Source organism: Cellulomonas olei (genome assembly GCF_039548315.1).
GTDB lineage: Bacteria > Actinomycetota > Actinomycetes > Actinomycetales > Cellulomonadaceae > Cellulomonas.
Genome location: NZ_JBCLVN010000018.1, coordinates 1 through 56,890, shown reverse-complemented (window position 1 = coordinate 56,890; position 56,890 = coordinate 1). Strand labels below are relative to the sequence as shown.

The window sequence follows — 56,890 nt, the reverse complement described above, 5'->3', positions numbered from 1 at the left end:
ACCCCGCAGGGGGGGTGACGCCCTCGGGCGTCTCCGGACGCTCGACGTCGACCGCCCGCGACCGCGCCGGCCGGGAGCCCCGAGGTCGCCCTCGCCGAGTGGTCGTTCGGATCCGTTCGCGCGGACCCGCCGGGCGTGTCGGCGCCTTCGGATCCGAACGGCGCGCGGGAGGCCGGGAGACGGAGGGCGAGGCGGCACGACGGAGGGCGCCACCCCTCAGGGGTGGCGCCCTCCGGTCAGGACTGCGGGCGCGTCAGAGCGTGTTGACGGCCTTGGCCAGCGCGGACTTCTTGTTCGCGGCCTGGTTGGCGTGGATGACGCCCTTCGAGACGGCCTTGTCGAGCTTCTTCGACGCGGCGACGAGCGCGACACCGGCCGCGTCCTTGTCGCCGCCGGCGACGGCCTCGCGCACGCGGCGCACGTACGTCTTCAGCTCGGACTTGACGGCCTTGTTGCGCAGGCGCGCCTTCTCGTTGGTGCGGATCCGCTTGATCTGGGACTTGATGTTGGCCACGGTGTGGTCTCTCTCGTGTGTTCGCCGGAGCGAAAGGAACAGGTCGTAGAGGGCGCGTCCAGCTCCGGGACTGGGGCGTGGGGACACCCGCGGAGAGGCGCTGGACGAGTGCCCGCCGACCCGGGCGGACACGCGACTGATGATTCTAGCAGGCCCGTGACGTCGCCGTTCCGCGCCGGACACACGCCCGTGACACGCGCGGGCCACGATCGCCCGATGGCGGACCTGTTCGACGCGTACCCCACCGGGGGCCCGGCCTGGGACGAGATGCTCGCACCTCCCGACCCGTCGTCGGGCTCGACCGCCCCGGTGCCCCGGGCGCCCTACCGCCGGGTGCACGCCGCCCTGGCCGGGCAGAGCCCGCTGGACCTGCGGGCGCGGGCGGAGGCGCTCGCGCGCTCGTACCTGGCGCAGGGCGTGACGTTCGACTTCGCGGGGGAGGAGCGCCCGTTCCCGCTCGACGTGGTGCCGCGGGTGGTCGACGGGCCGGAGTGGGACCACGTCGCGTCGGGCGTCGCCCAGCGGGTGCGCGCGCTCGAGGCGTTCCTGGCCGACGTGTACGGGCCGCAGCGGGCGGTCGCGGACGGGGTGGTGCCGCAGGGGCTCGTCGTGTCCTCGACGCACTTCCACCGGGAGGTCGCCGGCATCACGCCCGCGAACGGGGTCCGCGTGCACATGTCCGGCATCGACCTGGTGCGCGACGCCGCGGGCACGTTCCGGGTGCTGGAGGACAACGTCCGGGTCCCGAGCGGCGTGTCCTACGTGCTGTCGAACCGGCGCGCGATGGCGCAGAGCTTCCCGGAGCTGTTCGCGGCCCTGCGCGTGCGCCCGGTGCAGGACTACCCGCGCCGGCTGCTCGCCGCCCTCACCGCCGCGGCCCCGGACGGGGTCGACGACCCGACGGTCGTGGTGCTGACGCCGGGCGTGTACAACTCCGCGTACTTCGAGCACGCCCTGCTGGCCCGCACGATGGGGGTGGAGCTCGTCGAGGGGCGGGACCTGTTCTGCGCGGGCGGGCGGGTGTGGATGCGCACGACGCACGGCCGCCGGCGCGTCGACGTCATCTACCGGCGCGTGGACGACGAGTTCCTGGACCCGGTGGTGTTCCGCTCGGACTCGGTGCTCGGCAGCCCGGGGATGGTGAGCTGCGCGCGCGCCGGGACGGTCACGATCGCGAACGCGATCGGCAACGGGGTGGCGGATGACAAGCTCGTCTACACGTACGTGCCGGCGCTCATCCGGTACTACCTCGGCGAGGAGCCGGTGCTGCCGAACGTCGACACGTGGCGCCTGGAGGAGCCCGAGGCGCTGGCGGAGGTGCTGGACCGCCTGCACGAGCTGGTGGTGAAGCCCGTCGACGGGTCGGGCGGCAAGGGTCTGGTCGTCGGGCCGCAGGCGTCCCGGGCGGAGCTCGGCGCCCTGCGGGACCGGCTGCGGCAGGACCCGCGCGGCTGGATCGCCCAGCCGGTGATCCAGCTGTCCACGGTGCCGACGCTCGTGGAGGACGGCCTGCGTCCCCGGCACGTCGACCTGCGGCCGTTCGCGGTGAACGACGGCGAGCAGGTGTGGGTGCTGCCCGGCGGGCTGACGCGCGTCGCGCTGCCGGAGGGGCAGCTCGTCGTCAACTCCTCCCAGGGCGGCGGGTCCAAGGACACGTGGGTGCTGGGCGCCGCCGTGCCGCACCGGGGCGCGCCGCGGGTGGTGCCGCGGACCGTGGCCGTGGCGGCCGCGGTCCCGATCGACGCGAACCCCAGCGACGCCGGCCCGCACGCCGAGCAGCAGCAACAGCAGCAGCAGCAGGAGCAGGAGCCCGGGGGTGGTGCGCCGTGCTGAGCCGGATCGCCGAGTCGCTGTTCTGGATCGGCCGCTACGTCGAGCGCGCGGACGACACCGCGCGGCTGCTCGACGTGCACGTGCAGAGCCTGCTCGAGGACCCGTGGGCGGAGGAGGACCTGGCGTGCCGGTCGCTGCTGTCGGTGATGGACCGGCCGGTGCCGCCGCCGGAGGTGCACGTGGGTCGGCAGCAGGTGCTGGAGGTCCTGGCGTACGACCGGGTGGCCCCGTCGTCGATCGTCGGCTCGCTGGCCGCCGCCCGTGAGAACGCCCGCCGCGCGCGCGAGATCGTGTCGACCGAGCTGTGGGAGTGCCTGAACTCGGCGTGGAACCAGCTGCCGGCGCAGCTGCGCCCGACGCGCCCGCACGACTACTTCACGTGGGTGCGGGAGCGGGCCGCGATCGTCGCGGGGCTGACGGACTCGGCGACGTCGCGGGACGACACGTGGCGGTTCATGGTGCTCGGCCGGTCGATCGAGCGGGCGGACATGACCGCCCGCCTGGTCACGACGCAGGCGCTCGCCGGGTCCGGCGGGCCGGGCTGGACCACCCTGCTGCGGTCCTGCGGCGCGCACGAGGCGTTCCTGCGGACGTACCGCGGCACGGACTCCGCGGAGCGGGCGGCGGCGTTCCTGCTGCTGGACCGGACGTTCCCGCGGTCCATCGTGTACGCGCTCGGGCAGGCCGAGGAGTGCCTGACCGCGCTGGAGCCGACGCTCGCGCCCGCCGGGGCGGTGGAGGCGATCCGCCACCTCGGGCACGCCCGCACGAGCCTGGAGTACCGCCCGCTGACGGAGGTGCTGGAGGCCCTGCCGGCGGAGATGGAGCGGGTGCAGCGCGCGTGCGCCGCCGCGAGCGACGCGATCCGCCGCCGGTACTTCCCGTCCGGGAGCGTCACCACCTGGGTGGGGGAGGTCGTCTGATGGGCACGAGCACGCTGCACGTGGTGCACACCACCGCGTTCCGGTACACGGGCGCCGTGACCGCGTCGTACAACGAGGCCCGGATGACGCCGCTGCCGCAGCCGGGCCAGCGGGTGCTCGACGCGCGGCTCGACGTGCAGCCGCACACCTGGGCGCACGAGTACCGCGACTACTGGGGCACGGCGGTGACGGCGTTCGAGGTGCTGGCGCCCCACGAGTCGCTCGTCGTGACGGCCGAGAGCCGCGTGGAGGTCACCGCCCCGCCCGCCCCGCGCTCGGCCGGCGACTGGGCCGTGCTGCGCGACCCGGCGCTGCGGGACCGGCTGGCCGAGTTCCTGGCCGACACCCCGACGACGCGCGCGCCGCAGGAGGTCGTGGAGCTCGCCGCGACCACCGCGGGTGCGCTCCCGCCCGCGGACGCCGCGCTCGCCGTGAGCCACGCCGTGCGGGACGCGCTGGAGTACGTGCCCGGCGTGACGGCCGTGCACACGTCCGCGGCCGACGCGTGGGCCGCCCGCACCGGCGTGTGCCAGGACATGGCGCACCTGGTGACCGGCGCGCTGCGGAGCATCGGGATCCCCGCCCGGTACGTCTCGGGGTACCTGAACCCGCTGCGGGACGGCGAGCCGGGCCGCACCGTCGTGGGGGAGTCGCACGCCTGGGTCGAGTGGTGGACCGGGGAGTGGACGGCGTTCGACCCGACGAACCGGGTGCCGGCGGGGGAGCAGCACGTCGTGCTCGGGCGCGGGCGGTGCTACGACGACGTCCCGCCCCTGCGGGGGATCTTCGCCGGGGCGGGCACGCAGTCGCTGGAGGTGGAGGTGCGGATCACCCGGGAGGCGTGAGCCGCGCCGGCCGCGCACGGCCCGGGCGCCGGCCGCGCCCGGCCCGGGCGTCCGCGCCGTCAGGGCGTCAGGGGCCGCGCGAGCGCCTCGTCGAGCGCCGCGCGGTCGCCCCCGACCGTCAGCGCCGGGTCGTCCGCCGTGGTGCGGCCCCACAGGAGCAGCGCCAGCACGCGGGCCGGCCCCGCGAGCGTCACGGGCGCGGGCGACGGCGCGTCGGCAGCGCCCGCAGCGCCCGCAGCCCCGCCGAGCACCCACGACCGCCCCGCGTCCACCGCCACGAGTGCCACGGGCGCGTCGAGCGCCGGCATCCGCCCGAGCCGCACCTGCCGCGGCGTCATGACCGTCACCACCTCGTCCACCGTGTCCGCCCACAGCGCGGGGTCGTCGAGCGGGTGCGGCACCCCCGCGGCGCCCGCGAGGTCGTGGAGGTGCACGAGCGTCTCGTGGAGCTGGCGCCGGTGCCAGAACGCCGCGACGCCCGGGCCGTCGAGCGTGAGCGCCGGCGCGTCGGCCGGCAGCGCGCGCAGGGTGTCCAGCAGCGCGGCGGCCTGCTCCCGGTAGGAGGCCCGCACGGCCGCGGGCTCGCGCGCCGCCCCGGTGGGCTCGTCGCCCTCGTCGTCGACGCCGCGCGCCATCCCCGCCGCCCAGCGGTGCACGCCGGCCAGGTGCAGGCCGAGCTCGGTCACGGTCCACGGGGCGCAGGCGGGCACGGGTGCGCCCGGGTCGGCGTCGGCGAGCAGCCGGGCGAACGCGTCCTGCGCGGCGGCGAGGGCGTCCAGCAGGGGCGTGGCGCGGGGCGCGGGCGCCCCGGCTCGGGTCTCGCTCGTCGGCATGGGACGATGGTGGCAGTCCGACCCTGCGAAACCGAGGGAGCACGTGTCCCCGATCCCGAGCGCCGAGCTGTCCCGGCGCATCACCCCCGCGGCGACCCCGCCCGAGCTGCTGCGCAACTTCTGCATCATCGCGCATATCGACCACGGCAAGTCGACGCTCGCCGACCGCATGCTGCAGCTCACGGGCGTCGTCGAGGCGCGCGCGATGCGGGCCCAGTACCTCGACCGCATGGACATCGAGCGCGAGCGCGGCATCACCATCAAGTCGCAGGCCGTGCGGATGCCGTGGCAGCTCGGTGACACCCCGTACGCGCTCAACATGATCGACACGCCGGGCCACGTGGACTTCACCTACGAGGTGTCCCGGTCGCTCGCGGCGTGCGAGGGCGCGGTGCTGCTGGTGGACGCCGCGCAGGGCATCGAGGCGCAGACGCTCGCGAACCTGTACCTGGCGATGGAGAACGACCTCCAGATCATCCCGGTGCTGAACAAGATCGACCTGCCGGCCGCGCAGCCGGAGAAGTACGCCGAGGAGCTCGCGGGGCTCATCGGCGGCGACCCGGCGGACTGCCTCCGGGTGTCCGGCAAGACGGGCGAGGGCGTCGAGGCGCTGCTGGACCGGATCGTCGAGCTGGTCCCGGCCCCGACGGGCGACCCCGGCGCGCCGGCGCGGGCGATGATCTTCGACTCGGTGTACGACACCTACCGCGGCGTCGTGACGTACGTGCGGGTGAAGGACGGCAACCTCAACCCGCGCGAGCGCATCGCGATGATGTCGACCAAGGCCACGCACGAGCTGCTCGAGATCGGCGTGATCTCCCCGGAGCCCGTCCCGACGCAGGGCCTGGGCGTCGGCGAGGTCGGCTACCTCATCACCGGCGTGAAGGACGTCCGCCAGTCGAAGGTGGGCGACACCGTCACCAACGCGGGCAAGCCGGCCACGGTCCCGATCGGCGGGTACTCCGACCCGAAGCCGATGGTGTTCTCGGGCCTGTACCCGATCGACGGCTCGGACTACCCGGCGCTGCGCGACGCGCTCGACAAGCTCAAGCTCAACGACGCCGCCCTGAACTACGAGCCGGAGACCTCGGTCGCCCTCGGGTTCGGGTTCCGCGTCGGGTTCCTCGGCCTGCTGCACCTCGAGATCATCCGGGAGCGGCTGGAGCGCGAGTTCGGTCTCGACCTCATCTCGACGGCGCCCAACGTGGTGTACGAGGTGACGATGGAGGACCGCACCGTCGTCACCGTCACGAACCCGAGCGAGTTCCCGGGCGGCAAGATCCGCGAGGTCCGCGAGCCGGTCGTGAAGTCGACGATCCTCGCGCCGAGCGAGTTCATCGGCGCGATCATGGAGCTCTGCCAGGGCAAGCGCGGCGACCTGCAGGGTATGGACTACCTGTCCGAGGACCGCGTGGAGATGCGGTACACCCTGCCGCTCGCGGAGATCGTGTTCGACTTCTTCGACCAGCTGAAGTCGCGCACGCGCGGGTACGCGAGCCTCGACTACGAGCCGCTGGGCGACCAGGTCGCGGACCTCGTCAAGGTCGACATCCTGCTGCAGGGCGAGCAGGTGGACGCCTTCAGCGCGATCGTCCACAAGGACAAGGCGTACGCGTACGGCGTGATGATGGCGTCGAAGCTCAAGGACCTCATCCCGCGCCAGCAGTTCGAGGTGCCGATCCAGGCGGCCGTCGGCTCGCGCGTGATCGCCCGCGAGACCATCCGCGCCATCCGCAAGGACGTCCTCGCGAAGTGCTACGGCGGTGACATCACCCGCAAGCGGAAGCTGCTGGAGAAGCAGAAGGAGGGCAAGAAGCGCATGAAGACGATCGGCCGGGTCGACGTGCCGCAGGAGGCCTTCATCGCCGCGCTGTCGTCCGACGCGGGCGGCGGCAAGGACGCCAAGGACGCGAAGAAGAAGTGAGCCCGGCGCTCCCGGACGGCGACGCCGCCCCGGACGACGGCGCGCTGCCGGCCTCGGTGGCCGACGGGGCGGCCGGGCGGGCGTTCGGGGTGTACCTGCACGTGCCGTTCTGCACGGTGCGGTGCGGCTACTGCGACTTCAACACGTACACCGCGACCGAGCTGGGCGGCGGGGCGAGCCAGGTGGCTTACGCCGACACCGCGCTGGCGGAGGTCGCGCTCGGAGCCCGGGTGCTGCGCGACGCGGGCCTGCCCGAGCGCCCCGTGTCGACGGTCTTCGTCGGCGGCGGCACCCCGACGGTCCTGCCGCCGGGCGACCTGGTGCGCATGCTCGACGGGGTGCGCGACGCGTGGGGGCTCGCGCCCGGCGCCGAGGTCACGACGGAGGCCAACCCCGACTCCGTGACGCCGGAGTCGCTGGCGGCCCTGGCGCGCGGGGGCTTCACGCGGGTGTCGTTCGGCATGCAGTCGGCCGTGCCGCACGTGCTCGCCACGCTGGACCGCACGCACGACCCGAGACGGATCCCGGACGTCGTGCGGTGGGCGCGCGACGCGGGGCTGGCGGTGTCGCTCGACCTCATCTACGGCACGCCGGGGGAGTCCCTCGACGACTGGCGCGCGTCCGTCGAGGCGGCGCTCGCGACGGGCGTCGACCACGTCTCCGCGTACGCGCTGGTCGTCGAGCAGGGCACCCGGATGGCCGTGCAGGTGCGCCGCGGGGAGCTGTCCCTGCCCGACGAGGACGACCAGGCCGCCAAGTACGAGCTCGCGGACGACCTGCTCACCGGGGCGGGTCTGCGGTGGTACGAGGTCAGCAACTGGGCGCGCACGCCGGACGACGCATGCCGGCACAACCTGGCGTACTGGCGCAACGACGACTGGTGGGGCGTCGGCCCCGGCGCCCACAGCCACGTCGGCGGCGTCCGGTGGTGGAACGTCAAGCACCCGCGGGCCTACGACGCGCGGCTCGCGGCGGGCCTCAGCCCGGCGGCCGGGCGCGAGGTGGTCGAGGACGCGTCGGCGCGCCTGGAGCGGGTGATGCTCGGCGTCCGGCTCGGCGAGGGGCTGCCCCTCGACGCGCTGTCGGCCCGCGCCCGCGCGGCGGTCGGGACCCTCGTGGCCGACGGCCTCGTCGACGGGCGCGCGGCGCTGGGCCGGGGCGACCGACCCGGCGCCCGCGTCGTGCTCACCCGCAGGGGGCGGCTGCTCGCGGACGCCGTGGTGCGGACGCTGACCGACTGAGCCGGCTCAGCTCACGAACCGGATGTTCACCGGGTAGCGGTACCACTCGTACCGGCTCGCGGCGACGGCCGCCAGGATCTGCAGGACGAGCTGCCCGACCGCCACCAGCAGCAGCAGCGGCGTCCCGAAGCCGAGCGTGACGAGCGCGATCACGCCCGCGGCGACGTAGGCGACGAGCAGGGTGAGCTGGAAGTTCAGCGACTCCTTGGCCTGGTTCTCCAGGTACGGGCCGCGGCCGCGGAACACCAGCCAGATCACGAGCGGCGCGAGGAACCAGGCCACCAGCCCGCCCAGGTGCGCGACGATCGCCCAGGTGCGCTCCTCGTCGGGGCGCAGCGGCTGCGGTCCGGCGGGCGGGTACGGCGGGGGGTACGACACGGTGGCGCTCCCGGGACGTCGGCGACGGGTCGTGGCGAGGCTACCCGCCGGAGGTGGCGCCGTGTCCGAGCTGTCCGATTCGCACCCGTCCGGCCGCGTTCCTTGACACGCGACCTGCGGCTTCGGTTCGCTGTCGCGACGGACGAGCGACGTCCGGACCAGGAGGACTCCGATGACCGAGAACCCCGGCACGAACCCGCCGCGCGACGACGAGCCGTCGACGCCTGACGCCCCGAACCCGCCGAGCACCCCGGAGCCGCCTGTCGCGGAGCCGCCGTCGGCACCGCCCGCCGGTGCGCCGGGCGGGCCCACCCCGCCTGCCGCGCCGCCGGTCCCGCCGACCGCGCCCCCGACGGCCGCCGGCGCCCCCGGCGCGTACCCGCCGCCGCCCGCCGGTGCGCCCGGCTACCCGCCCGCCGGGGGGTACGGCGCCCCCGCCGGCGGCTACCCGCCGCCTCCCGGGGGCTACCCGCCGCCGCCGGCCGCCGGCTACGGCCAGCCCGGCCAGGACCCCTACGGCCAGCAGCCCGGCTACGGCCAGCAGCCCGGCTACGGCCAGCCCGGCGCCGGCGTGACGGTCGGCGACTCGTTCAACTGGGGCTGGACCAAGTTCACGCAGAACTGGGGCCCGTTCGTGCTCGGCGTCCTCGTGTACGTCGTCGTCATCGGCATCGTCGCGGCGGTGCTGTTCGCGATCCTCGGGGCGGGCACCGCGGCGTCGATCGACCCGGTCACGGGCGAGCTGCGCACGGGCGGCGCCGTGGGGCTCGGCTTCGGCTGGCTCCTGGTCCTGGCGGTCGTCGTGCTGCTGTCGGCGTTCCTCCAGGCGGGCGTGATCCGCGCGTCGCTGGAGGTCGCGAACGGCCGCCGCATCGAGTTCGGCACGTTCTTCCGGTTCGACGACCTGGGCAAGGTCGTCGTCGCGGTCCTGCTCGTCGGCGTGGGCACGGCGATCGGCACCCTGCTGTTCGTCCTGCCGGGCATCGTGTTCGCGTTCTTCGCGCAGTTCACGCTGTTCTTCGTGCTCGACAAGGGCATGGCGCCGGTGGACGCGCTCAAGGCCAGCTTCACGCTGGTGAACCGCAACCTCGGCACCGTCGTGCTGCTGTACCTGGGCGTGCTCGCGGCCAACGCGGTCGGCAGCTTCCTGTGCTACGTCGGCCAGCTGGTGTCGTTCCCGTTCGGGCTGCTGGCGACGACGTACGTGTACCGCCGGGCGCAGGGCGACCCCGTCGCCCCCTGACCCCGGCCGCACGCGGCTCCGCACCGACCGGCGCCGTCCCCACCCGGGGGCGGCGCCGGTCGGGCGTTCAGGGGGCCGTCACGAAGTCGATCAGCTCCTCGACCCGCCCCAGCAGCGACGGCTCGAGGTCCGCGTAGCTGCGGACGCCGCGCAGGATGCGCTGCCAGGCGCGCGCGACGTCGGCCTGCTCGTCCGCGGGCCAGCCCAGCTCGCGCAGGATGCCGCGCTTCCACTCGGTGCCGCGCTCGATGGTCGGCCACGCGCGCAGGCCCACCCGCTCGGGGCGCACGGCCTGCCACACGTCGACGTACGGGTGGCCGAGCACCAGGACGGTGCCGCGCGGCGCGACCCGCAGGGCCTCGTCCGCGATCCGCTGCTCCTTGGACCCCGGCACCAGGTGGTCGACCAGGACGCCGACGCGGCGGGACGGCTCGGGCCGGAACTCTCGCAGCGCGTCGACCAGGTGGTCCACGCCGTCGAGCAGCTCCACGACGACGCCCTCGGCGCGCAGGTCGTCGCCCCAGACCTTCTCCACCAGCTCCGCGTCGTGCTTCCCCTCCACCCAGATGCGGCTGCCCACGGCGACGCGGGCGCGCTGGTCGGGGGCGGCGATCGAGCCGGAGGCGGTGCGGCGCGGACCGGTGGGCGCGGCGGCGCGCGGCGCGACGAGCTCGACGGGGCGCCCGTCGACCCAGAACCCGGGGCCGAGCCGGAACGTGCGGGTGCGGCCCCGGCGGTCCTCCAGGACGACGACGTGCTCCCCGCCGGACTTCTCGACCCGGACGACCGCCCCGACCCAGCCGGTGGTGACCTCCTCGACGACCAGGCCGCGCTCGGCGGGGGTGGGGACGGAGGTCGGGCGGCGGTGCGCGCGGGCCGACCCGGCGGCCAGCACGTCGGGTCCGTAGCGGTCGGTCACCGCGGCAGCCTAGGTGCCGACCGCGCGGGCCCGTGGTACGACACGACGGTGACGTCCACCCCGCACCCGCCCCCGGACCCGCAGCGCCCGGCCCCGCAGCCGCCCACCGCCCGGCCGCCGGCCGCCCCGGAGCCCGGCCCGCGCGCGCCGGCACGGCAGGAGCCGGACCCGCACCGCTGGCGGGCGCTCGGCGTCTGCCTGGCGATCGGGTTCATCACGATGCTCGACGTCTCGATCGTCAACGTCGCGCTGCCGTCCATCGAGCGCAGCCTCGACGCGGGCGCGAGCCAGCTCCAGCTCATCGTCGCCGGGTACACCCTGGCGTTCGGGCTGGTGCTGGTGCCGGCGGGCCGGCTCGGGGACGCCCGGGGCCGGCGCACGCTGTTCCTCGTGGGGCTCACCGGCTTCGCGCTGACCAGCCTCGGGGCGGGTCTGGCGCCGTCGGACGAGGTGCTCGCGGCGATGCGCCTGCTGCAGGGCGCGAGCGCGGGCCTGCTGAACCCGCAGGTGGTCGGCACGATCCAGCAGCTGTTCTCGGGGTACGAGCGCGGCCGGGCGTTCGGGTACTTCGGCGCGACGATCGGGGTGTCGACGGCCCTCGGCCCGCTGCTGGGCGGGCTGATCATCCAGGCGTTCGGGGCCGAGCACGGCTGGCGGTGGGTGTTCTTCGTGAACGTCCCCGTGATCGCGGTGGTGCTGCCGCTGGCCGTGCGGTTCCTGCCGCGCGGCCGCCCCGGGCCGTCGGCCGCGTCCGCGCGCTCGGGCCGCCCGCGCCTGGACGTGCCGGGCCTGGCGCTGGTCGCGGTGACCACGACGGCCGTGATGGTGCCGTTCGTCATCACCACGGGCGAGGGCGGCGACGACCCGGCGCGCTGGTGGTGGCTGGCGGTGGCGGCGGTGCTGGCCGTGGCCACGGTCGCGTGGGAGCGCGGGTACCAGCGGCGGACCGGCGCGGCCGTCCTCGACCCGCGGGTGCTGGGGGAGCCGTCGTTCCGCAACGGCGCGCTGCTCGGCATGGCGTACTTCGCCGGGTTCACGGCCGTGTTCCTCGTCACCACGCTGTACCTCCAGCAGATCGCGGGGTTCACGCCGCTGCAGGCCGGGCTCGTGGGCATGCCGTTCGCGATCGCGTCGGCCGTCGCGGCGCAGCAGTCGGGCCGCCTGGTCGCGACGCGCGGGCGCGCGCTGGTGGTCGTGGGGCTGGTGCTCGTGCTCACGGGCCTCGTCGGCACCGACCTGGCGATCCGCCTGGTGGACCCGCCGGCGGTCGGGCTCGTGGTCGCCGGGACGCAGATGGTCGCGGGCGCCGGCAGCGGCCTGGTCATCTCCCCGAACCAGACGCTCACGCTCGCGCGCGTCCCGGTGGACCGGGCGGGCGTCGCGGGCAGCATGCTGCAGGTCGGGCAGCGGGTGGGCTCCGCGCTCGGCGTGGCCGTCGCGCTGTCGACCTACTACACGGCGCTGGCTGCGGGCGTCGAGGGCGGCGTGGCCGCCGGCCGGGCGCTGCTCGTCACGGTGGCGCTCGTCGCGGTGGCCCTCGTGGTCGGCGTGGTGGACCTGGTCGCGCGGCGCCGCGACCCGGCCGCGACCGGCGGGACGTCGGGGTCCGGGGCCGTGGGCGCGGGCGGCAGGGCACCTGCCCGTGCGGCCGAGTAGAATTGGCACTCGCGTCGGGTGAGTGCCATCCCGGCCGCGCGTCGCCGGCGGCCGCCGGACGGCGCGGGGGCCGGACGTGGGGCGCGGCGGACCCGGCGTGACGGGCGGCCGGACAGGCATCGGGAGGTGGCGATGAGCGAGGACCGCAGGCTGGACGTGCTGCGCGCGATCGTGGAGGACTACGTCGCCACCCGCGAGCCCGTCGGCTCCCGCGCGCTCGTCGAGCGGCACGCGCTCGGCGTCTCGCCGGCCACCATCCGCAACGACATGGCCGCGCTCGAGGAGTCCGGCTACATCGTGCAGCCGCACACCTCCGCCGGCCGGGTGCCGACCGACAAGGGCTACCGGCTGTTCGTCGACCGGCTCGCGACCGTCAAGCCGCTGTCCGCCCCGGAGCGGCGGGCCATCGAGACCTTCATGGAGGACGCGGCCGACCTGGACGACGTGGTCGACCGCGCCGTCCGGCTGCTCGCCCAGCTCACCCACCAGGTGGCCGTCGTGCAGTACCCGTCGCTGCGGCGCACGGCCCTGCGGCACGTCGAGCTGGTCCCGGTCGGCGACCGGCACCTGCTCGTCGTCATCATCACCGACCACGGCCGCGTGGAGCAGCGCACGCTGGAGCTGGCGGACCCGCTGGACGAGGCCGTCGTGGCCCGGCTGCGGGTCCGGCTCAACGTGGCGGCGGCCGGCCGGCGCCTCGCCGAGCTGGACGCCGTGCTGTCCGGGCTGTCCGACGAGTTCGAGCCCGTCGCGGCCCCGCTGGTGCGGGCCGTCGTCGCCGTCGTGGAGGACACGCTGGCCCGCGAGAGCGAGGAGCGCGTGGTGCTGGCCGGCACCGCGAACCTCGTGCGGGGCGGCGGCCAGGACTTCGCCCGCACCATCAGCCCCGTGCTGGAGGCGCTGGAGGAGCAGGTCGTGCTGCTGCGGCTGCTGACCGAGATGGCCGAGGACGAGGCCGCCGTGGCCGTCCGCATCGGCCGGGAGACGCAGCACGAGGGCCTGGTGGAGACCTCGTTCGTCACCACCGGCTACGGCGGGCCCGGTGACGGCGGCGGTGCCGCTGTCGCCCGCATCGGATCGGTCGGCCCGCTCCGCATGGACTACCCCGGGACCATCGCGACGGTGCGTGCCGTCGCCCGCTACCTGTCCCGGATCCTCGCCGGGTGACCGGCCCCGACCGCACGACCCGCGCCCGCCCCCGCGGCGCCCCCGACCCGCGTCGACGCGCGCGACCGACAGGAAGTGACGAGTGAGCGACTACTACGAGGTGCTCGGCGTGGACCGCGACGCCACGCCCGAGCAGATCAAGAAGGCCTACCGCCGGCTGGCGCGCGAGCTGCACCCGGACGTGGCCGGCGCCGACGCCGCGTCGGAGGAGCGGTTCAAGGACGTGTCCCGGGCGTACGACGTGCTCTCCAACCCGGAGAAGCGCCGCATGTACGACATGGGCGCCGACCCGTCGTCCCCGGGCGGCGGCATGGGCGGGGGCTTCGGCTTCCAGGACATCTTCGAGACGTTCTTCGGTGCCGCGGCGGGGGGCGGCGCGCAGCGCGGTCCGATCCCGCGGGCGCGCCGCGGGCAGGACGCGCTCGTGCGGCTCGACATCGACCTCGCGGAGGCCACGTTCGGCACGCACCGCGAGGTGCCGGTCGACACGGCGGTGGTCTGCCCCACCTGCAGCGGCACCTGCTGCCGTCCCGGCACGTCCCCGCGCACCTGCGACGTGTGCGGCGGGCGCGGCAGCGTCCAGCGCGTCGCGCGCTCGTTCCTCGGCCAGGTCATGACGTCGCAGCCGTGCGCGGCCTGCCACGGGTTCGGCACCGTCATCCCCGAGCCCTGCACCGAGTGCGCCGGGGAGGGGCGCGTCCGGTCGCGCCGGGTCCTGGAGGTCGACGTCCCCGCGGGTGTCGACACCGGCACGCGCATCAAGCTCACGGCGCAGGGCGAGGTCGGCCCGGCGGGCGGCCCGGCCGGCGACGTGTACCTGGAGATCCGGGAGCGCCGCCACGAGACGTTCGTCCGGGAGGGCGACGACCTGCACTGCACGCTGCAGGTCCCGATGACGGCGGCGGCGCTCGGCACGGTGCTCACGCTGGAGACGCTGGACGGCCCCCAGGAGGTGGACCTGCGTCCTGGTACGCAGCCCGCCCAGGTGGTCACGCTGCGCGGGCTCGGGGTCGGCCACCTGCACGCCGGCGGCCGCGGCGACCTGCACGTGCACGTGGACGTCCAGGTGCCGACCGCGATGGACGACGAGCAGGCGGAGCTGCTGCGCCGGCTCGCGGCGCTGCGCGGCGAGGAGCGCCCGGAGGCGCGGCTGAGCGCGTCGGCGCCGGGGGTGTTCGCGAAGCTGCGCGACAAGCTCGCCGGACGCTGACGCGTGACGGCACCCGTCTTCCTGGCCGAGCCGGGCGGCCTCGCCGCCCTCGCGGCCGGCGACCTGTACCTGCTCGACGGCACCGAGGGGCGGCACGCGGGCGTCGTGCAGCGGCGTGCGCCGGGGGAGCGCGTCGACGTCGTCGACACGGCCGGCGTGCGGCTGGTCGGCGAGGTCGAGCACGTGGGCCCCGAGGGCGTGCACCTGCGCGTCCAGGAGGTCGTCGTGGAGGCGGTGCCCGCGCCGCGGCTCGTCCTGGTGCAGGCCCTCGCGAAGGGCGACCGGGACGAGCTGGCGATCGAGGCGGCCACGGAGGTCGGCGCCGACGGCGTCGTGCCGTGGCAGGCCGAGCGGTCGGTCGTCGTGTGGCGCGGGGACCGGGCGGCGAAGAGCCGGGCGCGCTGGCTCGGCACCGTCCGCACCGCGGCGAAGCAGGCCCGCCGGGCGCACGTGCCCGAGGTGGAGCTCGCGCTGGACTCCCCGGCGCTCGCGCGGCGGGTCGGCGACGTGGTGGCCGCGGGCGGGGTCGCGCTGGTGCTGCACGAGGAGGCGACCGTGCCGCTGGCCGGGGCCGGGCTGCCCGCCGCCGGCACCGGGACGGACGTCCTGGTCGTCGTCGGCCCGGAGGGCGGCATCTCGGAGCGGGAGGTCGCGGCGCTGGTCGGCGCCGGGGCCGTCACCGTCCGGCTCGGGCCGCACGTGCTGCGCACGTCGACGGCCGGTCCGGTGGCCCTCGGGCTGCTCGCGCAGCGGCTCGGCCGCTGGGGCTGAGGCGCCTGCCCGGGACGTCGGTCCTGGGCCGTACGTCTCATCCGTGACCTGCGTCACGGTCCTAGCGTCGAAGGTGGCAGCGAAGGCGCTCTCACCAGGGAACCGACCGTGAACACTGACGTACGGACCGGCAACGACGACCTCGCGGCGGGGGCAGCAGCACCTCGCCGCACCTCCCGGCGCTCCCGGCGCCTGCCCGTGCTGGGCGGGGCCGCCGGCGCGCTGACCCTCCTGCTCGCCGGGTGCGGCGAGGCCGGCGCGGGTGCCGGCGGCGGCGCCGGATCGGGCGCCGGCGCGGGCGCCGTGCACGGCGGCGAGGCGAGCCTCGTGCTGCCCGACCTCGGCGCCGTGACCGTGCTCGGCGGCGTCTCCGGGCGCCTGCTGCTGGGCCTCGGCCTGGTGGTGTGCGTGCTGGGGCTGGCCTTCGGCGTCGCGTCGTACGTGCAGCTCCGGCGCCTGCCGGTGCACGCGGCGATGCGGGAGATCTCCGAGCTCATCTACTCCACCTGCAAGACGTACCTCACGCAGCAGGGCCGGTTCCTCATGCTGCTGTGGGTGTTCATCGCCGCGGTGATCGTCGTGTACTACAAGGCGCTCGTCGGCTTCGAGTGGGGCCGGGTCGCGATGATCATCGCCTTCAGCCTGCTCGGCATGGCGGGGTCCTACGCCGTGGCGTGGTTCGGCATCCGCGTCAACACGTTCGCCAACTCCCGGACGGCGTTCGCGTCGCTGCGGGGCCGGCCGCTGCCGGTGCACCGCATCCCGATGAAGTCGGGCATGTCGATCGGCATGGTGCTCATCAGCCTCGAGCTGTTCATGATGCTCGTGATCCTGCTGTTCCTGCCCGCGGACGTGGCGGGCGCGTGCTTCATCGGGTTCGCGGTCGGCGAGTCGCTGGGCGCCTCGGCGCTGCGCATCGCGGGCGGCATCTTCACCAAGATCGCGGACATCGGCTCCGACCTCATGAAGATCGTCTTCAAGATCAAGGAGGACGACGCCCGCAACCCCGGCGTCATCGCCGACTGCACGGGTGACAACGCGGGCGACTCCGTCGGCCCGAGCGCGGACGGGTTCGAGACCTACGGCGTGACCGGCGTGGCGCTGGTGACGTTCGTGCTGCTGGCCGTCGACGACCCGGCGGTGCAGGCGACGCTGCTGGTGTGGCTGTTCGTCATCCGCGCGGTCATGGTCATCGCGTCCGCCGTGTCCTACCTGGCCAACGACGCCTGGACCCGCCGCCGCTACGCCACGGCCGACCGCATGGACTTCGAGAAGCCGCTGACGTCGCTGGTGTGGCTGACCTCGCTGGTGTCCATCGTCTTCACCTACGTGACGACCTGGGCGGTGCTCGGGCACCTCGAGGGCGCCGGGGACGGGCTGTGGTGGAAGGTCGCGGCGATCATCTCCTGCGGCACGCTGGCCGGCGCGCTCATCCCGGAGCTCGTCAAGGTGTTCACCTCGACCAACAGCCGGCACGTGCGCGAGGTCGTCACGTCCTCGCGCGAGGGCGGCCCGTCGCTCAACATCCTGTCGGGCCTGGTCGCCGGCAACTTCTCGGCCTACTGGCTCGGCATGACGGTGGTCGGTCTCATGGGCGGCGCGTTCCTCATCAGCGAGCAGGGCCTCGGCGACCTCATGGTCGCGCCGGCGGTGTTCGCGTTCGGCCTCGTGGCGTTCGGGTTCCTCGGCATGGGCCCGGTGACCATCGCGGTCGACTCCTACGGCCCGGTCACGGACAACGCGCAGAGCGTCTACGAGCTGTCCCTCGTCGAGGAGCTCCCGGGCGCCGCGGAGCAGATCGACGGCGAGCACGGGTTCCTCCCGCAGTGGGAGAACGCCAAGCGGATGCTCGAGGAGAACGACGGCGCCGGCAACACGTTCAAGGCGACCGCGAAGCCCGTGCTGATCGGCACCGCCGTCGTGGGCGCGACCACGATGATCTTCTCGATCATCGTGGCGCTCACGCAGGGCCTGACCACCGGTCTGGAGAACCTGTCGCTGCTGCACCCGCCGTTCCTGCTGGGTCTCATCACCGGTGGCGCCGTGATCTTCTGGTTCACCGGCGCGTCCATCCAGGCGGTCACGACCGGCGCGTACCGCGCGGTGGAGTTCATCAAGGGGAACATCAAGCTCGACGGCAGCACCCGGGCCTCGGAGGAGGACTCCCGGCGGGTCGTGGAGATCTGCACCCAGTACGCCCAGAAGGGCATGCTGACGATGTTCCTCGCGATCTTCTTCGCGACGCTGTCGTTCGCGTTCGTCGAGCCCTTCTTCTTCATCGGCTACCTGATCTCGATCGCGGTGTTCGGCCTGTACCAGGCGATCTTCATGGCGAACGCCGGCGGGGCCTGGGACAACGCGAAGAAGATCGTCGAGGTCGACCTGCACGCCAAGGGCACCGCGCTGCACGACGCGACGATCGTCGGCGACACGGTGGGCGACCCGTACAAGGACACCTCCTCCGTCGCGCTCAACCCGGTCATCAAGTTCACGACGCTGTTCGGCCTGCTGGCGGTCGAGCTCGCGGTGAGCCTCACGGACGACGGGCGCGGCACCCTGGTGCACGTGCTGGCGGCGGTGTTCTTCGTCGTCTCGGCGTACTTCGTGTACCGGTCGTTCTACGGGATGCGCATCGGGTCGGCGCCGGTCGGGGACGCGGAGCCCGTCGAGCCGGCCGAGCCCGCCGGCGGTGACGCGGGCACCGGCGACCGCGCGGACGACCGGGACGCCACGGCGGACCGGTCGGCCGGCGACGGCCTGCCCCGCCAGGCGGCGACCGAGCGCGACGTCCTGCCCGACGACGTCCCGGCCGGCGCCGACGAGCTGGTCGAGTCCGAGGGGCGGTGACCGGCCGTGCGCGTCGCCGTCAAGCACGACGCGGTCCTCGTCGGGCCTGACGGGCAGGTCGCGGGGCACGACGCCGCGGCCACGCTCGTCCGGCGGCTGCTGCGGGTGTTCCCGGGGTCGGTGCTGGTCGGCCCCGGGCCGCGGCGGTGCGCGGGGTTCGACATGCTGCCGCTGGAGTTCCTCGACGGCGACGGCACGGTGGTCGTGACGATGGACGTGCTGGACTCGGTGCAGGTGTGGCAGACGCTGCGCGCCGGGGGGTGCGAGCGGCCGCAGATCATGAACTTCGTGTGGTGGGACGCCACCCGCTACCCGCACGACGTGGAGCGCGCGGCCCTGGCGCTGTCGTGCGCGCTGTTCCCGACGTTCGCCAACTCCGCCCGCACCGCGTCGGAGATCCGCGAGCTGGTGGCCCGCAGCACCGTGCCGGCGCTGGGGGAGCGGGCGCGCATCGCCTGGGTGAACCTCGGGTTCCGGGTCGACCACATCCGGCCGCGGCGGGAACCGCCGGTCCCGGTCGTGCTGTACCCGGCGATCTACGTCTCCGAGCGCAAGCAGCCGCGGCTGTTCCTCGAGGTCGTCGACCGCGTGCACAAGCGCACGCCGATCCGGGTGGAGGCCCGCCTGCACGAGTCGCACCTCGTCTCCGAGGCCGCGATGCGGATGTCGGAGCGGGACTGGTGCTGGGTGGGCCCGCTGACCGCCAGCCGCGACTCGTACTGGGAGGCGCTCGCGCGCACCACGGCGTTCCTGGCGACCGCGACCGAGGAGTCCTACGGGCTGGAGTACGTGGAGGCGCTCGCGGCCGGTGCCGTCGGGGTGTTCCCCGACCTGCCCTGGGCGCGGGCCCTGCTGCCCGAGGGGTACCCGTTCTGCTACCGGACGCCGGACGAGGCGGTCGACCTGCTGCACCGCGCCGTCACCGACACGGCGCGCTGCCGCAAGGAGCTCGACGCGGTGGCCGGCGGGTCGTTCGTGCAGTGGCTGATGACGCACCACGACGACGACTCGTTCGACCGCGCGGTGACCGAGCGGGTGGAGGAGTGGTTCGGGGCCGCGCGCTGAGCGCTCCCGTCCCGGACGCGGCGGAGGCCCGCACCCCGAGCGGGGGTGCGGGCCTCCGGCACGTCGTGCCCGGTGCGCGGGGGGCTCAGCCCTGCCGCAGCTCCAGGTAGCGCGCGATGAGGGCGCGCGTCGACGGGTCCTGGCCCCCGAGCGCATCCGCGTCGCCCTCGACCGCCGGGGCGATCTCCAGCGCGAGCTTCTTGCCGAGCTCGACGCCCCACTGGTCGAACGAGTCGATGCCCCACACCACGCCCTGCACGAACGTGATGTGCTCGTACAGCGCGATGAGCTGGCCGAGCACCGACGGCGTGAGCGACGGCGCCAGGATCGACGTGGTCGGGCGGTTGCCGCTGAACACGCGGGCCGGGACGATCGCCTCCGGCGTGCCCTCGGCGCGGACCTCGTCGGCCGTCTTGCCGAACGCCAGCGCCTTGGTCTGCGCGAAGTAGTTCGCCAGGAACAGCGCGTGCACGTCGGTGTCGCCGTCCTTCAGCGGGTGCGCGGGGTTCGCGACCGCGATGAAGTCCGCCGGGATCAGCCGGGTGCCCTGGTGGATGAGCTGGTAGAACGCGTGCTGGCCGTTGGTGCCGGGCTCGCCCCAGAACACCTCGCCGGTCTGCGTCGTGACCGGGGTGCCGTCCCAGCGGACGGACTTGCCGTTCGACTCCATCGTGAGCTGCTGCAGGTACGCCGGGAACCGGTGCAGGTACTGCGCGTACGGCAGGACGGCGTGCGTGTGCGCGTCGAGGAAGTTCACGTACCAGACGTTGAGCAGGCCCATGAGGACCGGCACGTTCTGCTCGAACGGCGTGGTGCGGACGTGCTCGTCGACGGCGTGGAAGCCCTCGAGCAGCTCGCCGAACGCGTCCGGGCCGATCGCGATGGCGAGCGACGTGCCGATGGCCGAGTCGACGGAGTAGCGGCCGCCGACCCAGTCCCAGAACCCGAACGCGTTCTGCGGGTCGATGCCGAACGCCGCGACCTTGTCGAGCGCCGTCGAGACCGCCACGAAGTGCTTGGCGACCGCGCCGGTGCGGGCCTCCTCGGTGTCCTCGATCGCGCCGGCGGCGACCAACCCGCGCCACAGCCAGTCACGGGCCAGGCGCGCGTTGGTCAGCGTCTCCAGGGTGCTGAACGTCTTGGACGCGACGATGAACAGCGTCGTCGTCGGGTCGAGGTCCTTCGTCTTCTCGGCGATGTCCGTCGGGTCGATGTTCGACACGAACCGGACCTCGAGGCCCTCCTGCACGTACGGCTTGAGCGCCTCGTACGCCATGACGGGGCCGAGGTCCGAGCCGCCGATGCCGATGTTGACGACGGTCGCCACCCGCTCGCCGGTCACGCCCGTCCACTCGCCGGAGCGGACCTTCTCCGCGAACGCGGCGACCTTGGCGAGCACCTCCTGCACGTCCGCGTCGACGTCCTGGCCGTCCACGACCAGCGGCGGCTCGGCGTCCGCGGGGCGGCGCAGGGCCGTGTGCAGCACCGCGCGGTCCTCGGTGACGTTGATGTGCTCGCCGGCGAACATCGCGTCCAGGCGGGCCTTCAGGTCGACCTGGTCGGCCAGCGCCAGCAGCAGGGACAGCGTCTCGTCGGTGACGAGGTTCTTCGACAGGTCGACGGTGAGGTCCGCCACCTGGCGGGTCAGGCGGTCCGCGCGCTCCGGGTCGGCGGCGAACCAGCCGCGCAGGTCCGGGGTCAGCGCGTCACGGTGCGCGGTCAGGGCGGTCCAGGCGCCGGTGGTGGTGGCGTCGACGGGTGCAGTCACGGGGAGTCCCTCTCGGAAGCAGATCCAACGGGGACCACCGTATCCGCGCGGCGACCCCGGGCGAGCGGGACCGTCGGCCCCGCGGGCGGCCGGCTCAGCCGCCCAGCGCCTCGCGCACCAGCGGCGCCACGCGCGTGCCGAGCAGCTCGATCGCCCGCAGGCTCTCCCGCTGCGGCACGCCGGACAGGTCCATCTGGAAGATCTGCCGGTCGTGGCCGAGCGCGCCGTGCAGGGCGACGATCCGCTCGGCGACCTCCTCGGGCGCCCCGACGAAGTACGCCCCGCCCTTGGCGGCCTGCGACTCGAACGCGATGCGGTTGGGGATCGCGAAGCCGCGCTCGGACGCGATGCGCCGCATGGAGTCGAGCCAGTACGGGAAGAAGAACTCGCGCGCCGCGCGGCCGTCGTCGGCCACGAACCCCATCCCGGCGACCTCGACGCGTCGCGTGGCCGGGTCGTGGCCGGCCTCCTCGTGGGTGCGCCGGTAGAGCTGCACGAGCCCGGCGAAGTCCGCGGGGCGGCCCCCGATGATCGCGTAGGACACCGGCAGGCCGAGCCGGCCCGCGCGCTCGGAGGACGCGGGGTTGCCGCCGGTCGCGATCGCGATGCGCAGGTGCTCGCCGAGGCCCGGCTTGTCGAGCGGGCGCGGCAGCACGTCGACGCCCTGCAGCGGCGGGCGGAACCGGCCGGACCACGTCACCGGGTTGCCGCGGTCGATGCGCAGCAGCAGGCGGATCTTCTCCTCGAACAGCGCGTCGTAGTCGTCGAGCGAGGCACCGAACAGCGGGTACGACTCGATGAACGACCCGCGGCCGGCCAGCAGCTCCACCCGCCCGCCGGACAGCAGGTCCATCGTCGCGAACTGCTGGTACACCCGCACCGGGTCCTCCGTGGACAGCACCGTCACGGCGCTGCCGACGCTGATCCGCTCCGTCTGCGCGAGCGCGGCGGCGATGACGGTCGAGGGGGAGGAGATGGCGTAGTCGGGCCGGTGGTGCTCTCCGACGCCGACGTGGTCGAGCCCGACCTGCTCGGCGAGCCGCACGCGCTCCAGCACGTCGCGCAGCCGCTGGGCGGGGGAGGTCACCGCGCCGGTGACCGGGTCGGGGTGGATGTCGCCGAAGGTGTACAGACCGAGCTCCATGGCAGGTGGAGCGCTCGCGGCGCCGCGGGCATTCCGGGAGGCGGATGTCAGGGCGGTGAACGGCCGGTCACGATGTGGTCACGGTCACAGGAACTGCTTGACGGTAGTTAGTAAGGAAGGTCTACTAACAAACATGTCGGCGACAGAGACGACGCGGACGACGCGTCCCGGGGCACCCGCACCGCGGGGAGTGGGGCGCGCGCTGCGGCCCACCACCAAGGTGCTCCCCGAGCACGCCCGGGCGCACAACCGCGCGCTCGTCCTGCAGCACCTGTTCCACGAGGGGCCCTCCTCGCGCGCCGACCTCGCCCGCAGCACCGGCCTCACCCGGGTCACCGTCTCCGACCTCGTGTCCGTCCTCATCTCCGAGGGCCTCGTGCAGGAGCTCGGACTCCGGCCGGAGGGCCGCGTCGGCAAGCCCGCGACGCTCGTCGGGATGCGCACCGAGGAGTTCCACGTCGTCGCCGTGGACCTGGCGGACGACGCCAGCCTGCGCGGCGCCGTCATGACGCTCACCGGCGCCGTCGTCGCGCGCCGCGCCGTCTCGCTCGACGGGCGCACCGGGGACGCGGCCGTCGCCGTGCTCGAGGACCTGTGCCGCGAGCTGCTCGCCGCGGCCGACCGGCCCGTCGTGGGCGTCGGCATCGGGTCGCCCGGCGTCATCGACCCCACCGGCCTCGTCGTGGCCGCCCCCAACCGCGGCTGGTACGACCTGCCCCTGGCCGCGCTGCTCACCGAGCGCCTCGGCGTGCCGGTGCAGGTCGCCAACGACGCGAACGTCCACGCGCTGGGGGAGTACACCTACGGCGGCGCGACCGGCACCGGCCTCATGGTCGTCACCGTCGGGCAGGGCGTCGGCGCCGGCATCGTCCTGGACGGCGCGCTCGTGCGCGGCCGGGCCGACGCCGCCGGGGAGATCGGGCACGTGACCGTGGTCGACGACCGCGACGTCCGCGCCGGCGACCCGCTGCCGCAGCCCTGCGCGTGCGGGCGCGAGGGCTGCCTGGAGACCCTGCTCTCCCTGCCCGCCCTGCGCCGCGCCACGGCCGGCCGCACCCCCGAGGAGTCCGACGCGGTGCTCGCGTCGGTCGGACGGAAGCTGGGCATCGCCCTGGCTCCCGTCGTCAGCGCGCTCAACCTCGCCGAGGTCCTGCTCTCCGGTCCCCCGGAGCTGCTCGACGGAGCCCTCAGGGTGGAGGCGCTCGCCACCGTCCGGGCCCGGACCATGCCCCTGCTGGGGCAGGACCTCGTGCTGCGGATGGGCTCGCTGGACGAGGACGGGGCGCTCTCCGGCGCCGCGGCGCTCGTGCTGTCCGGTCAGCTCGGGGTCACGTGACGACCCCGAGCCGACCGCTTGCAGTGCCGGTACCACCACCCCGGCGACGCCCGGACGGGCCTCGCCTCGCATCAGGGAGGAACACCAACGTGAAGATCGTACGGATGGCAGCCGTCGGTGTGGCGGCGACGCTCGCGCTCACGGCGTGCTCGTCGGGCGACGACGGCGGCTCGACGTCGTCGGACGGCACCCCCGAGGCCGCGGACATCACCCTCTGGCTCGCCGGCGCGGACACGCCCGACGAGCTGCGCGACTACCTCAAGACGACGTTCGAGGAGGAGAACCCCGGCTCGACGCTCACCATCGAGGAGCAGGAGTGGGGCGACCTCGTCACGAAGCTGACCACCGCGCTGCCGGACGCCGCGAACACCCCCGACGTCGTCGAGATCGGCAACACGCAGTCGCCGACCTTCACCACGATCGGCGCGTTCCGCGACCTGACCCCGCTGTACGACGAGCTCGGCGGTGACGACCTGCTGCCCTCGTTCGTCGAGGTCGGCAAGGCGGACGGCAAGAACTACGCGCTGCCGTACTACTTCGGCTCGCGCTACATGTTCTACCGCAAGGACATCTGGTCGGCCGCGGGCCTCGAGCCGCCGACGACCCTCGCCGAGTTCTCCGAGGACGTCACCAAGCTCCGCACCGACTCGCAGTCCGGGTTCGCCATCGGCGGCCAGGACTGGCGCAACGGCATCTCGTGGGTGTTCGCGAACGGCGGCGAGCTCGCCACCGAGGACGGCGGCGAGTGGACCTCCACGCTGTCCGACCCGAAGACGATCGAGGGCCTCGAGCAGTGGCAGGCCGTGTACGAGGGCTCGTCCAACGTGCCGGCCACCGAGCGCGACGTCGCCTACTGGGACTTCCTCAACGACGGCACCGACGGCGCCGCCCCGGCCGCCGCGACGATCATGGCGCCGGGCTGGGCCCGCTGGTCCATCGGCGACCTGACGACGAACGACGCCGGCGAGGAGGTCCGCGACGGCATGGCGGACACCGACAAGTTCGGCATCTTCGCGCTGCCGGGCGCGGACGGCGGCCTCGCGCCGGTGTTCGCGGGCGGCTCGAACATCGCGATCTCGGCGAAGTCCCAGCACCCGGAGCTCGCCGAGAACCTCATGCGGATCATCTTCTCGCCCGAGTACCAGCAGCTGCTCGGCGAGAACGGCCTCGGGCCGGCCAACTCGCAGTACGTCTCCTCGCTCGGCGACGACGAGTTCGCGCAGACGATGATCGACACCGCCGCGGCGTCCAAGCTCACCCCGGCGGCGCCGGGCTGGGCCGCGGTCGAGGCGGCGTTCGTCTACGAGGAGCTGTTCCAGAAGATCGCCGAGGGCGGTGACGTGACCGAGCTCGCCGCGCAGTACGACGAGCAGATCACGCCGATGCTGAACGGCCAGTGACCGACCGCCGGCCGCGGGGACCAGCGCCCCGCGGCCGGCGCCGGCCGGCACGTCGCCCGTCAGGAGAGAACGCATGTCCACCACCGAGGCGCGCCCCGCGCCCCCCGCCGCCTCCCCGGCCGCGCCGCCCGCGGCCCGCCGGCGCCGCGGCCCCCGCGCCACCCCGTACGTCCTGCTGGTGCCGGCCGTCGCCGTCCTGCTGCTCGGCATGGGCTACCCGCTGTTCTGGCAGGTCGTCACGTCGCTGCAGGAGTTCGGGCTCGCGCAGCAGTTCGGCCAGCCGCCCACCTTCGTCGGCCTCGACAACTACGCCCGCATCTTCAGCGACGACGCGCTGTGGGCGGTCGTCGTGCGGTCCGTCGTCTTCTGCCTCGTCAACGCCTTCGTCACCGTCGGCATCGGGGTGCTGCTCGCGCTGCTCATGAAGGCCGTGCACCCCGTCGTGCGGGTCGTGCTCCAGGTCGCCCTGCTGCTCGCGTGGGCGATGCCGCTCGTCGCCGCCGTCACCGTCTGGAAGTGGCTGTTCGACTGGCGCACCGGTGTCGTCAACTGGCTGCTCGTGCAGGTCGGCTTCGACTCGTACGCCGGGCACTCGTGGCTCGCGCAGCCGCTGTCGTTCTTCTTCGTCGCCACCGTCGTCATCGTCTGGATGTCGGTGCCGTTCGTGGCGCTGTCCGTCTACGCCGCGCTCACGCAGGTGTCCGACGAGGTGCTCGAGGCCGCCCGCATCGACGGCGCCCGGCCCGCGCAGATCTTCTGGTACGTCACCATGCCGCTCGTGCGGCCCGTGCTGTCGATCGTGCTGCTGCTGCAGATCATCTGGGACCTGCGGGTGTTCGCGCAGATCCGCCTGCTGCAGGACAGCGGCGCCCCGGTCAGCGAGACGAACCTGCTGGGCAACTTCATCTTCGAGCTCGGCATCGGCCGGCAGGACTTCGCGGGCGCCGCTGCGGTGTCGATCTTCGTGCTCGCGCTCACCGTGCTGCTCAGCTGGCCCTACGTCCGCAGCCTGCTCAAGGAGGACCGATGAGCTCCGTCGAGACCGGCGCCGCCGCGCCGGCCCGCCCCGTGGCCGCGGGGGCCGCCCGCGGCGGGACCCCGGCCGTGCCGGTCAGCCGGCGCCCCGCCGCGCGACCCCGCCTGCGCCGCCGCCTCGGCCGCGTGCTGCTCGGCGCACTCGGCATCGCGGTCGCCGCCCTGTGGGCGTTCCCCGTCTACTGGATGGTGCTGTCCGCGCTGACGCCCGACGCGCGCCTGCGGTCCGCGACGCCGTCGTTCCTGCCGACCAGCCCGACGCTCGCCAACTTCCGCTCGGTGCTCGAGGGCGGCTCGTTCGGGTCGGCGCTGCGCATGAGCCTCGCGATCACCGGCACGACCGTGGTGGCCGTGCTCGTGTTCGCGTTCCTGGCCGCGCTGGCCATCAGCCGGTTCCGGTTCCGCGGGCGCCTGACGTTCGTGGTGGCGGTGCTGTTCGTCCAGATGCTGCCTGCCGAGGGCCTGTTCATCGCGCAGTACAAGATGCTGTCCACCGCCGGGCTGCTCAACAGCGTCATCGGCGTCTCGGTGCTGTACACCGCGGCCGTCGTGCCCTTCACCATCTGGATGCTGCGCGGGTTCGTGGCCGGCGTGCCCATCGAGCTCGAGGAGGCCGCGATGGTGGACGGCCTGTCGCGCACCCGGGCGTTCCTGCGGATCACGTTCCCGCTGCTGGCCCCCGGGCTCGTGGCGTCCGGGGTGTACGCGTTCCTGCAGGCGTGGAACGAGTTCACCGTCGCGCTGGTCGCCCTGCCCGCGGAGTCCGCGCGCACGCTGCCGCTGTGGCTGCGCTCGTTCCTGGCCGCCAGCACCAACCGCGGCGTCGACTGGGGCGAGGTCATGGCGGCGTCCACGCTCATCGCCGTGCCCGTCATCGTGTTCTTCCTCGTCGTCCAGGGCAGGATGACCTCGGGGCTCGTGTCCGGAGCGGTGAAGGGCTGACGTGGACGAGGTGATCACGCGGTCCCGGGCGAGCGGCCCGGGACCGGCAACGACCGGCGCGTCCGCCGGCTGGTCCGTCGGGCTCGACGTCGGCGGCACCAAGACGCTCGGCGTGCTCGTGGACCCCGAGGGCACCAGCGGACCCGGGCTGCGGCTCGCGTCGCGCCCCGGGGGGGACGCCGTCGCGGCCACAGCCGCCGAGGCCGTGCACCGGCTCGTCGCGGACGCCGGGCTCGCCGTCGCCGACCTCGCGGGCGTGGGCATCGGCCTGCCCGGCATCGTGGACCCCGGCGCCGGGCGCGTCGAGCACGCCGTCAACCTCGGCATCGAGGGCTCCGTCCCGCTGGCCGCGCAGGTGTCCGGCCTGCTGGGCGGCGTGCCGGTGCGGCTCGAGAACGACCTCAACGTCGCCGCAGTCGGCGCCGCGCACCTGCTGCCCGACCCGGCGCCCGACCTGGCGTTCCTCGCGCTCGGCACCGGTCTCGCGGCGGGCCTCGTGCTGGACGGCCGGCTGCGGCGCGGCGCGAGCGGCGTGGCCGGGGAGATCGGGCACCTCGTGCACGTCCCCGGCGGGCTGCCGTGCCCGTGCGGCCAGCGCGGCTGCCTCGAGCAGTACGCGTCCGGCAGCGCGCTCGGCGCCGCGTGGCCGACGTCCGACGGACGGCCCGCGCCGGTCGCGCTGTTCGAGGCGGCCGAGGCCGGGGACCCCGCGGCGCTCGCGGTGCGGGCCCGGTTCGCCGACGCGCTCGCCGCCGCGGTGCGGGTGCTGCTGCTCACGACCGACGTCGCGCACGTCGTCGTGGGCGGCGGCGTCAGCGAGCTCGGCGCGCCGCTGCTCGCCGTGCTGCGCGACGAGCTGGACCGACAGGCCAGGGACTCCGCGTTCCTGGCCGCGATGCAGATGGCGGAGCGGGTCACCCTCGCGCCGCGTGGAGTACCGGTGGGTGCCGTCGGCGCCGCACTGGTCGGACGGAGGGAGTCCTGATGGAGGTCGTCATCGCGCCCGGGCCCGAGCTGGCCCGCCTCGCGGCGGACACGATCGAGCGGGTGCTGCGCGCCCGCGCCGCGGAGGGCCGGCACGCGGTGCTCGGCATCGCCACCGGGTCCAGCCCGCTCGCGGTCTACGACGAGCTCGCGCGGAGGCACACGCAGGAGGGCCTGTCGTTCGCGGGCGTGCAGGCGTTCATGCTCGACGAGTACGTCGGGCTCGCCGCCGACCACCCCGAGCGGTACCGCAACGTCATCGAGACGGAGTTCGCCTCCCGCGTCGACATCGACCCCGCCGACGTCCACGGCCCCGACGGGCTCGCGGAGGACATCCCCGCGGCCTGCGCGGCGTACGAGGCCGCCATCGCGGAGTCCGGCGGCGTCGACGTGCAGATCCTCGGCGTCGGCACCGACGGGCACATCGCGTTCAACGAGCCCGGGTCGTCGCTGGCGTCCCGCACCCGCATCAAGACGCTGACGCGCCAGACCCGCGAGGACAACGCCCGGTTCTTCGGCGGCGACGTCGCGCAGGTGCCGACGCACTGCCTCACGCAGGGGCTCGCGACCATCATGTCCGCGCGGCACGTCCTGCTGCTCGCGACCGGCAAGCACAAGGCCGAGGCCGTGCACCAGCTCGTCGAGGGCCCCGTCAGCGCCATGTGGCCCGGCACCGTCCTGCAGCACCACCCGCACGCCACGGTCCTCGTCGACGAGGCGGCGGCGAGCCGCCTCCAGCTCGCGGCGTACTACCGCGAGACCTTCGCCGCCAAGCCCGCCTGGCAGACCATCTAGCCCCACCCCGCGTCGCCCCGGGTCGCCCGCCCCGCCCGCCCCGCACCCGTCAGGTCGTCAGCTGCGGCCGAGGTCGTCAGCTGGACATGACGACCTCGGCCCGACCTGACGACCTCGGTCCGACCGGGTGGCCGCGGCGCGACCGACGGTCTCCTCGTGTGGCGGGTCGAGGGTGCGGCGGCGTCGTCCACAGGCCGTGCACCCCGCCTGGCCCAGGGTGACGCCGGGCGGGCAGAGTGGCGCGATGTCAGACGTGGAGACGGGACGGCCGGTGGCGGGCGCACGGCGTGAGCCGCTGCCGAGCCTGGTCCTCGCGCAGGGGGAGGACCAGGCACGGCTGCGTCGGCTGCGTCGTGATCCGGCGTGGACGAAGGTCGGCCGGGGCGCGTACCTGCCGCCGCCGCCGGCCGAGCGGACCCCGGCGGAGCGGGACCGCCGTGCGGCCCTGGCTCGTGTGCGGGCCGTGCACGAGCGTCGGACGGCGCCCGGGTGGTTCAGCCACCAGACCGCCGCGCTGCTGTGGGGTTGCGACCTGCTGGACGTGCCCTCGACGACCCACCTGGTCCAGCGCTCGAGGCCCTCCGACCACGGCGACGCCTCGGTGGCGCGACACCACGGGACCGTGCCGGTCGGCGAGCAGGTCGTGCTCGACGGGCTCCCTGTCACGAGCCTGGAACGCACCGTCGTCGACTGCGCCTGCCTCCTCGACCCTCCTGCGGCACTCGTCGTCGCCGACTCGGGCCTGCGCATCGGGGCGGACCCGGAGCGGATCGACGCCCTGCTGCGGGCTCGGGCCGGTCGTCGCGGAGCTGCCCGCGCCCGCGGGGTGCTCGACCTGGCCGATGCGCGGGCGGAGTCGCCGGGTGAGTCCTTGACCCGGTGGCACCTGCTGCGGGCCCGGCTCCCCGCGCCAGACCTGCAGGTCCCGCTCCCGACCCGTCTGGGGTTGTTCCGCGGCGACCTCGGGTGGGACGAGCCGCGCGTGGTCGTGGAGTTCGACGGGTTCGTGAAGTACTCCGGGGCATACGGGAGCACTGCGCCTGACGCGGTGTTCGCCGAGAAGAGACGTCAGGACGCGATCGAGGAGGCCGGCTGGCGAGTCCTGCGCGTCACCTGGTCCGACCTTCGCGACCCGGCGGCGCTGGCGGGCAGGGTGCGGCGCGCGCTCGGTCGGGGCGACCGCGACGGGCGGCGGGTCCCCGCGGCCGCGAGGTCGTCATCTCGGGCCGAGGTCGTCAGGCCGACCTGACGACCACGGCCCCACATGACGACCTCGCCGGGCTGAGGGGCGGGGGCGGGGCGCGGGGGGCGGGGGCGGGCGCGGGGGGGTGTGGGGGGGGGGGGGCGTACGATGGCGGGCATGAGTGAGCCCCTGCCGCCGAGCACCGAGCCGGACCGACTGTCGGAGCCGGGCGGCGGGTCGACGGGGCTCCTCGAGCGCGTCGAGCAGGAGCAGGCCGTCGAGCCGGGCGACCACGAGCGCTTCGCGCACTACGTGCGCAAGGAGAAGATCATGGAGTCGGCGCTGTCCGGCAAGCCCGTGGTCGCGCTCTGCGGCAAGGTGTGGGTCCCCGGGCGGGACCCGAACAAGTTCCCGGTGTGCCCCGTCTGCAAGGAGATCTACGAGGGTCTGCGCGAACCGCAGGACGGCGGGGACGGCGACACGGGGTCCGGCGGTGGGGGACGCCGCTGGGGCTTCGGCCGCGGCAAGGGCTCGGGCGACTCCTCCGGCGGACAGTGAGCGCCGCGGAGCGCCCCTCGTCCTCATCCGCCTCGCACGCCTCGACGTCGGCAGCATCGCAGCTGCCGCCGGCGTTCCCCGGGCGTGCGCCGTGGGGGACGGCGGGCAAGCTGCGCGCCTGGCAGGCCGAGGCGCTCGAGCAGTACCTGACGACGTCGCCGCGGGACTTCCTGGCGGTCGCGACCCCGGGCGCCGGCAAGACGACGTTCGCGCTGCGGATCGCCACGGAGCTGCTGCAGGCGCGGATCGTACGCCGCGTGACCGTGGTCGCGCCGACGGAGCACCTCAAGCACCAGTGGGCGGACGCGGCGGCGCGCGTCGGCATCAAGCTGGACCCGAACTTCAAGAACGCGCAGGGCCGGCACGGTCACGGGTTCGACGGCGTCGCGCTGACGTACGCGGGCGTGGCGTCGAAGCCGGCGCTGCACGCCGCGCGCACCACCGCGGCGCCGACGCTGGTGATCCTCGACGAGGTGCACCACGGCGGTGACGCGCTGTCCTGGGGCGACGCGGTGCGGGAGGCGTTCGAGGGCGCGACGCGGCGCCTGGCACTCACCGGCACCCCGTTCCGCAGCGACACGGCCGCGATCCCGTTCGTCGAGTACGAGCGCGGCGTGGACGGCATCCGGCGCAGCCGCGCGGACTACACGTACGGCTACTCCGAGGCGCTGCGCGACCACGTGGTCCGCCCGGTGCTGTTCCTCACCTACTCGGGCTCGATGCGCTGGCGGACGAAGGCCGGCGACGAGGTCAGCGCCCGCCTGGGCGAGCCGCTGACCAAGGACATGACCGCGCAGGCATGGCGGACGGCCCTCAACCCGGACGGCGAGTGGATCCCGTCGGTGCTCGCCGCGGCCGACCGCCGGCTGACGGAGGTGCGGCGCACGGTGCCGGACGCCGGGGCCATGGTCATCGCGACCGACCAGACGGACGCCCGCGCGTACGCCGGCCACCTGGCCCGGCTGACGGGGGAGTCGCCGACCGTCGTGCTGTCCGACGACGACGGGGCGAGCGCCCGCATCGACGAGTTCTCCGCGTCGGAGTCCCGCTGGCTGGTGGCCGTGCGGATGGTCTCGGAGGGCGTCGACGTCCCGCGGCTCGCCGTCGGCGTGTACGCGACGAGCACCGCGACGCCGCTGTTCTTCGCGCAGGCCGTCGGGCGGTTCGTCCGCGCGCGGCGCCGCGGGGAGACCGCCTCGGTGTTCCTGCCGAGCGTCGCGCCGCTGCTGGCCCTGGCGAACGCGCTGGAGGTCGAGCGCGACCACGCCCTGGACCGGCCGCTGACCGCCGAGGAGCAGGGCGAGGGCTACAACCCGGAGGACGCGCTGGTCGCGGACGCGAACCGGTCGGAGAAGGCCTCGGACGCCCTGCAGGGCACGTTCGAGGCGCTGGAGGCCCAGGCCTCGTTCGACCGCGTGCTGTTCGACGGCGGCGAGTTCGGCACGGGCGCGGACGTCGGCTCGGAGGAGGAGCTGGACTTCCTCGGGCTGCCCGGCCTGCTCGACCCGGACCAGGTGACGACCCTGCTGCGGCAGCGCCAGGCCAGCCAGGTCAACGCCCGCCGGAGCAAGGGGCAGCCGGAGCCGGACCGCGCCGAGATGGACCACCGGCGGCAGGCGGAGCTGCGCAAGGAGCTGTCCCAGCTGGTGGGCGCCTGGTCGCGCCGGAGCGGGCAGCCGCACGGCGCGGTGCACGCCGAGCTGCGTCGCCGCTGCGGCGGCCCGGAGGTCCCGCTGGCGGACCCGGCGCAGCTCGAGGCGCGGGTGTCGATGGTCAGGGGCTGGTTCGTCGGCAAGCGCTGACTCCCGGTATCCGTGCAGGTCAGCGCGCTGCTACTACCACGGTTCGGCCGGCGCGCAACCGCTGCTCCCGGCGTGCGGACCGCGCTGACCGGTGAGAACGTCGTCCCCGTGACAGACGTCCGCCGGGTCGACCGGCGGACCACGGAGCAGGGGGACGAAGGGAGATCGTCAGATGCCCACGTGGCTCATCCTCATCATCATCGGTGTGGTCCTGCTGATCCTGGGCGTCGCGGTCGAGGCCGCGAAGTTCCTGCTCTGGATCGGTATCGCGGTGCTCGTCGTGAGCCTGATCCTCGGCCTGGTGCGCCGCGGAGGCTCGCGGGTCTAGCCCGCCACCGCCGGTAGCCGGTGCCCGCGTCCCCGTCCCGGGGGCGCGGGCACCGGTGCGTCCGGGCCCGTGCCGTCCGCGCCCGTGCCGTCCGGGCCCCGCGCCCGGGCTCAGACCGTCAGCGTCACCGTGGGCAGCGCGGCCTCGTCGGCGGACAGCCGCCGGGCCCCGCGGGGCAGCTCGTCCCGGGACGCGGCGTGGCGGGCGGCGGCCGCGGCGACACCGTCCGCGCCCGTCCAGCCCGGCTGCACCGCGCCGTCCACGACGAGCGGCACGACGAGGCCCCGCAGGTCGTCGGAGTCCGGCGCCCAGGCCCGCACCGCGTCGTCGCCGCCGCTCACCACGACCTCGGCGACCGCCCGCCCGTCGCCGTCCAGCCGCCGTGCCGCGGTCTTGCGGCCCCCGGTGGACGTCTTGGCGGTCGAGGCCTTGGCCACCGGGGCGAGCCGGCCGTCGGCACCCTCGCGGGCCACGAGCTTGTAGACCATGCCGCACGTGGGCGCGCCGGACCCGGTGACCAGCGACGTGCCGACCCCGTAGGAGTCCACCGGTGCGACGGCGAGCGCGGCGATCGCGTACTCGTCGAGGTCGGACGTGACGACGATGCGCGTGTCCCGGGCACCGAGCGCGTCGAGCTGGGCGCGCACCTCCTGCGCGAGCACGCCGAGGTCGCCGGAGTCGAGCCGCACCGCCCCGAGGCCCGGGCCGGCGGCCGCGACGGCCCGCTCGACGCCGCGGCGCACGTCGTAGGTGTCGACCAGCAGCGTGGTCCCGGCGCCGGCGGAGGCGACCTGTGCCGCGAAGGCGGCCTCCTCGTCGTCGTGCAGCAGCGTGAAGGCGTGCGCGGCCGTGCCGATCGTCGGGATCCCGTAGCGCCGGCCGGCCTCGAGGTTCGACGTCCCGGCGAACCCGGCGACGGCGGCGGCTCGCGCGGCGGCGACCGCGGCCTGCTCGTGGGCGCGCCGGGCACCCATCTCCAGGCACGGCCGGCCGATCGCGGCGCTCGTCATGCGGGACGCGGCCGACGCCACGGCGGAGTCGTAGTTGAGGACGGACAGCACGACGGTCTCCAGCAGCACCGCCTCGGCGAAGCTGCCCTCGACGGTCAGCACGGGGGAGTGCGGGAAGAACATCTCCCCCTCCGCGTACCCCGTGATCGTCCCCGTGAACCGGTAGTCCGCGAGGTACTCCAGCGTGGTGTCGTCGACGACGCCCTCGCGCGCGAGCCAGCCGAGCTCCTCGGGCCCGAAGCGGAAGTCCGCCAGCGCCTCGAGGACGCGGCCGGTGCCCGCGAGCACGCCGTAGCGCCGCCCGTGCGGCAGGCGCCGCGTGAACACCTCGAAGACGCAGCGGCGCTCGGCCGTCCCGTCCGCGAGGGCGGCCTGCAGCATGGTGAGCTCGTACCGGTCGGTCAGCAGGGCGGTGCTCGACGTCATGGGCACACGGTAGGCGCGCGGGGGCGGCGTCGCCGCCAGGGAACCTAGAGTGGTCCGGTGTCCGTGGAGATCGCACCCGAGGAGACCGCCCACGCCGAGGGCGCCGTCGCCGAGCCCTGGGTGACGGTCGTCTGGAACGACCCGGTCAACCTCATGTCGTACGTCACCTACGTGTTCCGCTCGTACTTCGGCTACCCGCAGGCGAAGGCGGAGAAGCTGATGCTCGAGGTGCACGAGCAGGGCCGGTCGGCCGTGTCCACCGGCAACCGCGAGCAGATGGAGGTCGACGTGCAGGCGATGCACGGGTTCGGGCTGTGGGCCACGCTCCAGCGGGGCGACGCGTAGGTGCGCGCGTTCCGGCGGGAGGGCGACGACCTGGTGGCGGAGGTCGACGCCGGGGAGCGCGAGGTGCTGGCGACGGTCGTGGCGGACGTGGCGGAGCTGCTGGGCGACCGCCCGGGCGGCGCGGGGGGCCGGGGCGGCGACGTCGACGGGGATCCCGACCCCGGCGGCCCCTCCGACGCGCTCGGGGAGCTGCACCTGCGCCTCGACCCGCTGCCCGCGCCGGACGACCCGGCCGTCCACCGGCTGCTGCCCGACGCGTCCCGCGACGACCCCGAGGTGACCGCGGAGTTCCGCCGGCTGACCGAGGACGACCTGCGGGCGCGCAAGCTCGCGCGGCTGCGCGCGCTGCACGACGCGCTCGTGGGCGGCGCGACCCCCGGCACGACCCCCGGCGCGACCGACCCCGCAGCGGGCGGGGACGGCGGCCCTGCCGACCGCGGCCCGGCGCCCACGGGGCGGCACCTGGCGGGCACGGTCGTCCGGGTGCCGCGCGGGCGGGCCGCGGAGCTGGCGGCGACGCTCACCGACGTCCGGCTGGTGCTCGGGGAGCGGCTCGGGGTGGCCGACGAGGACGCGAGCGAGCGGCTCGAGCAGGAGGTCGTGCACGGCGACCCCGCCCCGGACGACCACGCGGCGCAGGCCCGGCAGTACCTCGGCTCCGTGTTCCTCGCGCTGGGCTGGTGGCAGGAGACGCTCATGGCGTGCCTGCTCGCGGACCTCCCGGGCGCCCCGGAGCACGACGACGACCCGGGGCGGGACTAGGATCGAGGGCGTGAACGACGCACCCATCGGGATCTTCGACTCGGGGGTGGGCGGTCTCACCAACGCGCGGGCGATCATCGACCAGCTCCCGCACGAGTCGGTGCTCTACATCGGCGACACCCTCAACACCCCGTACGGGCCGAAGCCGCTCGCGGCGGTCCGCGCCCACGCCCTCGAGGTGATGGACGACCTGGTGGACGCGGGCGTGAAGATGCTCGTCATCGCGTGCAACACGGCGTCCTCCGCGGTGCTGCGCGACGCCCGCGAGCGGTACACGCTGCGCAAGGGCCTGCCGGTCGTCGAGGTGATCCTCCCGGCGGCGCGGCGCGCGGTCGCCGCGACCCGCACCGGCCGCATCGGCGTCATCGGCACGAAGGCGACGATCGAGTCGCGGGCCTACGACGACGCGTTCGCCGTCGCCCCGGGCGTGCAGCTCACGACGCAGGCGTGCCCGCGGTTCGTCGAGTTCGTCGAGGCGGGCGTGACCTCCGGCCCCGAGCTGCTGAGCGTGGCGAGCGAGTACCTGCAGCCCGTCAAGGACGCGGGCGTCGACACGCTGGTGCTGGGCTGCACGCACTACCCGCTGCTCACCGGCGTGATCTCGTACGTCATGGGCGAGGACGTCACGCTCGTGTCCTCGGCCGAGGAGACCGCGAAGGACGTCTACCGCACGCTCGTCGCGCACGACCTGGAGCGGGACCCGGCCGCGGGCCCGCCGCAGCACCGGTTCCTCGCCACCGGCGACCCGGACTCGTTCGCGCACCTCGCGCGGCGGTTCCTGGGCCCCGAGGTGCAGCACGTGGAGGCGCGCGGCGCCCTGCGCTGACGGCCGGGTGACGAGCGCCACGTCCGGGGCGGGACCGTCGACCGCCCGCCGCGGCGACCTGCACGGCATCATGGCACCCGGACCGCCGAGGGTCGTCGGTCCTGCTGGTCACGCAGGGGAGAGGTGCCGATGAGGCTGGTCGTCGTGGGCAGTGCCGGGTCGTTCCCGGGCCCGGACTCCGCCGCGTCCAGCTACCTGGTCCAGGCCGAGGGCCCGGACGGCGAGGGCGGCACCCGCACGTGGAGCGTGCTGCTCGACCTCGGCAACGGCGCGCTCGGGCCCCTGCAGCGGCACCTGGAGCCGGCGACGCTCGACGCGGTCGCGATCAGCCACCTGCACGCCGACCACGTCGCCGACGTCGTCGTGCTCGGCGTGATGCTGCGCTACGACCCGCGGGGCTGCCGCACGGCGCCGCTGCCGCTGTTCGGGCCGGACGGCACCGCCGAGCGCCTCGCGCAGCTCTCCGGCCACGACCCGGCCACCGACACCGGCGCGCACCTGGCGCTGCGCACGTGGCGGGCGGGCGAGGCCGTCCGGGTCGGTCCGCTGACGATCGAGCCCGTCCCCGTCGAGCACCCCGTGCCCGCGTTCGGGTTCCGGGTGTCCGGCCCGTCGTCCGTCCACCCGGGCCGGACCGTCACGCTCGGGTACACCGGCGACACCGACGAGTGCCCGGGGCTGGACGCGATCGCCCGCGACGCGGACCTGCTGCTCGCGGAGGCCGCGTACCTGGAGTCGTCGGACGCCCCCCGCGGCGTGCACCTCACGGGGCTGCGCGCCGGACGTGCCGCGCAGCGGGGCCGCGCGCGCCGGCTGCTGCTCACCCACCTGGTCGCCTGGAACGACCCGCGGGCCAGCCTCGCGGAGGCGGCCGGCGCGTACGACGGGCCGCTCGACCTGGCCCGGCCGGGCACGGTCGTCGACCTCTGACCGCGCGGCGCCCCCGGCGCTCCGGGCTACCCTCGGGGGCATGACCACCGAGCCCACCACCTCGACGTCCGCCGTGCCCGCGACCCCGCGCGCCGACGGTCGCACCCCGGACGCGCTGCGGCCGATCGCGATCACCCGCCGCTACCTCGACGCCGGCGAGGGCAGCGTGCTCGTGGAGTTCGGCGGGACCAAGGTGCTGTGCGTCGCGTCGTTCACCGCCGGCGTCCCGCGCTGGCGCAAGGGGTCGGGCGAGGGCTGGGTCACCGCGGAGTACGCGATGCTGCCGCGCTCCACCACCACCCGGTCGGACCGGGAGTCGGTGCGCGGGAAGATCGGCGGCCGCACGCACGAGATCTCCCGCCTGATCGGCCGCTCGCTGCGGGCGGTCGTGGACGTCGCCGCGCTGGGCGAGAACACGATCGTGCTGGACTGCGACGTGCTGCAGGCCGACGGCGGCACGCGGACCGCGGCCGTGACCGGCGCCTACGTGGCGCTCGCGGACGCCGTGGCGTGGGGCGTCGCGCAGAAGCAGGTGGACCGCAGGCGCACCGTGCTGCGGGACTCCGTCTCCGCCGTGAGCGTCGGCATCGTGGACGGCCGCCCCGTGCTGGACCTGCCGTACGTCGAGGACGTCCGCGCCGAGACGGACATGAACGTCGTGGTCACGGGCTCGGGCTCGTTCGTCGAGGTGCAGGGCACGGCCGAGCACGCGCCGTTCGACCGGGCGGAGCTGGACGCGCTGCTCGACCTGGCGCTGGTCGGCACCGGTGAGCTCGCCCGCGTCCAAGCGGAGGTGCTGGCGCTGCCGGTGGCGGACGGCCCCGTCACGGTGCGCGGCGGCTCGGCGGCGCCGGGCCCGGTGGTGCCCGCGTGACCGCGCCCGCCCGCCTCGTCCTGGCGACGCACAACGCCCACAAGCTCACCGAGCTGCGGGCGATCCTCGTCCCGGCGCTGCCCGGGCTGGACCCGGCGTCCGTGGTGGGCGCGCGCGACGTCGGCGCCCCGGAGCCCGTCGAGGACGGCGTGACGTTCGCGGAGAACGCCCTCATCAAGGCGCGCGCGCTGGCCCGGCACACAGGCCTGCCCGCCGTCGCGGACGACTCCGGGCTGTCGGTGGACGTGCTCGGCGGTGCCCCCGGCATCTTCTCGGCGCGCTGGGCCGGCCGGCACGGCGACGACCGCGCGAACCTCGACCTGCTGCTCGCGCAGCTCGCCGACATCGCGCCCGAGCACCGCGCGGCGCGGTTCACCTGCGCGGCGGCCCTCGTCACCCCGGACGGCGCCGAGCACGTGGAGCTCGGGCACCTGCGCGGCACGCTCGCGCGGGAGCCGCGGGGGGAGCACGGCTTCGGGTACGACCCGGTGCTGGTGCCCGAGGGGGAGACGCGCACGTGCGCGGAGCTGACGCCCGACGAGAAGAACCGCATCTCGCACCGCGGCCAGGCGTTCCGGGCGCTCGTGCCCGCCGTGGTCGCGGTGCTCGCCGGGGCGCCCGCGGGCGGTCCGGCGGCCGGCGGCTGAGCGCGCCCGTGGCCGAGGTCCATCTCGTCGCGGACGCCCTCACGTTCGGCTACCCGGGGCGCCCGGTGCTCGACTCCGTGAGCGTGTCGGCGTCGGCGGGCGACCGTGTCGGGCTGGTGGGGGAGAACGGCGCCGGCAAGACGACGCTGCTGCGGCTGCTGGCGGGCGACCTCGTCCCCACAGCGGGCGAGGTGCGGCGCGCGGGCTCGGTCGCGGTGGTGCAGCAGGAGCTCGACGTGCCGCCGGGCGCGACGGTCGGGGACCTGGTGCGTCGCACGGCGGGCGAGGTGCGCGCGGCCGCGGCACGGCTGGACGACGTCGTCGCGCGCTTCGACCACGAGTCGGGCGACCTGGCGGAGCTGACCGAGGCGCTGGCCGCCGCGGAGCGGCTCGCGGCCTGGGACGTCGACCGCCGCGTCGACGAGGCGCTGACGCGGTTCGGGGCGCCGCGGGACCCCGCGAGGCGGCTCGACACGCTCAGCGTCGGGGAGGCCTACCGTGCGCGGCTCGCCTGCCACGTCGCGGAGCGGGCCGACATCCTGCTGCTCGACGAGCCGACGAACCACCTGGACGCCGGCGGCATCGAGTACCTGACCGCCGAGCTCCAGCAGTGGCCGGGCGTCGTCGTCATCGTCACGCACGACCGCCGGCTGCTCGACGACGTCATGACCGCCGTGCTCGACCTCGACCCGTCGATGGACGGCCGGCCGGTGCTGTACGGCGCCACCCGGTACGCGACGTACCGGTTCCAGAAGGACCAGGCGCTGCGCCGGTGGCGCGCCCGGTACGCGCAGGAGCGCAAGCGGGCCGCGCGGCTCGCCGAGCGGCTCGACGCGTCCTACGAGGGCCTGTCCGACGAGTGGCGCCCCGCGAAGGGCTCGCAGAAGCACCGCCGCGCGACGCGCGCCCGCCTGCACGTCAAGGCCGCCGACCGCCTGGTGCAGCGCCTGGAGGCGGAGGCCGTCGAGGTGCCCGTCCCGCCGCCGGCGCTCGTGTTCCCCGACCTGCCGTCGATCCCCGCGGGCTACGAGGGCGGTCCGCTGCTCGAGCTCCGGGCCCCGCGCGTCGCCGGCCGGCTGGACCTGCCGGGTGTGCGCGTGGACCTGCCGCCCGCCGGCCGCCTGCTCGTCACGGGCGCCAACGGGGCCGGCAAGTCCACCCTGCTGGCGGCCCTGGCCGGTCAGGTGCCGCTCGACCGGGGGCACCGCGCCGTCGCGCCCGGCGTCCGCCTGGGCGTGCTGGTGCAGGACGACGACAACCCCGCCCGGCTCGGGACGACCGGGTTCGAGGCGGCCGCCCGGCGCGCGCTGGACCTGCTGGAGGCGGGCTCGCTCGACCCGGCCCACGTGGTGCCGGTGGCCGCGCTCGGCCTGCTGGACGAGGAGGACCTGGACCGCCCGCTGCGCGAGCTCTCCGTGGGCCAGCGGCGGCGGTTCGAGCTGGCGGCGGCGCTGGTGTCCGCCCCGCACGTGCTGGTGCTCGACGAGCCGACCAACCACCTGTCGATCGCGCTCGTCGACGAGCTGACCGAGGCGCTGCGGCTCACGTCGGCGGCCGTCGTCGTCGCGACGCACGACCGCGCGATGCGGGCGGACCTGGCGGACTGGCCGTCGGTCGAGCTGTAGGCGTCAGGTCGCCGGGGCGTCTGCCGCGGACGGCTCCCGGGGCGCCCCGGGCAGCACGCGCTCCAGCAGCCGCACCAGCACGGCCAGCACCAGGAACCCCACGGCGACGACGGTCGTGTTGAGGGCCGCCCGCGTCCCGCCGACCGCGCCGACGTCCAGGAACGGGTACGGGTACCAGCCGGTGGCCGCCCCGCGGGCGAACGTCCACGCGATCCACGCGAGCGGGTAGACGACCGCCCACACCGCGGTCGCGCCGCCGAACCGCGGTCGCGGCCCGACGAGCAGCCAGACCAGCCACGTGGTCACCGGGGCGACCGTGTGCAGCAGCAGGTCGGCCGTCCAGCCGCTCGGCGTCAGGCTCGCCGACCCGTCCGCGAGCACCGCGTGGTAGACCACGCCCGTCACGGCGATGCACAGCAGCGCGTCCAGGTGCAGCACCGCCGCCAGGCGTCCCGCGCGTGCCGGGCGCGCGACCAGCAGCACCGAGGCGGCGAGCACCAGCAGGTTCGACTGGATCGTGAAGTACGAGAACAGGCGCACCAGGCGCTCGGTGGTCGTCCCCGCGTCGCCGGGGCCCTCGACGAGCGCGCGGCCGACCTCGAGCGCGAGGCCGCCGCCGGACGCCAGCGCCGGCACCGCGTGCAGCAGCCGTGCGAGCGCGGGCGCGCGGCCCCCGGGTGCGGGGGCGGCTCCGTCGGCGCGCGCGGTCACGGCACGGGCCTCAGGGCATCCGGCCGACGTGCGCCATGGCCTGCCGCAGCAGGAGGCCCTGCCCGCCGTTCATCTCCACCTGCACCTGCTCGCTGCACGCCTCCTCGGGCGTCAGCCACGCCAGGTCGAGCGCGTCCTGCTGCGGCCGGCAGTCGCCGGTCACGGGGACGACGTACGCCAGCGACACCGCGTGCTGCCGGGGGTCGTGGTACGGCGTCACCCCCGGCGTCGGGAAGTACTCGGCCACGGTGAACGGCTGGGGCGTCGGCGGGACCTGCGGCAGGGCGACCGGCCCGAGGTCCTTCTCGATGTGCCGCAGCAGCGCGTCGCGCACCCGCTCGTGGTACATCACGCGGCCCGACACGAGCGCGCGCGACATCACGCCCTCCGGGGTCACGCGCAGCAGCAGGCCCACGGCGACGACGTCGCCCGACTCGTCCACCCGCACCGGCACGGCGTCGACATACAGCAGGGGCAGCGACCGTCGGGCGGCCGCGATGCCCTCGGGGCTCAGCCAGCCGGCGGGGCGCTCGGGCTCGCGGGGCAGGTCGGCGGTGTCGGTCACCCGGCAGTTGTACCCCGCAGGCACCCGGGCGCACACCCCGACGCGCGGACGGCCCGGGCGGCGGACCCGCGCGCGGGCGTCCGGGGCTCCGGGAATACTGGGCGGGGTCCGGGCGCTCTACTGGCGTCAAACCGACAACAGGAGGCGACTGATGGCCACGACCGAGCTGACGGCCGACACCATCCAGAAGACGATCAGCGAGAACGACATCGTCCTGGTGGACTTCTGGGCCGACTGGTGCGGTCCCTGCAAGCGCTTCGGACCGATCTTCGAGCAGTCGTCGGAGCAGCACCCCGACGTCGTGCACGCCAAGGTCGACACCGAGGCCGAGCAGCAGCTGGCTGCCGAGCTGCAGATCACGTCGATCCCGACCCTGATGGCGTTCCGTGAGGGCGTCCTCGTGTTCAACCAGGCGGGTGCCCTCCCGGCGCCGGCCCTGGAGCAGGTCGTCGACGCGGTGAAGGCGCTGGACATGGACGACGTCCGCGCCCAGATCGCGGCCGCAGGGGCTGCGCAGAGCTGAACCACCCGACGACGCCCCCGTGCACCACGTGCACGGGGGCGTCGTCGCGTCCCGGCGCGGTCCGAAGCCCGGAGGTCAGTGCCGGAACTGCGCGACGCGGGCCCGCAGGTCCTGCGCCATCCGTGCGAGGTCGGCGACCGACGCGCTCATCCCGCCGAGCACGGTCGAGCTCTCGCGGGCGCTGTCCGCGACGGCCGTGATCGTCGAGGCGATCTCACCGGACCCCGCCGCGGCGTCGCCGACGGAGCGCGACATCTCCGCCGTCGTGGCCGTCTGCTCCTCGACCGCCGACGCGATGGTGGTCTGGTAGTCGTCGATCCGGGCGATGACCTGGGCGATCTGCGCGATGGCGGCGACCGCGCCGTCCGTGTCCTGCTGGATCGCCTCGACCCGCCGGGCGATGTCCTCGGTGGCCTTGGCGGTCTCCTGCGCGAGCTCCTTGACCTCACCCGCCACGACCGCGAAGCCCTTGCCGGCCTCGCCGGCGCGGGCGGCCTCGATGGTCGCGTTGAGGGCCAGCAGGTTGGTCTGCTCCGCGATCGTCGTGATGACCTTCACGACGTTCCCGATCTCCTGCGACGACGCGCCGAGACGGCTGACCTGCGCGTTCGTCGCCGCGGCGGCGTCCGTGGCCTGCCCGGCGACCTTCGCGGCCTCCGCGGCGTTGCGTGCGATCTCGCGGATGGAGGAGCCCATCTGCTCCGCCCCCGCGGCCACCGACTGCACGTGGGTGTTCACCTGGGCGGCCGACGACGCGACGACACCGGCGCGCTCGGCCGTGCCGTCCGCCTCGGCCACGACCTGCTGCGCGGCCCCCGCGAGGGTGCCCGCCGCGTCGGCGACCGCTCGCGCGGTGTCGTCGATGCGGCTCACGGTCGTGCGCAGCGCCTCGGTCGCCCGGTCCAGCGCCTGCGCCGTACGGCCGATCTCGTCCGGCCCGTCGTCGTCCGTCCGCCCGGTCAGGTCGCCCGCGGCGATGGCCTGCGCGGCGCCTTGGAGCCGCTGCATCCGCCGGCTCAGCCGCCGCGCGACCACCACGGCGACGAGCGTGGGCACGATCGCGGCGACCGCCAGGGCCACGAACTCGATCCGCACGCTGAGGTCGCCCGCCGCGGTCGCGGCGTGCGAGGCGTCCCCGGCGAGCCCGCCCTGCAGCGTGATGAGGTCGTCGACCCGCTGCACGGCCTCCCGCGCGGCGGTCTCCGCGCCCTGGCTGGACGCCACCAGGCCGCTGAACGTGGTCAGGGCCGCCTGGACGCCCTCGACGGCGTCCGCCTGCTCGGCGGTCAGGTGCGGCAGCGCCGCGTACTCGTCCAGCGCAGCCGCCGCGGCGTCGAGCGCCGTCGCGCGGTCCGGCTCCAGCGACGAGGCGCGGAACGGGTCGCCGTTGCCGAGGGCGTCCTGCATGTCGGCCCCCAGCTGCTGCGCCCGGCCGAGCTCGGTCCGCACCTCGCTGGCCAGCACCATCCCCGCGACGTGGTCGGAGTACATCCGCTCCGTGCGGGCGGTGCTCTGCCAGAGCGTGAGGATCGACACCCAGCCGAGCAGCCCCGTCATCCCGACCGCCACCGAGACCGTCAGCAGGATCTTGCCGGTGAAGCCGAGCCCGCGCCGGTGGCCGCCCGCGGCTCGTGGCCCCCGCCGGTCCGGCGCGGTGGTGGGCGCGTGCGCCTCCCGCACGTCGGGCGTGTCCGGGCCACTGCCGGTCTCCTCGTCCGCCCCGGCCACCCGGTCGGTCGTCGTCGTCATCCCCGGCCTCTCCTCGTCGCACCGCAGGCGCCATCACCCGCGAGGGATGCACCACACCCCGTCGTCCTGGTCGCGCGGGTGAGAGGAGAACTGAGGAACCGCGACACGGCTCACCCGGTCGCCGCGTGCGCGGGTGCCCCGGGCGGGTGAGGCGCCGTGCGCGCGGGTGAACGGGGGGGGCGGGGCGCGCGGCAGCGTTGACCAGCGCCGTCGGTGCGGGAGGCGGGAGTCGAACCCGCACGCCCTCTCGGGCACCAGGACCTAAACCTGGCGTGGCTGCCGTTTCACCACTCCCGCGTCGGCCCGGTCACTCTGCCAGAGCGCCGGGCCGCGGCGTCAGTCGATGCCGAGGTCGCGGCGCAGCTTCGCGACGTGACCGGTCGCCTTGACGTTGTACCGGGCGAGCTCGACGACGCCCTGCGGGTCGACGACCACCGTCGAGCGGATGACGCCCGTGACCGTCTTGCCGTACAGGGTCTTCTCGCCCCACGCCCCCCAGGCCTCCAGCACCTGGCGGTCCGGGTCGGACGCCAGGGGGAACGTCAGCGACTCGGCCTCCGCGAAGCGGGCGAGCGCCTCGACGCCGTCCGGGGAGACGCCCACCACGCGGTAGCCGTGGGACTGCAGCGACGCGAGCGAGTCGCGGAAGTCGCAGGCCTGGGTGGTGCAGCCCGGCGTCCCGGCGGCGGGGTAGAAGTACACGACGACGTGCTCCCCGTGCAGGTCGGACAGCGTCACCGAGCCGCCGTCCGCGGTCGGGAGGGTGAAGTCGGGCGCGGTGTCGCCGGGGGCGAGGCGGGGCATGGTCGTCTCCTGCGTCTGCGGGCTGCCCGGGCGGGTGCCCGGCGCCGTCAGCGTACGACGCGCGCGGGGTACCGTCTGCCGGGTGAGTGCACAGCGTCCCGAGGCCGCCGCGGCCCGTCCCGAGCTGCCGATCCGCATGCTGAACGACCGCCTGCTCGTGCAGCTCGACGCCGACGCCTCGGAGCGCCGCTCGACTGCCGGCATCGTGATCCCCGCCACCGCCGCGGTGGGCAAGCGCCTGACGTGGGGCGCGGTGGTCGCGGTCGGGCAGCACGTGCGCCAGGTGGCGGTCGGGGACCGGGTGCTGTTCGACCCGGACGAGCGCGCGGAGGTCGAGCTGGAGGCGCGCACGTACCTGCTGCTCCGCGAGAAGGACGTGCACGCGGTGGCCGAGCCGCGCGGTGACGGCCAGGGGACCGGCCTGTACCTCTGAGCAGCGCGGACCCCGCCGTGGCGGCCCTGTTGCGCGGGCCCGAGGGGGGTGTTCCCATGGTCGTCTGGAGCGACCGGGGGAGAGGCCGTGGAGCACGACGAGGGGCGGCCGCAGGAGCAGCCGCAGGACCGCCGACCCGAGGACGGTGACGGGCCGGCCGAGCCGCCGGCGGTCACCGAGGACGCGGCGGGGACGGTGATGGAGCTGCTCGCCGAGCACGTGCCCCTGACCCTGCTCGCCGACCTCGCGGTGGCCGAGCCCCGCTCCGAGGCGATCCTGCGCGCCGAGGGGCTGCCCGAGGACGCGTGGTGGGTCGAGCCGCGCGCGGACGACGCCGGTGCGGGCGACGCCGGTGCGGGCGACGCAGCCGGGGACGAGCCGGGTGCCGGACCGGGCGCCGACGACGAGCTCCCGGTGGACCCGGACGCCGCGTCCGGCCCCCTGCCGGAGGGCCTGCGGCCGGCGTGAGCCCAGGTCAGCCGTGACGTGCACCACAACGGCCGCCCGGGGCGGGAGCGGATTCGCGTCCGGCGGCGGGGCGGTGCTAACGTTCTCAACCGCGCGCCATTAGCTCAATTGGCAGAGCAGCTGACTCTTAATCAGCGGGTTCGGGGTTCGAGTCCCTGATGGCGCACAGGAAGAGGCCCCGTCCGGTGAGATCCGGACGGGGCCTCCTGCATGTCCCCGCCGTGCTCACGGTTGCCGACGGCGGTTGCCGGTGGCGGGTGCCGCCGACCGGTTGCGGGGCCGGGCGCCGAGCCCGCCCTCGCGTCCGGCGTCCTGACATCCGGCGCCGGGCGTCGGGCGCGGGGCGCCGGCGTCCGGGACCGCCGCGCCGGCGTCCGAGACGGCCGCCCGGTTCGCCCACGGTGCGCCCCGTCCCGTCGCTACGCTGAGACGCACCCGGCGCGGGAGCGCTCCCACGCCGCTGACCTCGAAGGAGAGCGTCCGGTGCCGTCCACGACCCCGCCCACCCCTGCCCTCGCCGACCTGCTGGCGCGGGGAGGCCCCGTCCTCGACCGCCGGACCGTCCTGGGCCTGGGGGCCGCCGCGGGCGTCGCGCTGCTCGGTGCCTGCTCGGCCGGTCCGGGCCCGTCGCCGTCCGCCTCGCCCACCGCCTGGGCGCCCCCCGCGGAGCCGCTGCGGTTCCCCACCGGCTACACCTGGGGCGCCGCCACGTCCGCGTTCCAGGTCGAGGGCTCCACGACCGCCGACGGGCGCGGGCCGTCGGTCTGGGACACGTTCTGCGCGACGCCGGGCAAGGTGAAGGGCGGGGCGACGGGGGACCCGGGCGCCGACGTGTACCGGCGGTGGGCGGACGACATCCGGCTCATGTCCGAGCTCGGCATCGGGTCCTACCGGTTCTCGGTCGCGTGGCCGCGCATCCAGCCGACCGGGACGGGTGCGGTGAACCCGGCGGGGCTCGACTGGTACCGACGGTTCGTCGACGGCCTGGTCGACGCCGGCATCCGGCCCGCGATCACGCTGTTCCACTGGGACCTGCCGCAGGCCCTCCAGGACGCGGGCGGGTGGGCGCAGCGGGACACGGCCGCGCGGTTCGCGGACTACGCCGGGATCGTGGTCGACGCGCTCGGCGACGTGGACGCCGACTGGTTCACGATCAACGAGCCCAAGACGCACGCGTACGTCGGCCACTGGTACGGCGCGCAGGCGCCCGGCCTCCACGACCCCGCGACGGCGGTGGCGGCGGTGCACCACCAGCTGCTGGCGCACGGGCTGGCGGTCCGGCGGTTCCGGGAGAGCGGGGCGCGGGGCCGGATCGGGATCGCGCTGAACCTGCTGCCCGTGTACCCGCTGGAGGGCGCCGACGAGGCCGCGGCGCGGGTGGACGCCCGGGAGAACCGGCTGTTCCTCGACGCGGTGCTGCGGGGGTCCTACCCGCAGGACGCGATCGGGCCGGAGCCCGGTCAGGTCCCGGCCGACCCCGACGCGTTCGCCGCCCTCGTGCAGGACGGGGACCTCGAGGTGATCAGCACGCCGGCGGACCTGCTGGCCGTCCAGTACTACGGGGTCACCGGGGTGGGCGTCACCGGCGAGCAGGTCGAGATCCACCCGACGTCGGCGGCGACGTGGCAGCAGGTCTGGCCGGAGGGCCTGTACGACCTGCTGGTGCGGCTGCGGGACGAGTACCCCGCGATCCCCCTGCTGCTCACCGAGAACGGCATCCCCGACGAGTCGCCGGAGCTCACCACCGACGACCCGTACCGGACGGAGTACCTGCGCACCCACATGCAGCAGGCCGCGCGGGCGATCGCCGACGGGGTGCCGCTCGAGGCGCACTACGTCTGGTCGTTCCTCGACAACTTCGAGTGGGGGGAGGGGTACGAGCAGCGCTGGGGCATCGTGGGCGTCGACTTCGACACCCAGGAGCGCGTGCCCAAGGACAGCTTCCGGTTCTACCAGCGGGTCATCGCGGACAACGCGGTGGCACCGGGCTGAGCGCCGGCACCGGGGGCGAGGTCCCGGCCCGGGTCAGTCGGCGTCGGGGGTGCGCGCCCGCCCCGCGTGGGCCCGGACGTCGTCCGCGAGCTGCTGCGCCTGCGCGTGGACGAGCATCCGCAGCACGTCGTACCGGCGTGCCACCTCGGCGTCCGTGGCGTCGCCGTCGCGGGCGGCGACCCACTCGCGCTTCGCGGCGCGGACATCGGCATCGGTCACGTCGATCCGCCACTCGTCCCGTTCCATGGGACAAAGGTCCCACCACTCGGCGGCTCACCACAGGGGGACGGACGGGTTTCACCCGGGTGCATCCACCCGGAACCGTCACGTCACCCCATCGGCGGCCGACGCGCCCGGCCCGGGTCGACCTGCCGACCGGCGCGGACCGGGCCACGATGGAGCCGCACGCCGCGACCCGCTCTGCCTCGTCGCGGCGGCGGCACCCGCGGGCCGGCCACCTGCCGCGTCGCGGGCGACCCGACCGCGCACGCCAGGGAACGGAGCGAGCACATGACCGAGAGCCCCCAGGACCCCGGGACCGCAGGAGCCGGCGACACCACCGTCACGTACGACGTGGTCGTCATCGGCGCCGGAGCGGTCGGGGAGAACGCCGCGGACCGTGCCGGTCGGCTCGGGCTGACCGTCGCGGTCGTCGAGCACGAGCTCGTCGGCGGCGAGTGCTCCTACTGGGCGTGCATGCCGTCGAAGGCGCTCCTGCGCCCCGGTGCCGTCCTCGCGGCGGCGCGGGCGGTGCCCGGCGCCGCGGAGCTCGTGACCGGCACGCCCGACCCGGCGCAGGTGCTGGCCCGCCGCGACGTCTTCACCTCGCACTGGGACGACCACGGGCAGGTCGAGTGGCTGGACTCCGCGGGCATCGCGCTGGTGCGCGGCACCGCACGGTTCACCGGTCCGCGGGAGCTGCTCGTCGAGAGCGAGGAGGGAGACGTCCGGGTGATCGCCCGGCACGCCGTCGTCGTCGCCACCGGCAGCGAGCCGGTGATCCCTCCCGTCCCGGGTCTGGCGGAGTCCGCCCCCTGGACGTCGCGGGAGGCCACGGCCGTGCAGGACGTGCCCGAGCGGCTCGCGATCCTCGGGGGCGGCGTGGTGGGCGTGGAGATGGCGGTGGCGTACCGGGACCTCGGGGCCGCCGTGACGCTGCTGGTCCGCGGCGACCGGGTGCTCACCGGCGCGGAGCCGTTCGCGGCGGACGAGGTCGCGGCCGGTCTCCGCGACCTCGGCGTCGACCTGCGGCTCGGCACGGCGGTGACGGCGGTGCGCCGGGACGAGGACGGCGTGCACGTCGCCACCACCGGCCCGCAGGGCGAGGAGGAGGTGCACGCCGACGAGCTGCTGGTCGCGACCGGGCGCCGCCCGCGCACGGCGGACCTGGGGCTCGACGTCCTCGGGCTCGAGCCCGGCGCGCCGCTGGCCGTCGACGACGCGCTGGAGGTCACCGGGGTCGAGGGGGGCTGGCTGTTCGCGGTCGGGGACGTCACGGGACGCACCGCGACCACCCACCAGGGCAAGTACGACGCGCGCGTGGCGGGTGATGTGGTCGCCGCGCGGTTCTCCGACGGGCACGCGGACGCCGAGCGGGACGCCGGGCCGTGGACGCGCTACCGGGCCAGCGCGGACGCCGCCGCGGTGCCGCAGGTGGTGTTCACGCGCCCCGAGGTGGCGTGGGTCGGGCGGACCGAGCAGCAGGCGCGGGACGCGGGTCTGCGCGTCCGGGCCGTCTCGTACCCGATCGGCTCGGTGGCGGGCGCCTCCGTCGCGGCCGACGGCTACAGCGGGACCGCGCACCTGGTGCTCGACGAGGACCGCGGTGTCGTCGTGGGGGCCACGTTCACCGGGCCCGACGCGGCGGAGGTGCTGCACGCCGCGACGATCGCGGTCGTGGGGGAGGTGCCGCTCGACCGGCTCTGGCACGCTGTCCCGGCGTACCCCACCGTCAGCGAGCTGTGGCTGCGGCTGCTGGAGACCGCCGGTCTCTGAGCCGGCGACCCGCGCCGGACGCGCCGACGGCCCGGCAGGAGAACTCCTCCTGCCGGGCCGTCGGTCGCGAGCGGTCGGGCGACGCCGGGCGCGGTGCCCGCCGCCGCCCGCCCGCTGCGGTCAGCTCGCGAGCGAGCCGTCGCTGGACAGGACGAGGCCGATCGACGCCTCGCCCTGACGCACGGCGTCCCCGATGAGGCCGAAGTCGTACGAGCGGAACTCGCTGAAGCTCAGCCCGTACGTCTCCTCCAGGCCCGGCTGGCAGAACGGCCGCTCCGGGCACTCGGCAGGCCCGGCGAGCACGAGACCGCCGCCGCAGGCCGTCGCCAGGTCGGACAGCGTGGTCACGCCGTGCTCGTCGGCGAACGCGCTCGTCACGGCGAACGCGTTCTGGTCCTGGGCGGCGGAGACCGCCCCGAACGTCAGACCGGCGTCCGCACCCAGCGCGGTCAGGGCCTCGACGGTCGCGTCGGGGTCGGCGCTCGCGACCGGCTCGGCGTCCGGGCCGTTGGCCGAGGCGTTGAGGAACTCCGCGAGCGTCGCGGCGTACTCCGGGGTCAGCGTGATCTGGCCGCTCTCGAGCGCCGGCAGGTAGGTCTCCCGGTTCCCGATCGTCTGCACCTCGGCGGTGTAGCCGGCCGAGCGCAGCACCGCGGCGTAGATCTCGCCGAGCGTCGCGCTCTCGGAGAAGTTCGCGGCACCGACGACGACGCTCTTGCCGGCGCCCGCCGCGTCGTCGTCGGCCGCCAGGCCCTCGTCCTCGACGAACTGCGCGGCGGCCTCGGAGGAGGTCTGCCGGTCGATGTCGACGGCCTTGTTGAGGGCGATGAGCTTGTCGGTGTCGAGGGCCTCGGAGACGGTGTCGAGCAGCGGGACCAGGCCCGGGTCCGCCTCGGCGGCTGCCGCGTTCACGGCCGGGATCACGTTGTCGGCGTTCTGCAGGCCCTTGTCGTCCTCGAGCACGACGAGCTGGTCGCCCGCGACGGGCTCGCAGACCGCGCCGGACGCGTCGGAGCCGGAGGTGGGGTCGGCGCTGCCGCCGCCCGAGCCCGGGTCGCCGCAGGCGGCGACCAGGAGCAGGAGCCCGGCCGCCGCGGCCGGGAGCGTGGATCGGCGGAGGTTCATGTGCGTTCCTCTGTTCTCGGGATGGGGGCACACGGTCGGGGTCGCGGTCGTCCGGCGCCGTCGTCCGGCGTCGGGACCGCGGAGGGCGCGCGGAGCGCGCCGTTCATGGAACCGGTGAACACGGGCACCGGCAACCGCTGGGGGCGCCGGGCGGTCACGAGGGCCTCCCGGCGACGTGGCCGGCCACCCCGGCGGTGGACGCGCGGGCGGGGTCCGCCGCGCCCGTCGCTCCCGGGCCGGCGGTCGGGACCGGGTCGGCGGAGCCGGACGAGCCGCCCGACCCGTGCCCCCCGGAGCGACCCCGGGCCGCACGCCGCCGGGCGGAGGCGCGCATCGGCTCGGGCGTGGCGGCGTGCTGCGCGAGGGCCAGCACCCCCTCCACCAGCAGGCAGAGCCCGGCGACGAGCACCGCGCCCGCGACGACCTGGCCGTACCGCTGCAGCGCCATGCCCTCGACGATCACCGAACCGAGGCTGGTGCCGCCCACGAGCGCGGCCAGCGGGACGGTGGCGAGCACCTGGGTGGCGGCGGTGCGCAGCCCGGCCCCGACGAGCGGCAGCGCGAGCGGCAGCTCGACGAGGGCGAGCGAGCGGGCGCCCGACATGCCCATGCCGCGGGCGGCCTCGCGCACGTCCGCGTCGACCTCCATGAGCCCGGTGAAGGTGTTGGACAGGATGGGCGGGACGGCGAACACCGCGACGGCGAGGATCGTCGCGCCGGCGCCGAAGAGGCCGCTCGCGGCGAAGATCGTCAGCAGGGCGAACGTCGGCAGGGCGCGCGAGGTGTTGGCCAGCACGACGGTGAGGACCCCGCCGCGGCGCCGGTGGCCGAGCCAGACGCCCGCGGGCAGCGCGACGACGGCGGCCAGCAGCACGGCGAGCGCGCTGATCCGCAGGTGCTCCGCGGTCAGCGCCAGCACGCCCCGGCGCCCCGTCCAGTTCAGCGGGTCGTTGAGCCACGCGACCGCGTCCTGCAGCACGTCCACGCTCAGGCCTCCCGTCCGCGCGCCCACGGCGTCACCGCGCGCCCGATCAGCCACAGCACGAGGTCGAGCACCAGCGCCAGCGCGAGGCACAGCAGCGTCGCCGTGAGGATCTCCGCGTGGTACTTGTTGTTGCGGAAGCCCCGGAACATGAGGTTGCCGAGCCCGCCGTAGCCGACGACCACGCCGACCGTGACGAGCGCCACGGTGGTCACCGTCGCGAGCCGGATCCCGGTGGCGATCGCGGGGAGGGCGTTGGGCAGCTCGACGGTCAGCAGCAGGCGCAGCCGCCCGTAGCCGAGGCCGCGCGCCGCGTCGCGGACGCTGTCGTCCACGCCGGCGAGCCCCACCAGCACGTTGCGCACGAGCACCAGCAGCGCGTACAGCACGAGGCCGACGAGCACCGGGGTGCGGCCGATCCCGGTCCACGGCACCAGCACCGTGAACAGGGCGAGCGACGGGATCGTGTAGAGCACGCCGGTGGTGCCGACGACCGGTGCGGCGAGCCGCGGGCGCAGGTGGGCGAGCATCCCGAGCGGCAGGGCGATGAGGCACGCGATGAGCACCGCCTGCACGGTGAGGCCGGCGTGCTGCTCGAGCGCCCGGCTGATGTCGCCCCAGTTGCGCTGCACGTACTCCCACGACAGCCACGGGTTCGCAGCCGGGTCGCCCGCGGCGGCGGCGCGCGCCACGGTGGTGGCCGTCGGGTGTCCAGTCACCTGCGTGACGCTACCCGGGAGGTCCGACACGCGCGGCCCGGGACGCCACCCCGGTGGGCGGCGGCGCCGGGGACGGTGTCGCCGGGGGAGGGCTCCGCGCGGCGGCTGTCGGCGGGCCCGGATAGCGTGGTGCGCATGGCGACGGCGATCGGGTTCGAGCACGTGCGCAAGGAGTACCCGGACGGCACGGTGGCCGTCGGGGACCTCTCGCTGGAGGTGCGCGAGCACGAGCTCCTCGCGCTCGTCGGGCCCTCGGGCTGCGGCAAGTCCACGACGCTGCGGATGGCGAACCGCCTGGTGGAGCCGTCCTCGGGCCGCATCCTGCTCGACGGCGAGGACGTCACCGACGTCGACGCGGTGGGCCTGCGCCGCCGCATCGGCTACGTCATCCAGAACGTCGGGCTGTTCCCGCACCGCACGGTCGCGCAGAACGTCGGCACCGTCCCGCGCCTGCTCGGGTGGGACCGCGCGCGCACCCGCGCGCGCACGGCGGAGCTGCTCGAGCTCGTCGGGCTGGAGCCCGGCCGGTACGCGCGCCGCTACCCGCACGAGCTGTCCGGCGGGGAGCGGCAGCGCGTCGGCGTCGCGCGGGCGCTGGCGACGGATCCGCCGGTGCTCCTCATGGACGAGCCGTTCGGGGCGGTCGACCCGGTGGGCAGGCGCCGGCTCCAGACGGAGTTCCGCCGCATCCAGCAGGAGCTCGGCACGACCGTGATGCTCGTCACGCACGACGTCGACGAGGCGGTGCGGCTCGCCGACCGGGTGGCGGTCCTCAGCCGCGGGGGGCGCCTGGAGCAGCTCTCCGACCCCGTGCGCCTGCTCGCCGCGCCCGCGTCCGCCGCCGTGGCGGACCTCGTGGGTACCGGTGCGGCGGTCCGTCTGCTGTCGCTCGGGACGGTCGAGCGGCGTGACGTCCGGCCGCTGCACGGGTCGGCGGAGGGCACCGGGACCGGTGCCCCGTCCGTCCGGCTCGGCGACCCCCTGGACGCCGCGTTCGCCGCGCTGGCGGCGGAGCCGTCCGGGCGCGTCCCGGTCCACGCGCCGGACGGCGGCGGCGCCGTCGGGGAGCTGGACGCCGCGGGGCTGCTCGCCGCGCTGCACCGCCTGGTGGACGACGCGCAGGAGCGCGCGACCGGCACGGTCGAACCGGAGCCGTCCGCAGGGGTGCGTGGGTAGTCTGCCGAGGGTGAGCACACGGATCGCCCTGGCCACCTGCGCCGCCCTGCCGGACCTCGACCCGGACGACGCGCCGCTGGTCGCCGCGCTCCGGGAGCGCGGCCTCGAGGTCGAGTCGCCCGTCTGGAACGCCGCCGACGTCGACTGGTCGTCGTACGACGCCGTCGTCGTCCGCTCGACGTGGGACTACACCGAGCGCCCGCGGGACTTCCGCTGGTGGGCGCAGCGCGTCAGCCAGTCCTCCCGCCTCATCAACCCCGCGCAGGTGCTGACCTGGAACATCGACAAGATCTACCAGCGCGCGATGGAGGCGGCGGGCCTGCCGATCGTCCCGACCATCTGGATGGACCCGGCGCGCAACTTCGACGCCCGCGCGATCCACACCCGGTTCCCGGCGTTCGGCGAGTTCGTCATCAAGCCGACCATCAGCGCCGGCTCCCGCGACACGGGGCGGTACGACGCCAGCCAGACGCCGTCGCGGGCCCTGGCGATCCAGCACGTGAAGCACCTGCTGGACGCCGGGCGCCACGTCATGGTGCAGCGGTACCTCAAGCAGGTCGACACGGTGGGGGAGACCGCCCTCGTGTACTTCGACGGCGAGCTCAGCCACGCCGTGCGCAAGGCGCCGCTGCTGGAGGGCCCGTACCGCGAGGGCGACACGGACGGCGTGCTGTACAAGGAGGAGGTCATGGCGCCCCGCGAGGCCTCCGAGGCGGAGCTGGCGCTGGGCCGGCGCGTCGTCGACGCGCTGCCCGAGCTGGTGCCGGGCGTGGAGCAGCCCCTGGCCTACACCCGCGTCGACCTCATCCCCGACGACCAGGGGAACCCCGTGGTGCTGGAGCTGGAGCTCATCGAGCCCTCGTTCTTCTTCGCGCAGGCGCCCGAGGCCGTGCAGCGGTTCGTGGACGCGGTGGTCCGGCGGCTCTAGGCGCGCGGCACCGGGCGTCCGCCCGGCCCGAGCGCGGCGTCAGGCCGGGTCGGGAGCCGGCTCCGGCGCCGGCTCCGCAGCGACCGCGGACGCCGTCGGGCGCGCCACCCGGACCAGCGCGACGACGAGCCCGGCGCCGCAGACCGGGACCGCCGCGAGCACGAGCACCGTGAGGGCCGGCGGCAGCGGGGACCAGGCCCCGAGCGCGGCGAGCCGTCCGAGGAGCCCGCTGCCGGCCCAGTGGAAGTCCAGCACCTTCAGCATGGCGGACCCGGTGAACGCGAGCGCGGCGCAGCCGAGCACCACCGGCAGGCGGGAGACCCACGTCCGGGGCAGCAGCGCGGTCGCGCCGAGCGCCGCCGCGACGGCCATCCCGGTGAGGGTCGGGAACAGGTACCGGCCCTGGAGCCCGCGCGGGGCACCGGTCGCCAGGTACAGCGTCCAGGTGGACTGCAGGAGGATGAGCACGTTCAGCACGAACGGCGTCACCAGGAGCCACCCGTCGACCCGCCGGGCGTCCCACGTGCGACGGCGCACCAGGACGACCGCGACGGCGGCGAGCGCGAGCACGCTGAGCGTCGTCGTGAACCACAGCGGGTAGGGCTGGACCGAGGCCTCGGAGACGCTCGCGGCGTCGCCGGGCTTGATCGACAGGGCCGCCCAGAACCGGGAGACCATGAGGACGAACGCGTCGTGCGCGTAGCGCGGCCACGCCTCCGCGGCCTCCAGCGGTTCCGCGAGGCGCCGGAGGTGGCCGGCGGGCTGGAGCGTGCCGTACCGCAGGAGGTTCGCGATCCACCACCACCCGCCGAGCGCGGCCGTGGCCCCGGCCGTGACCAGCGCGGCGGCGGCGCGTCCGGGGGACCGGGTGCGCCGCCACCCGATGACGTACGCCAGCACGACGACCGGCACGAACAGCAGGGCCCACGCCTTGGTGAGCAGGCCCACGGCGAGGGCCAGCCCCGTCCAGACGGCGGTGCGCAGGCGCAGGTCGCCCCGGGAGGCGAGCACCGCTCCGAGCGTCACGGTGGCGCAGGTCGCCACGAGCAGGTTGTCGTTGTTGACGGCCGCACCCAGCGCGCCGAGCTGCGGGACGGCGAGCGGGGCGAGGGCGGCGGTCACGATCACGGCCCGGTTGCGGGTCAGCGCCCGGGCGGTGGCGGCGGCGAGCAGGGGCAGCGGGGTCAGCGCGAGGACGTTGAGCAGCCGCAGGACCCAGACCTCGAGGTCGTACGGCGTCGAGTCGGGCAGCGCGGCGGTGACGACGCCGAGCAGCACGTAGTAGCCCGGTGGGTGCTGCCCCATGTTGCTGAGCTCGGGCCCGAACCCCGGCGGGGCGAGCTCGTCGAACGACGGGCGGTCCGCGCGCGGCACCGCGTCGCCCCGGAGCAGCGCGGGATAGCCGTCGCGCCGGGCCAGCTCCTCGGCGGCGTCCGTCTGCGCCCAGGCGTAGAGCTCCTTGAACCCCGGCCACTCCCGCGTCTGCTCCCAGGCGAGGGACGCGCCCACGTGGCTCGGTTCGTCGGCCGACCGGAACGTCGGCAGCAGCACCGACCAGCACAGCAGCACGGCGAACCAGGTCGCGGTGACCGCCCACACGGCGCGGGGGAGCGGCTCCGGGCGGGCCGGGGGTCGCCGCTCGGCCTCCCGTCGCGCGCGACGGCCGACGGGCGCAGGGAGCTCGTCCTGCTGCGCCACGGTCACGTGCACGTCCTGTCTGGAGGGCGGGACCGCCGGCGGCGGGCGATCCGCGACGGACAGGGCGGCAGGCCGACGGCCTGCACGGTGGGGTGGCTAACGGGACTTGAACCCGCGACCCCCTGGACCACAACCAGGTGCTCTACCTACTGAGCTATAGCCACCATGCGGCCCCGGTTTCGCAGGGCCGACGAGAAGTGTACCGGTTCCCGCGGGGTCCTCAGGACGAGGACGTCGAGGCGCGGTGAGCGGCGGCCACGGAGGTCGCCTCGATGCGGGCGGCGACGGCCTTGGCGGCCTTCGAGTCGGGCCCCGGCTGCGGCACGAGCAGCGCCTCCCGGTAGTAGCGCAGCTCGTCCACGGACTCGAGGATGTCGGCCAGCGCCCGGTGCCCGCCGTGCTTCTGCGGCGAGGCGAAGTACACGCGCGGGTACCAGCGGCGGGCGAGCTCCTTGATCGACGACACGTCGACGACCCGGTAGTGCAGGTGCGCCACGAGCTCCGGCATGTCGCGGTCGAGGAACACCTTGTCGGTGCCGACGGAGTTGCCGGCCAACGGGGCCTTGCCCGGCTCCGGCACCCACTCGCGCACGTACGCGAGCACCTGCTCCTGCGCGTCCGCGAGGGTGGTACCGGTCGCGAGCGCGTCCAGCAGGCCGGAGGTCGTGTGCATCGTCCGGACGAAGTCGCCCATCTGCGCGAGCGCCTCCGGCGGCGGGGCGATGACCACGTCGACGCCCTCGCCGAGGACGTTGAGCTCGGAGTCCGTGACGACCGCGGCGACCTCGACGAGCGCGTCCGCCACGGAGTCGAGCCCGGTCATCTCGCAGTCGATCCACACGATGCGGTCGGCGCTGCCGTTGCCGTTGCTGAGGGTGCTCACCCGCCCAGGGTACGGGCGGGCCCGCCGGACGGAGGTCCGGCGGGCCCGCC

Annotated in this window: 53 protein-coding genes and 3 tRNA genes; 37 read left to right on the top strand and 19 right to left on the bottom strand. The window is 75.2% G+C overall.

Annotation, left to right across the window (positions count from 1 at the left end):
• Positions 1-253: 253 nt before the first annotated feature.
• Positions 254-514 (bottom strand): 30S ribosomal protein S20, encoded by a 261-nt coding sequence (rpsT, locus tag AAHH18_RS07700; protein WP_283320869.1) that lies wholly within the window; start codon positions 512-514, stop codon positions 254-256.
• A 216-nt stretch (positions 515-730) separates the two neighbouring features.
• Between rpsT and AAHH18_RS07695 the strand changes: the two genes are divergently transcribed.
• From AAHH18_RS07695 to AAHH18_RS07685, 3 genes are read left to right on the top strand one after another with little or no spacing between them, the layout of a single operon-like run.
• Positions 731-2,347 carry a circularly permuted type 2 ATP-grasp protein gene (locus tag AAHH18_RS07695; protein WP_283320868.1) on the top strand — a complete coding sequence of 539 codons (1,617 nt, stop codon included), beginning with the start codon at positions 731-733 and terminating at the stop codon, positions 2,345-2,347.
• Positions 2,341-3,270, top strand: a complete 930-nt coding sequence (locus tag AAHH18_RS07690; RefSeq protein ID WP_283320867.1) for an alpha-E domain-containing protein — start codon at positions 2,341-2,343, stop codon at positions 3,268-3,270. Before AAHH18_RS07695 ends, AAHH18_RS07690 begins: the two co-directional genes overlap by 7 nt.
• Positions 3,270-4,115 carry a transglutaminase family protein gene (locus tag AAHH18_RS07685; RefSeq protein WP_343301199.1) on the top strand — a complete coding sequence of 282 codons (846 nt, stop codon included), beginning with the start codon at positions 3,270-3,272 and terminating at the stop codon, positions 4,113-4,115. Before AAHH18_RS07690 ends, AAHH18_RS07685 begins: the two co-directional genes overlap by 1 nt.
• Before the next feature lie 59 nt (positions 4,116-4,174).
• Here the strand turns inward: AAHH18_RS07685 and AAHH18_RS07680 are convergent, their stop codons facing one another.
• On the bottom strand, positions 4,175-4,948 hold the full coding sequence (locus AAHH18_RS07680; protein ID WP_343301198.1) for a maleylpyruvate isomerase family mycothiol-dependent enzyme: 774 nt from the start codon (positions 4,946-4,948) through the stop codon (positions 4,175-4,177).
• A 43-nt stretch (positions 4,949-4,991) separates the two neighbouring features.
• Here AAHH18_RS07680 and lepA point away from each other — a divergent pair, with 43 nt between their 5' ends.
• Together lepA and hemW are read left to right on the top strand one after the other, a co-directional pair.
• Complete coding sequence (gene lepA, locus AAHH18_RS07675; RefSeq protein WP_283320864.1) at positions 4,992-6,872, top strand: translation elongation factor 4; 1,881 nt, start codon at positions 4,992-4,994, stop codon at positions 6,870-6,872.
• Positions 6,869-8,113, top strand: a complete 1,245-nt coding sequence (gene hemW, locus AAHH18_RS07670; protein WP_283320863.1) for a radical SAM family heme chaperone HemW — start codon at positions 6,869-6,871, stop codon at positions 8,111-8,113. The genes lepA and hemW overlap by 4 nt, the downstream gene beginning before the upstream one ends.
• A 6-nt stretch (positions 8,114-8,119) precedes the next feature.
• Here the strand turns inward: hemW and AAHH18_RS07665 are convergent, their stop codons facing one another.
• Positions 8,120-8,491 carry a DUF4870 domain-containing protein gene (locus tag AAHH18_RS07665; protein WP_283320862.1) on the bottom strand — a complete coding sequence of 124 codons (372 nt, stop codon included), beginning with the start codon at positions 8,489-8,491 and terminating at the stop codon, positions 8,120-8,122.
• Positions 8,492-8,663: 172 nt separating this feature from the next.
• Here AAHH18_RS07665 and AAHH18_RS07660 point away from each other — a divergent pair, with 172 nt between their 5' ends.
• Complete coding sequence (locus AAHH18_RS07660; protein ID WP_343301197.1) at positions 8,664-9,734, top strand: DUF2189 domain-containing protein; 1,071 nt, start codon at positions 8,664-8,666, stop codon at positions 9,732-9,734.
• A gap of 67 nt (positions 9,735-9,801) precedes the next feature.
• Here the strand turns inward: AAHH18_RS07660 and AAHH18_RS07655 are convergent, their stop codons facing one another.
• Positions 9,802-10,653, bottom strand: a complete 852-nt coding sequence (locus tag AAHH18_RS07655) for a DUF3097 domain-containing protein (protein ID WP_283320860.1) — start codon at positions 10,651-10,653, stop codon at positions 9,802-9,804.
• Positions 10,654-10,701: 48 nt separating this feature from the next.
• On the opposite strand from AAHH18_RS07655, the gene AAHH18_RS07650 reads away from it, so the two are divergent.
• The 6 genes from AAHH18_RS07650 (at position 10,702) to AAHH18_RS07625 (ending at position 19,369) form a co-directional block, all read left to right on the top strand.
• Complete coding sequence (locus tag AAHH18_RS07650) at positions 10,702-12,309, top strand: MFS transporter (protein WP_343301196.1); 1,608 nt, start codon at positions 10,702-10,704, stop codon at positions 12,307-12,309.
• A 132-nt stretch (positions 12,310-12,441) separates the two neighbouring features.
• Complete coding sequence (gene hrcA, locus AAHH18_RS07645) at positions 12,442-13,476, top strand: heat-inducible transcriptional repressor HrcA (RefSeq protein ID WP_283320858.1); 1,035 nt, start codon at positions 12,442-12,444, stop codon at positions 13,474-13,476.
• Between the two features lie 82 nt (positions 13,477-13,558).
• Positions 13,559-14,686, top strand: a complete 1,128-nt coding sequence (dnaJ, locus tag AAHH18_RS07640; protein ID WP_343301195.1) for a molecular chaperone DnaJ — start codon at positions 13,559-13,561, stop codon at positions 14,684-14,686.
• 3 nt (positions 14,687-14,689) lie between these two features.
• Positions 14,690-15,457: a 16S rRNA (uracil(1498)-N(3))-methyltransferase gene (locus tag AAHH18_RS07635; protein WP_343301194.1), complete on the top strand. Its 768-nt coding sequence runs from the start codon at positions 14,690-14,692 to the stop codon at positions 15,455-15,457.
• Positions 15,458-15,565: 108 nt separating this feature from the next.
• The gene (locus AAHH18_RS07630) at positions 15,566-18,304 is read left to right on the top strand and encodes a sodium-translocating pyrophosphatase (RefSeq protein ID WP_459349096.1); all 2,739 of its coding nucleotides are present in this window, start codon (positions 15,566-15,568) and stop codon (positions 18,302-18,304) included.
• 6 nt (positions 18,305-18,310) lie between these two features.
• Positions 18,311-19,369 (top strand): glycosyltransferase family 1 protein, encoded by a 1,059-nt coding sequence (locus AAHH18_RS07625; RefSeq protein WP_343301193.1) that lies wholly within the window; start codon positions 18,311-18,313, stop codon positions 19,367-19,369.
• Between the two features lie 85 nt (positions 19,370-19,454).
• Here AAHH18_RS07625 and pgi read toward each other — a convergent pair whose 3' ends face one another.
• Both pgi and AAHH18_RS07615 read right to left on the bottom strand, forming a co-directional pair.
• A complete protein-coding gene (gene pgi / locus AAHH18_RS07620) occupies positions 19,455-21,137 on the bottom strand; it encodes a glucose-6-phosphate isomerase (RefSeq protein ID WP_343301192.1) in 1,683 nt (560 codons plus the stop codon).
• 94 nt (positions 21,138-21,231) lie between these two features.
• Positions 21,232-22,281 (bottom strand): LLM class flavin-dependent oxidoreductase, encoded by a 1,050-nt coding sequence (locus tag AAHH18_RS07615; protein WP_343301191.1) that lies wholly within the window; start codon positions 22,279-22,281, stop codon positions 21,232-21,234.
• Positions 22,282-22,414: 133 nt separating this feature from the next.
• Here AAHH18_RS07615 and AAHH18_RS07610 point away from each other — a divergent pair, with 133 nt between their 5' ends.
• The 10 genes from AAHH18_RS07610 (at position 22,415) to AAHH18_RS07565 (ending at position 32,644) form a co-directional block, all read left to right on the top strand.
• On the top strand, positions 22,415-23,617 hold the full coding sequence (locus AAHH18_RS07610; protein ID WP_283320852.1) for an ROK family transcriptional regulator: 1,203 nt from the start codon (positions 22,415-22,417) through the stop codon (positions 23,615-23,617).
• Between the two features lie 104 nt (positions 23,618-23,721).
• The gene (locus AAHH18_RS07605) at positions 23,722-25,017 is read left to right on the top strand and encodes an extracellular solute-binding protein (protein WP_343301190.1); all 1,296 of its coding nucleotides are present in this window, start codon (positions 23,722-23,724) and stop codon (positions 25,015-25,017) included.
• Positions 25,018-25,090: 73 nt separating this feature from the next.
• A complete protein-coding gene (locus tag AAHH18_RS07600; RefSeq protein ID WP_343301189.1) occupies positions 25,091-26,047 on the top strand; it encodes a carbohydrate ABC transporter permease in 957 nt (318 codons plus the stop codon).
• Positions 26,044-26,994 (top strand): carbohydrate ABC transporter permease, encoded by a 951-nt coding sequence (locus AAHH18_RS07595; RefSeq protein ID WP_283320849.1) that lies wholly within the window; start codon positions 26,044-26,046, stop codon positions 26,992-26,994. Before AAHH18_RS07600 ends, AAHH18_RS07595 begins: the two co-directional genes overlap by 4 nt.
• A 1-nt stretch (position 26,995) precedes the next feature.
• Complete coding sequence (locus AAHH18_RS07590; RefSeq protein ID WP_343301188.1) at positions 26,996-27,979, top strand: ROK family protein; 984 nt, start codon at positions 26,996-26,998, stop codon at positions 27,977-27,979.
• On the top strand, positions 27,979-28,773 hold the full coding sequence (nagB, locus tag AAHH18_RS07585) for a glucosamine-6-phosphate deaminase (protein ID WP_283320848.1): 795 nt from the start codon (positions 27,979-27,981) through the stop codon (positions 28,771-28,773). Before AAHH18_RS07590 ends, nagB begins: the two co-directional genes overlap by 1 nt.
• A gap of 244 nt (positions 28,774-29,017) precedes the next feature.
• On the top strand, positions 29,018-30,022 hold the full coding sequence (locus AAHH18_RS07580) for a hypothetical protein (protein WP_343301187.1): 1,005 nt from the start codon (positions 29,018-29,020) through the stop codon (positions 30,020-30,022).
• A 111-nt stretch (positions 30,023-30,133) separates the two neighbouring features.
• On the top strand, positions 30,134-30,514 hold the full coding sequence (locus AAHH18_RS07575; RefSeq protein WP_343301186.1) for a DUF3039 domain-containing protein: 381 nt from the start codon (positions 30,134-30,136) through the stop codon (positions 30,512-30,514).
• Positions 30,511-32,316: a DEAD/DEAH box helicase gene (locus AAHH18_RS07570; RefSeq protein ID WP_283320845.1), complete on the top strand. Its 1,806-nt coding sequence runs from the start codon at positions 30,511-30,513 to the stop codon at positions 32,314-32,316. The genes AAHH18_RS07575 and AAHH18_RS07570 overlap by 4 nt, the downstream gene beginning before the upstream one ends.
• A gap of 172 nt (positions 32,317-32,488) precedes the next feature.
• On the top strand, positions 32,489-32,644 hold the full coding sequence (locus AAHH18_RS07565) for a hypothetical protein (RefSeq protein ID WP_222171906.1): 156 nt from the start codon (positions 32,489-32,491) through the stop codon (positions 32,642-32,644).
• A gap of 110 nt (positions 32,645-32,754) precedes the next feature.
• On the opposite strand, the gene AAHH18_RS07560 is transcribed toward AAHH18_RS07565, so the two are convergent.
• Positions 32,755-34,080: a nicotinate phosphoribosyltransferase gene (locus tag AAHH18_RS07560; RefSeq protein WP_343301185.1), complete on the bottom strand. Its 1,326-nt coding sequence runs from the start codon at positions 34,078-34,080 to the stop codon at positions 32,755-32,757.
• 57 nt (positions 34,081-34,137) lie between these two features.
• On the opposite strand from AAHH18_RS07560, the gene clpS reads away from it, so the two are divergent.
• From clpS to AAHH18_RS07525, 7 genes are all read left to right on the top strand, one after another.
• Positions 34,138-34,425: an ATP-dependent Clp protease adapter ClpS gene (gene clpS, locus AAHH18_RS07555; RefSeq protein ID WP_283320843.1), complete on the top strand. Its 288-nt coding sequence runs from the start codon at positions 34,138-34,140 to the stop codon at positions 34,423-34,425.
• Complete coding sequence (locus AAHH18_RS07550; RefSeq protein ID WP_343301184.1) at positions 34,426-35,187, top strand: DUF2017 family protein; 762 nt, start codon at positions 34,426-34,428, stop codon at positions 35,185-35,187.
• A gap of 10 nt (positions 35,188-35,197) precedes the next feature.
• A complete protein-coding gene (gene murI / locus AAHH18_RS07545; RefSeq protein WP_283320841.1) occupies positions 35,198-36,013 on the top strand; it encodes a glutamate racemase in 816 nt (271 codons plus the stop codon).
• Between the two features lie 129 nt (positions 36,014-36,142).
• On the top strand, positions 36,143-36,943 hold the full coding sequence (locus AAHH18_RS07540) for an MBL fold metallo-hydrolase (protein WP_283320840.1): 801 nt from the start codon (positions 36,143-36,145) through the stop codon (positions 36,941-36,943).
• 40 nt (positions 36,944-36,983) lie between these two features.
• Positions 36,984-37,817 (top strand): ribonuclease PH, encoded by an 834-nt coding sequence (gene rph / locus AAHH18_RS07535; protein ID WP_283320839.1) that lies wholly within the window; start codon positions 36,984-36,986, stop codon positions 37,815-37,817.
• Positions 37,814-38,464 (top strand): RdgB/HAM1 family non-canonical purine NTP pyrophosphatase, encoded by a 651-nt coding sequence (gene rdgB, locus AAHH18_RS07530; protein WP_222171913.1) that lies wholly within the window; start codon positions 37,814-37,816, stop codon positions 38,462-38,464. Before rph ends, rdgB begins: the two co-directional genes overlap by 4 nt.
• An 8-nt stretch (positions 38,465-38,472) precedes the next feature.
• A complete protein-coding gene (locus AAHH18_RS07525; protein WP_343301183.1) occupies positions 38,473-40,089 on the top strand; it encodes an ABC-F family ATP-binding cassette domain-containing protein in 1,617 nt (538 codons plus the stop codon).
• Positions 40,090-40,092: 3 nt separating this feature from the next.
• On the opposite strand, the gene AAHH18_RS07520 is transcribed toward AAHH18_RS07525, so the two are convergent.
• Positions 40,093-40,800 carry a Pr6Pr family membrane protein gene (locus AAHH18_RS07520; protein ID WP_343301182.1) on the bottom strand — a complete coding sequence of 236 codons (708 nt, stop codon included), beginning with the start codon at positions 40,798-40,800 and terminating at the stop codon, positions 40,093-40,095.
• Positions 40,801-40,810: 10 nt separating this feature from the next.
• The gene (locus tag AAHH18_RS07515) at positions 40,811-41,365 is read right to left on the bottom strand and encodes an NUDIX hydrolase family protein (RefSeq protein ID WP_343301181.1); all 555 of its coding nucleotides are present in this window, start codon (positions 41,363-41,365) and stop codon (positions 40,811-40,813) included.
• On the opposite strand from AAHH18_RS07515, the gene trxA reads away from it, so the two are divergent.
• Entirely contained in the window at positions 41,298-41,888 is a 591-nt protein-coding gene (gene trxA / locus AAHH18_RS07510) for a thioredoxin (RefSeq protein ID WP_343301180.1), read from the top strand. The two genes, AAHH18_RS07515 and trxA, sit on opposite strands and share 68 nt — an antisense overlap.
• Positions 41,889-41,963: 75 nt before the next feature.
• On the opposite strand, the gene AAHH18_RS07505 is transcribed toward trxA, so the two are convergent.
• From AAHH18_RS07505 to bcp, 3 genes are all read right to left on the bottom strand, one after another.
• On the bottom strand, positions 41,964-43,637 hold the full coding sequence (locus AAHH18_RS07505; protein WP_343301179.1) for a methyl-accepting chemotaxis protein: 1,674 nt from the start codon (positions 43,635-43,637) through the stop codon (positions 41,964-41,966).
• Between the two features lie 214 nt (positions 43,638-43,851).
• Positions 43,852-43,934: transfer RNA gene (locus AAHH18_RS07500), tRNA-Leu, on the bottom strand.
• A 39-nt stretch (positions 43,935-43,973) separates the two neighbouring features.
• Positions 43,974-44,441, bottom strand: a complete 468-nt coding sequence (gene bcp / locus AAHH18_RS07495) for a thioredoxin-dependent thiol peroxidase (protein ID WP_343301178.1) — start codon at positions 44,439-44,441, stop codon at positions 43,974-43,976.
• 136 nt (positions 44,442-44,577) lie between these two features.
• Here bcp and AAHH18_RS07490 point away from each other — a divergent pair, with 136 nt between their 5' ends.
• The 4 genes from AAHH18_RS07490 to AAHH18_RS07475 all read left to right on the top strand — a co-directional run bounded on the left by AAHH18_RS07490 (position 44,578) and on the right by AAHH18_RS07475 (position 47,334).
• Positions 44,578-44,874 carry a GroES family chaperonin gene (locus tag AAHH18_RS07490; RefSeq protein WP_255596302.1) on the top strand — a complete coding sequence of 99 codons (297 nt, stop codon included), beginning with the start codon at positions 44,578-44,580 and terminating at the stop codon, positions 44,872-44,874.
• A gap of 87 nt (positions 44,875-44,961) precedes the next feature.
• Positions 44,962-45,342: a hypothetical protein gene (locus tag AAHH18_RS07485; RefSeq protein WP_343301177.1), complete on the top strand. Its 381-nt coding sequence runs from the start codon at positions 44,962-44,964 to the stop codon at positions 45,340-45,342.
• A 93-nt stretch (positions 45,343-45,435) separates the two neighbouring features.
• A tRNA-Lys gene (locus tag AAHH18_RS07480) sits at positions 45,436-45,508 on the top strand.
• 317 nt (positions 45,509-45,825) lie between these two features.
• On the top strand, positions 45,826-47,334 hold the full coding sequence (locus tag AAHH18_RS07475; RefSeq protein WP_343301176.1) for a GH1 family beta-glucosidase: 1,509 nt from the start codon (positions 45,826-45,828) through the stop codon (positions 47,332-47,334).
• A 33-nt stretch (positions 47,335-47,367) separates the two neighbouring features.
• Here AAHH18_RS07475 and AAHH18_RS07470 read toward each other — a convergent pair whose 3' ends face one another.
• Positions 47,368-47,580: a hypothetical protein gene (locus AAHH18_RS07470; RefSeq protein WP_343301175.1), complete on the bottom strand. Its 213-nt coding sequence runs from the start codon at positions 47,578-47,580 to the stop codon at positions 47,368-47,370.
• A 264-nt stretch (positions 47,581-47,844) separates the two neighbouring features.
• On the opposite strand from AAHH18_RS07470, the gene AAHH18_RS07465 reads away from it, so the two are divergent.
• Positions 47,845-49,329, top strand: a complete 1,485-nt coding sequence (locus AAHH18_RS07465) for a dihydrolipoyl dehydrogenase family protein (RefSeq protein WP_343301174.1) — start codon at positions 47,845-47,847, stop codon at positions 49,327-49,329.
• A gap of 120 nt (positions 49,330-49,449) precedes the next feature.
• On the opposite strand, the gene AAHH18_RS07460 is transcribed toward AAHH18_RS07465, so the two are convergent.
• The 3 genes from AAHH18_RS07460 to AAHH18_RS07450 form a co-directional block, all read right to left on the bottom strand.
• Entirely contained in the window at positions 49,450-50,454 is a 1,005-nt protein-coding gene (locus AAHH18_RS07460; protein WP_343301173.1) for a glycine betaine ABC transporter substrate-binding protein, read from the bottom strand.
• Between the two features lie 154 nt (positions 50,455-50,608).
• Positions 50,609-51,439, bottom strand: a complete 831-nt coding sequence (locus AAHH18_RS07455; protein ID WP_343301172.1) for an ABC transporter permease — start codon at positions 51,437-51,439, stop codon at positions 50,609-50,611.
• A 2-nt stretch (positions 51,440-51,441) separates the two neighbouring features.
• Positions 51,442-52,155 (bottom strand): ABC transporter permease, encoded by a 714-nt coding sequence (locus AAHH18_RS07450; protein WP_343301171.1) that lies wholly within the window; start codon positions 52,153-52,155, stop codon positions 51,442-51,444.
• 135 nt (positions 52,156-52,290) lie between these two features.
• Between AAHH18_RS07450 and AAHH18_RS07445 the strand changes: the two genes are divergently transcribed.
• Together AAHH18_RS07445 and AAHH18_RS07440 are read left to right on the top strand one after the other, a co-directional pair.
• Positions 52,291-53,331, top strand: coding sequence for an ABC transporter ATP-binding protein (locus AAHH18_RS07445; RefSeq protein ID WP_283320824.1), 1,041 nt, complete (start codon positions 52,291-52,293; stop codon positions 53,329-53,331).
• 10 nt (positions 53,332-53,341) lie between these two features.
• Positions 53,342-54,259, top strand: coding sequence for an ATP-grasp domain-containing protein (locus AAHH18_RS07440; protein WP_343301170.1), 918 nt, complete (start codon positions 53,342-53,344; stop codon positions 54,257-54,259).
• A gap of 39 nt (positions 54,260-54,298) precedes the next feature.
• Here AAHH18_RS07440 and AAHH18_RS07435 read toward each other — a convergent pair whose 3' ends face one another.
• The 3 genes from AAHH18_RS07435 to orn form a co-directional block, all read right to left on the bottom strand.
• Entirely contained in the window at positions 54,299-55,963 is a 1,665-nt protein-coding gene (locus AAHH18_RS07435; RefSeq protein ID WP_343301169.1) for a glycosyltransferase family 39 protein, read from the bottom strand.
• 82 nt (positions 55,964-56,045) lie between these two features.
• A tRNA-His gene (locus AAHH18_RS07430) sits at positions 56,046-56,121 on the bottom strand.
• Positions 56,122-56,177: 56 nt separating this feature from the next.
• Positions 56,178-56,840: an oligoribonuclease gene (gene orn / locus AAHH18_RS07425; RefSeq protein ID WP_283320822.1), complete on the bottom strand. Its 663-nt coding sequence runs from the start codon at positions 56,838-56,840 to the stop codon at positions 56,178-56,180.
• Positions 56,841-56,890: the final 50 nt, after the last annotated feature.

Coding starts and splice junctions, on each gene's coding strand:
- AAHH18_RS07695 (WP_283320868.1), top strand. CDS start 731: ATGGCGGACCTGTTCGACGCGTACCCCACCGGGGGCCCGGCCTGGGAC.
- AAHH18_RS07685 (WP_343301199.1), top strand. CDS start 3,270: ATGGGCACGAGCACGCTGCACGTGGTGCACACCACCGCGTTCCGGTAC.
- AAHH18_RS07680 (WP_343301198.1), bottom strand. CDS start 4,948: ATGCCGACGAGCGAGACCCGAGCCGGGGCGCCCGCGCCCCGCGCCACG.
- AAHH18_RS07660 (WP_343301197.1), top strand. CDS start 8,664: ATGACCGAGAACCCCGGCACGAACCCGCCGCGCGACGACGAGCCGTCG.
- hrcA (WP_283320858.1), top strand. CDS start 12,442: ATGAGCGAGGACCGCAGGCTGGACGTGCTGCGCGCGATCGTGGAGGAC.
- AAHH18_RS07615 (WP_343301191.1), bottom strand. CDS start 22,281: ATGGAGCTCGGTCTGTACACCTTCGGCGACATCCACCCCGACCCGGTC.
- AAHH18_RS07610 (WP_283320852.1), top strand. CDS start 22,415: ATGTCGGCGACAGAGACGACGCGGACGACGCGTCCCGGGGCACCCGCA.
- AAHH18_RS07605 (WP_343301190.1), top strand. CDS start 23,722: ATGGCAGCCGTCGGTGTGGCGGCGACGCTCGCGCTCACGGCGTGCTCG.
- AAHH18_RS07600 (WP_343301189.1), top strand. CDS start 25,091: ATGTCCACCACCGAGGCGCGCCCCGCGCCCCCCGCCGCCTCCCCGGCC.
- AAHH18_RS07595 (WP_283320849.1), top strand. CDS start 26,044: ATGAGCTCCGTCGAGACCGGCGCCGCCGCGCCGGCCCGCCCCGTGGCC.
- nagB (WP_283320848.1), top strand. CDS start 27,979: ATGGAGGTCGTCATCGCGCCCGGGCCCGAGCTGGCCCGCCTCGCGGCG.
- AAHH18_RS07580 (WP_343301187.1), top strand. CDS start 29,018: ATGTCAGACGTGGAGACGGGACGGCCGGTGGCGGGCGCACGGCGTGAG.
- AAHH18_RS07575 (WP_343301186.1), top strand. CDS start 30,134: ATGAGTGAGCCCCTGCCGCCGAGCACCGAGCCGGACCGACTGTCGGAG.
- AAHH18_RS07565 (WP_222171906.1), top strand. CDS start 32,489: ATGCCCACGTGGCTCATCCTCATCATCATCGGTGTGGTCCTGCTGATC.
- AAHH18_RS07560 (WP_343301185.1), bottom strand. CDS start 34,080: ATGACGTCGAGCACCGCCCTGCTGACCGACCGGTACGAGCTCACCATG.
- AAHH18_RS07540 (WP_283320840.1), top strand. CDS start 36,143: ATGAGGCTGGTCGTCGTGGGCAGTGCCGGGTCGTTCCCGGGCCCGGAC.
- rph (WP_283320839.1), top strand. CDS start 36,984: ATGACCACCGAGCCCACCACCTCGACGTCCGCCGTGCCCGCGACCCCG.
- trxA (WP_343301180.1), top strand. CDS start 41,298: ATGCCCTCGGGGCTCAGCCAGCCGGCGGGGCGCTCGGGCTCGCGGGGC.
- AAHH18_RS07505 (WP_343301179.1), bottom strand. CDS start 43,637: ATGACGACGACGACCGACCGGGTGGCCGGGGCGGACGAGGAGACCGGC.
- bcp (WP_343301178.1), bottom strand. CDS start 44,441: ATGCCCCGCCTCGCCCCCGGCGACACCGCGCCCGACTTCACCCTCCCG.
- AAHH18_RS07490 (WP_255596302.1), top strand. CDS start 44,578: ATGCTGAACGACCGCCTGCTCGTGCAGCTCGACGCCGACGCCTCGGAG.
- AAHH18_RS07470 (WP_343301175.1), bottom strand. CDS start 47,580: ATGGAACGGGACGAGTGGCGGATCGACGTGACCGATGCCGATGTCCGC.
- AAHH18_RS07465 (WP_343301174.1), top strand. CDS start 47,845: ATGACCGAGAGCCCCCAGGACCCCGGGACCGCAGGAGCCGGCGACACC.
- AAHH18_RS07460 (WP_343301173.1), bottom strand. CDS start 50,454: ATGAACCTCCGCCGATCCACGCTCCCGGCCGCGGCGGCCGGGCTCCTG.
- AAHH18_RS07445 (WP_283320824.1), top strand. CDS start 52,291: ATGGCGACGGCGATCGGGTTCGAGCACGTGCGCAAGGAGTACCCGGAC.